Raw genomic sequence first — 57,671 nt, 5'->3', positions numbered from 1 at the left:
ATCCGCGGCATTGTTTTACCTAACCTTGATTGCTGTTGCGATTGCTTTTCCTACGTTCTGGTACGTTCCGCTTACAGCTTACCTGCTCAGACTATTCGCCCAATGGGCCGTTTTTTCATCTATTTACAGGAAACTCGAAGTGAAAGAACTGATTTGGTGGCTTCCGCTGGTAGACTTCATCTACTATTTCTATATTTGTATCAATGGTTTGTTCAGCCGAAAAAAGAAAAAAATAAGCTGGAAATAATTCACCCCTTTAAAAAATCACATGTTGAATCCTACAGTCGATATCATATACTCCTATTTTCCGAAATTAACGGATATACAAAAAGAACAGTTTGCCAAACTTGCAGACCTCTATACTTTTTGGAATAGTCAGATCAATGTAATTTCACGTAAGGACATTGATAGCCTATATCTTCATCACGTATTACATTCATTGGGCATCGCCAAATTTGTTCAGGAGTTGACTCCGGGAACACAGATTTTGGATGTCGGTACCGGTGGTGGATTTCCGGGCATCCCCATGGCGATCCTTTTTCCGGACGTCAAGTTCCACTTAGTCGATTCGATCGGAAAAAAAATCAAGGTAGTCCGTGAAGTCGCCGCGGGATTAGGCCTTAAAAATGTTGAAGCCGACCATATTCGCGCAGAACAACTGGACGACAAATATGATTTTGTCATTTCGCGGGCAGTAACCAGACTTGGAGAATTCACCCCCTGGATCCGAAACAAATTCGCAAAGAAAGATAAAAACGGAATTCCGAACGGAATTCTTTATCTAAAAGGTGGTGACCTGAGCGAAGAAATCAAAGAATCCAAACTAAAAGCTGAATTGTACCCGCTCTCAGGCTACTTTAAGGAAGAGTTTTTTGACACAAAATATTTGGTATACGTACCGATGTAATCAAAGTTTAGCATTATCCATAGGCAGTTGGAGCCGCCTGTGGATAATGGTTACAGAATCCAGGTAATATTTTAAGCACTTATTCATATAAGCTATCTTTTCATAGCGATCATTTTCATAAAACCAGGTTAAAGAAGGCTCATAGTATATCCTAAATTTATTCAACGAATCTCCCGACAACTTACTGTAATCCTTCGTCAACGCATACCACTCCTCACGAATTAAATCCTGTTGGTAAGTTTTTTCAAACTCACGTTGAAGTTTCCTCGCATTCCGCCCTTTTCGGCTGAATTTATTGTAAAGTTTGTTAAGATTGACAGCGATCCCTCCTTGATGCGGCAATGTGACCATATTCTTGGTATCGCCCCAAAAATAGATAGATTTATATTCTTCTTTTTTTTTGTCCAGTTTCTCCTTGGCCGAAAGGTTTTCACGAATGATCTTAGCCGTATCCAGTTTAAGCGTATCTTTTCCATTCTTCTTCACGGTATCCTGCAAAATAACCTCTTTAGGTAGCGCAAAGACCTGCCGATCAAAGGCCAAATAGATGCAAAGAGCGATTAAAAATAAGAAACCAATACGTGCCATATCTATCATTGATTATCCTAAAATAATCAACGTCAGATAAGAGCAAAATAATTTTAACGATCTTTAACTTATAAGAATTATTGGCTAAGCTCTTTTTTGATTTCCTCCCCGATCAGGTTAATCTCTTCATCCATTCCAAACATCGGCAATTCGGTTTCAGGATTTAGTTTTAGCCAAGTGGTATCGGTATCCTTTATAATTTTCACATATTCCATTCCATCTTTAAAGATCACATAGGCATCTTCCTCTTCCGGAAAGACAGAATAAATTATATCGCCCAATTCTATATCAAAAGGTTCTTTCATTTCCATACTAAAAATATTGTTAATTCAACAAAGCTACCAAATCAAAACATTCTTCCCAAAAACAGCCTCAAATTGTTCCCCCAAAAGGAACGATTCTGAAATCAAAACGCTCATCTATACGATAGCGCAAATGCGGTTCCAGATCTCAATTTATCAACAATCAATGATCGTGCGATACACGACCAGCAATACGATCTCCGAGCCACGGCTTATCAGTGGAAACAGCACCGCTAATGTTTGCGGAAAATGGCCACAAAATCAAATGATTAATTCTAATGAAAAGCGCTACAAGATTTATAATTTTTCACTATATTTAAAGTACCCAATTATGAAATTAATCTATCCCATAGCTTTGACTAAGATCAAGGGCATTGGCCCTAGAACAGTGCGTAATATCATGGATCATTGCGACAACTTAGCGGATTTCTTCTCTTACTCAAAAAAAGAACTGATGCAGATCCCGGGGGTGAAGGCATCTATCGCCGATGCTGTCCATAACAAAACTTACCTGTCAGCCTGCGAAAAGGAACTTGCTTTTATCGACAAACATCAGATTAAAGCGCTATGGATCGAAGATAAGGAATACCCCGATAGACTAAAACAATGTGATGATGCCCCCCTCATGTTATACTACAAGGGAAATGATGTGCTCAACGCAACAAAAGTCATCAGCATCGTCGGGACAAGAAATGCGACACATTATGGGCAGAAAATATGCGAGGACCTAATCCGTGACTTAAACGAAGACCGGGACACGCTGATCGTCAGCGGCCTAGCCTATGGCATTGATGCCGTGGCACACCGCAATGCCTTAAAAAATAATATCCCGACCGTCGCTGTACTGGCCCATGGACTGGATCGAATATACCCTGCATCTCATCGCGAACTCGCATCAAAAATGCTCGAAAATGGTGGACTATTAACCGAATTCACATCGGAGACTATACCCGAACGAGTCAATTTTCCAATGCGTAACCGCATCATCGCCGGGATGGCAGATGTTACTATCGTGGTAGAAGCAGCAATTAAGGGGGGCGCATTAATTACAGCCGAAATAGCGAATAGTTATAACAGAGACGTATGTGCCTTTCCGGGATCCATATACGAGAAGAGCAGTGAAGGAACCAATTATCTGATCAAAACAAATCGCGCCCACATGATCAGACATGCAGAAGATCTCGCCTATGTCATGAATTGGGAAATCAGTAAAAAAAACGACGTAAACCAGCAGTTAGCCCTCCCATTGAGTTTGACTAAAGACCAGGAAAGCCTTTTCAATCTCATTCACCAAAACGGACAACTGGAACTTGATCAAATGATCAAGCTGCTCAACTGGCCGCAGAGTAAGCTGGCCCTGGTCTTATTGGAACTGGAAATGCAATCGCTGATCCGCTCGCTCCCCGGAAAAGTATATAAATCAGAGGGCAGTCTACAATGGTAACCAAATGAGTTATCCAATAAATACAAGAAAATAAATTCATTCAGATCAAATTCTATATTAAGCAAACATAACACTAAACCGATTATTAATGAACGACAACAGCACAAAGAGCATCTGGAAAGTCATCGGCGCCTCATCCATGGGCACACTCATTGAGTGGTATGACTTTTTTATTTTTGGAAGTCTCTCCATCGTAATTTCAACGAAATTTTTTCCTGCCGACAATCCCACAGCGGCCTTTCTATCGACATTGGCTACCTTTGCCGCCGGATTTGTCGTACGCCCTTTTGGGGCATTGTTTTTTGGTCGCTTGGGCGATATCATCGGCCGCAAATACACCTTTATGGTAACACTGATGCTGATGGGTGGCGCGACCTTTCTGATTGGTTGTATTCCAAGTTACGAAACGATCGGTTTTTGGGCACCATTGATTGTTTTGATCCTACGGCTTTTGCAAGGACTCGCGCTGGGCGGCGAATATGGGGGTGCAGCGACTTATGTCGCCGAACATGCTCCTTTGGGGCAACGTGGCTATTGGACATCCTGGATACAGACTACTGCTACCTTCGGCTTATTTATCTCCCTTGTGGTGATTCTTTTAACCAAAAGTTTTCTGAGTGAGACGCAATTTGATAGCTGGGGATGGCGCGTTCCTTTCCTGCTCTCCTTAGTAATGGTATATGTTTCATACCTCATCCGTAAAAAAATGAAGGAGTCACCTGAGTTTAGCAAAGCGAAAGCAGAAGGTAAGACAAGTACCAACCCGCTAAAAGAAAGTTTCGGAAATCGGTATAACCTCAAATTTGTTTTACTAGCCTTATTCGGTGCGGCGATGGGGCAGGGAGTCGTTTGGTATACCGGTCAATTCTACTCCATGAGTTTCATGAAAACGGTCATGCACCTGCAATCCGATCAGGCAGATACCATTTTAGGTATTGCGTTATTGTTAGGCACGCCATTTTTTGTCGTTTTCGGATGGCTTAGTGACAAAGTTGGCCGCAAGTGGATTATGCTGGGTGGTATGCTCCTGGCGGTGCTAACCTATCGCCCTATTTACGAAGCGATGTATCAGCTATCAAATGTTCAGCAAAAAACCAAGCTAAACGAAACTACAGCACCTAGCTCCCAACAAAATTCTACCATCATTACGATCACAAAAAGCCAGTATGCCGATGGGACAGAAATGAGCAGTTCAAAAATACTACATCAGGAAGGAGAACTTAAAGGAAAAGAAACGGTCAAAACAACCGTACATTTAACAGGCAAAAATTACATACTGCTCGTTGCCCTTATATTTATCCAGGTTATCTATATTACGATGGTTTACGGACCTATTGCAGCATTTTTAGTAGAACTATTTCCTGTAAAAATTCGATATACCTCCATGTCTTTGCCCTATCATGTGGGCAACGGTATATTTGGAGGGCTCCTTCCGGCAGTTTCCACTTACCTCACCACAAATGCAGAAGCCTCGAATACGCCACAGTTTTATCTGGCGGGATTAGGGTATCCTATCCTTATTGCTGCAGTCTGCTTTATTATCGGTAGTCTATACATCAACAACAAATCAACACCCCCGAACCATGAATAATCTGAAAAAACTTCTCGGTATAGTATGGATCATGCTAGCCATATACACGGCATATTTTTCCATTTTTGAATTGGCATTACCTAAGATTGCTACAGGACACCAAGAGGATCTGGTCTTTGGTATCATTATACTCTGTATCTTAACGCCGATCATTTCCCTCGGTTTGGGGCTGTTTGGCTACTATTCTTTGCTGGGCGAGTACGACAGAAAGAAGATGTAATGCATTAAAAAAGCAATCATGGCCATCTTAACGGATTATTTATACCAGTAAGATGGCCTTTTGAATAATTTATTCTGATGAGAATCAGTACAGTAGGAGAAAAAGGCATTTTTTCTTTCCTAAAACTATTTTTTTTTCTACTTTTGTGCTGGGTAAGTCTTCTACGACCAGCTCCCATTGACTCCCCCAGGTTGGGAACAAAGCAAGGGTATTTGGTTGAGCGGTGCGATAGGAGTAGCTTACCCTTTTTTTGTGCCCAAATTTTTGATCAGGGATCGTCCTCAACCTCAGCCGCCCCAATTTAGCCCGACAATATGCTCTCAAATCGCGTGTCTTATCCGCCGACCAGCATCCCTACCAAACGAAACAATTGATTTACTGCCCTTTACATTCAACACAATTATAATTGTATATAAAAGCATTTTTATCTAAGTTTGTAATCGAATAAGAACTATCGTATGAGTTGGTTTAAAAGAGAAAAAGCTGGTATTAGCACAGCTACCGCTAATAAAAAAGAAGCACCGGATGGCATGTGGAACAAGTGTCCCACGTGTAAAAAACCACTGTTGCATCTTGAACAAGTAGAAAACGACTATGTTTGTCAATATTGTGGCCATCATTTAAGAATTGGCTCCAAAGAATATTTTTCAATTTTATTTGACAATAACGAATTTACTGAACTATTCCCCAACCTAAATTCTGGTGACCCGCTGGAATTTTTCGATTCAAAACCATACCCTGAACGCTTAAAAGAAAGTCAAGCAAAAACAGGCCTTAAAGATGCGATACGCTCTGGTCACGGTAAAATGAATGGCCAGGATATTGTGATCGCTTGTATGGACTTTAGCTTTATCGGCGGATCGATGGGATCTGTCGTTGGAGAAAAAATCGCACGCTCCATTGATTACTGTATCGAGCATAAAATTCCTTTTATGCTGATCTCAAAATCAGGTGGTGCACGTATGATGGAAGCCGCATTCTCTTTGATGCAAATGGCAAAAACTTCAGCCAAATTAGCATTACTGGCACAAGCAGGACTTCCTTACGTATGTCTATTGACCGACCCGACCACCGGCGGAGTAACAGCCTCTTATGCCATGCTAGGCGATGTTAATATTGCTGAACCCGGCGCGTTGATCGGATTTGCCGGCCCTCGTGTTATTAAAGAAACAATCAAAAAAGACCTTCCTAAAGGATTCCAGACATCTGAGTTTGTACTTGAACATGGATTCCTGGATTTTATCGTTGACCGTAGACAATTAAAAGACAAAGTGGCTACCTATCTCAAATTAGTCGGATAAAACGTAAAATTAAATATACAAAAAGGCTCTTAACATGTTTTAAGAGCTTTTTTATGCAATCTAAATTGCTTGATCGAGTCAATTATATGTATTGCCAAAATGCCCAGATCTTTCTCTTGGATAAGTAGGCAGGATCACCTTCGTGACGATAAGCTTCCCGTTCAAAGGAAATCTGGCGGTAAGCTTTGTCAAAATCCTGAAAACGGGCAAAGCGAACCACAAATTCGCATAAATACCAGAGATAAAAAAACACAATCCCCAGTTCCAGGGCTTGCCGCAAGTGGATACGCTCGTGGCGGATCAGCTCCTTGTTATCTTTAAAAAATGCATGTTTCAGAAATATAATCGGAAAAATAGTAATTGCATCGGCTTTCCCAAAAGAGAATAAATTTGTCCAAAATTTGCTAACGATAATCATCCGATCTGTCCATATAGGTTTCAACGTCAGTCAAACTTAGCTAATTTAGTCCTTATTTACAATGCGCATCCTAGCGCCACAACAACAACTTGCCATGTCCCAACCCCAAAGCGGCTAAGACCATATATAGATCAGAACTTCAATTACCGGCTCTCTTTCACCGCTTTGTTTCCCGGCAACCTAAAATAAGAAACCGCAAAATTTCTTTTTGAATTGGAATTTTTATTAAGTTTGCTATAGATTAATTGCGATGATATGCCGTACAAAGAGCGTGAAATAAATAAATTGTATTATACAATGGGGGAAGTTACAGAGATGTTTGATGTAAATGCATCCCAGATACGTTTTTATGAGCGTGAGTTTGACATTCTTCAACCCAAGAAAAATAAAAAGGGCAACCGACTCTTTACGCAGGAAGATATCGCAAACCTCAAAATCATCTTCAATCTGGTAAAAGAAAAAGGATATACGCTACAAGGTGCAAGAGATTATCTCCGTGACAACAAATCCGAGGCAAAAGAAAATCAACGTGTTGTGGATTCTTTAGAACGCCTGAAGAGCTTCTTGCTGGAAGTACGTGACTCGTTATAAGAATATCTGTGTATCCATCTTAAGGCCATAGCCGTCGCACGCCCCTTTAGAGATTGATGACGCCAAGCAAAAAACGCACGATAAAACGAGCAGTTTTTTTCGGGCTGATAAAATCCCATCTGCAAACGTCAATAAATAATAGATCTATTGATGGGCTATCTCCCCTTGAGCTCAATCACTTCAAGGTTTTCAATCTTATCCTTATTGATCTCAAAGCGCATAAGTGTTCTTACTTTATGCCAACCATGTTTGCCTGCAGCACCTGGATTGAGATGAAGACAACGGATTTTCGGGTCAAAAACAACCTTGAGGATATGGGAGTGCCCAGTGATAAACAATTTTGGCGGATCAGCCAATAGGCCGGCCTTGATTCGAGGAGCATACTTCCCCGGATAGCCCCCTATATGGGTCATAAAAACCTCCACCTCCTCACAGGTAAATCTTAAATCTTCAGGAAAACGCAAACGAAGATCTTTTCCGTCAATATTTCCGTACACCCCACGCAAAGGTTTAAAAGCTTCTAGTTGGTCCGCAATAGCAGCGTCGCCGAAATCCCCGGCATGCCAAATCTCATCGCAATCAGCAAAGTACTTGAATACAGATTCATCTAAATAGGAATGTGTATCCGAAAGAAGTCCAATTTTTGTCATAGTCTAGAAAGCTAAAAAATAAGGCGCCAAAGCATTCTTGTACGATTCCGAGTAAACACCCCTGGATTTATAAATCACAAATTCACGTTGGTCAACCATGGTCGTTGGCATACGTTCAAAAGTGACGATCTTTCGAATCACGGGATCCCCAATGAATGAGCTTATTTCAATTTCAGCGGTACAATACAAGCGATGTTCCACTGCCAATGCCATTACCGTTTCCGCGAGTTGTGTAGGAAGAATCAGAACAATTTTACCTTTAGAAGTTAAATACGACGATGCGAACTGTAGTAATTCCCGAAAAAAGTCCAGGTCCGTATGTCGGGCTAATTTCTTCCGGACATCTGGATTATGCAGTGAATCTGTATAAAAAGGAGGATTTGACACAATCAGATCGTAGGGATCGCTTATTTGTAAGTGTTGAAAAGCAGTCGCATGCAATACGAGCCGATCCTTAAAAATCGAATTATTAAAATTTTTGCTCGCCATCGCTGCTGCAAGTTCATCTATCTCCACGGCCTCCACCTGGCTATCAATCATCCGTTGAGCCAACATAAGTGCGATCACACCTGTGCCCGTACCGACATCCAATATCCGCCTCGCACCATCCGTATCGACCAATGATGCCAACAATACGCCATCTGTATTGATCTTCATCGCACAATTGGATTGATCAACTTCAAATTGTTTAAATCGAAATATAGACGCCATGAGCCAAAGATAAAACTTTTGAGATGTTTGCCACAAATAACGAAGACATCATTCAATTTATTTATTAATTTAGTCCCTGATAAATCTATAAGCCATGATGATCCGTCAGTTCATTTTTGCAGTATTTGCTTTCATTTACTTTCTTGCCCCACAAAAAACTCAGGCACAAGAAACATGCGAAAAACATACAGCAGAGATCCTTCCTTTAATAACAGGAGCGTTGAACAACAATGAGTTCGACAAAATTGCCCCTTTATTGAATACCTTACAGGCCAGCTGTGGTGTGACGGAATTCGGCCAACGCTTACGCATTCTTCTGCTCATTATCGACAAAAAGGATAGTGGTACAGAAATAGAACGTTATATCGGTAATCAATTGGACAAGACATTTGTTCAACGTTTAGATGCTGCTGACCGGGGCGACTTCGCCCAGCAATACGAACAAAATAAATCGATATACAATTTCTTTCCCCTGCGGCATCCTTTGGACAATTTAATCAAGATAAGAGCCCGGGCGCTGCTCTCTTCAACTAACTACAGTCTCAATGATCGTGAAAGAGATATTCTTCATTTGTTTGCCGATACCGATAGCCCCGAAGATGAACCGGCACCTCAAAATACCGAACAACCGAAGAGTCGTCCTCAAGTCTACGGAAACAGAAGTAGATCCAAACTGGGCTATGTTCCACTCATCGGTGTGATGAGTCCTCTTGGAGGCGCAAACAAGATTTTTGGAACAAATTTCATGTTTGGATTTATGCTTATGAGTTCATTGGAACGCAAATTTATATTCGAGGGTGGTTTCAACGTGCGGATCAATGCAAATGATAAAAATATCGCCTACAATTATGAAGGATCCGATGTTACGATCAATTCTTCCGCAACGGGATTTATCGGCGGTTCCGTGGGCTATAAAATTTTTGACAACGAAAAATGCATCCTGATTCCCAAAGGCATACTAGGGATAGATATTACGGATACGGGCATCACGGAAAGCGTCTATTCAGACGGATATTATGACCCGGACGGTTACTATTATGACGGCGGTTACAACGATCGCATGGTAACCATTAACAATGTTCACTTAGGCTTGGGTTTTTCCTCTCTTATTCAGATGAAAAACAAGAAATATGTTGGAATTGAGGTGGCTTACCACTATGCACCCTATGATGCGAGTAGCAAGGTCCTGACACCGATACAGTCGAATTACGGAACTGCAGCGTTCTTCTTCAGGTTCTAATTCACTTTATCATCCGTTCCACCATTTGAATCTCTTTTCCTTCTGTTGAAGCAGATCCTTGGGATCCACGTGCAGCATAAGCCAATCTGTTTTTATCTAATTTTTTAGCAAACGCTGAATTTCGTCTAATTTCATCAAGGCTTCCACAGGAGTAAGTGAGTTAACATCCAAGTTGTTCAACATGTCGCGGATTTTATTCAGAACCGGATCATCTATAGAAAACATCTGCAACTGATAGGCCTGTTTCTGAATCTTACGCATGCTATCTTTAATCTGCTCTCCCCCTGTACGCTCCTGTTCCAATCGTTTCAAAATTTGATTGGCACGGTTCAACAGCTTCGGCGGCATTCCCGCGAGCTTGGCAACATGAATACCAAAACTATGTTCGGACCCTCCGGGTACGAGCTTACGCAAAAAGATCACCTTGTTATTGACCTCCTTTACCGTAACATTGTAATTTTTTATGCGCTCAAGCGAGGTTGACAGTTCATTCAATTCATGATAATGTGTCGCAAAGAGAGTCTTCGCTTTGGCAGCAGGATGATTATGTAAATATTCTGCTATTGCCCAAGCGATCGAAATTCCATCGTAGGTACTTGTCCCACGTCCAATTTCATCCAAAAGGATCAGACTTCGATCCGAAAGGTTATTCATGATACTGGCGGTTTCATTCATCTCCACCATAAATGTAGACTCTCCGGAAGACAAATTATCCGAAGCCCCTACTCTGGTAAATATTTTATCGACAAGACCTATTTTGGCTTCTTTGGCAGGTACAAAACAACCAATCTGCGCCATCAGGACAATTAGCCCTGTCTGACGGAGCAAAGCTGACTTACCCGCCATATTCGGACCGGTGATAATAATAATCTGCTGCGCTTTGGGGTCGAGATAGGTGTCGTTGGTAATATAATCTTCACCAATCGGCAGATTTTTTTCGATAACAGGATGCCGTCCACCTTTTATATCCAAAATCTTGCTGTCACTCACCTCCGGTTTGACGTAATAGTTCTTTTCTGCGACAATGGCAAAATTAAGTAGCACGTCCAGCTTGGCAATAAGCTGTGCATTCAGTTGAATCGGCTTGATATATTCTGCAATAGCAACCAATAGTTCAGCATAGAGTCTATTTTCCAATGCCTGGATCTTTTCTTCGGCTCCAAGAATCTGCTCCTCATATTCTTTCAGTTCCTCTGTGATATATCGTTCCGCATTGACCAAGGTTTGCTTGCGGATCCACTCCGTTGGAACTTTGTCCTTATGTGTATTCGTTACTTCAAGATAGTAACCAAATACATTGTTGAATGCGATCTTTAGCGACGGGATACCCGTCAGTTCAGCTTCTCTTTTTTGAATTTCCAACAAATAATCTTTACCGCCAAAAGAAATCTTACGCAGGCGATCCAATTCAGCATCAACTCCCGCAGCAATGACGTTGCCCTTATTGATGGCCACAGGCGGTTCAGCCTGTATTTGTTGTTCTATTCGTTCTCGAATAGCGGCACAGGCATCCAATTGATCGGATATCAGGGCCAGTGATTGCGCGTCCTTACGATCGGTCAGTTCCTTGAGTTTTTCAATGGCATGTAAAGCACGTTTCAATTGAACAATCTCTCTCGGATTGGCCTTTTGAAGCCCGATCTTTGATATCAATCGTTCCAGGTCACCAACTTGTTTAATCTGCCCGATCAGCTCGTCCCGCAGTTCACGGTTATTAAAAAAGAAATCCACTACGTCCAAACGTTCCTGAATACCCTTTTTATCTTTCAATGGCATGACGATCCAACGCTTCAAAAGCCGTGCGCCCATTGGACTTGCTGTATGATCGAGGACATCTGACAGTGTAACTGCATTTTCGTTCATGGATCCGATCAGTTCCAGATTGCGGATCGTAAATCGGTCCAGCCACATAAACCGGTCCTCTTCAATGCGGGAAAGTGTCGATATATGTTGTAGGTTGCGGTGTTCCGTTTCATTGAGGTAATGCAGGGCAACCCCCGCCGCAACGATGCCTGCTGACATCCGCTCCACGCCAAAGCCTTTCAACGATGCAACTTCAAAGTGCTTTAACAAAGCCTCGGTCGCATAGTCACCAGTATAGGGCCACTCATCCAAAAAATAAGTATAATAGTGTGCTCCGAACTGCTCGATAAAATCCTTGCTTTGTTTTTTGGGTAAAATGATTTCAGTCGGCTTGAAACCCTGAAGCAATTTATCTATATAGGATGTGCTTCCTTGAGCAACAAGAAATTCACCAGTAGAAATATCCAGAAAAGCAATACCGATCTTGTCTTTATCTGTAAAAATAGAGGCTAGATAATTATTCGATTTCTGTTGAACAATGTTATCATTGTAAGAGACTCCAGGAGTAACCAATTCCGTGACGCCACGTTTAACGATCGTTTTGGTTGTTTTGGGATCCTCCAGCTGATCACAGATTGCTACCCGTTGACCTGCACGCACCAATTTAGGGAGATAAGTTTCCAGCGAGTGATGTGGAAAACCCGCCAACGCCGTTTCGGATTCCGAACCATTTCCTCGTTTCGTCAAAACGATACCCAAAATTTGAGCCGCCTTGATTGCATCCTCACCAAATGTCTCGTAAAAATCGCCAACACGGAACAACAATAACGCACCAGGATACTTAATCTTGATCGCATTATATTGCTGCATCAACGGAGTTACTTTCTTTTCTTTTGCCAACTTCTAAAATCAAATTTGTGAAGCGTAAAAATAGGATAATATCGTCGCTTTGGCAAATTACAATATCGAACAAATTTTAACATTAATTAAGAAGATATGATTTTTTTAAATTAATATATTTGACTTACATATAAACCACATATTATGAAAATCTATATTATTGCCTTATTGCTGCCATTATGGCTATCATGTATGCTTTATGCACAAAAGAATCTCGAACCAATTTCCCTAGCAGATAAGTCCTATGATCAATTGAGCAAAAAGCAACTGGCGAAAGTGACGGGTAAAATATTAAATGCTAATCAGGAAGACTTATCTAAAATCCAAATACAATACAGTATCGTCAATTTGATGGGGCCACATCAAAGTAAAGCAACTATACCGATGAATGCTGATGGCACATTCGAATTTACACAAACGCATAACGTGCCCTATCAGCAAGTTTGGTTCAGCTTGGGTGACTATGCTTATACCTGCCTTTATCTTCAAGAGGATTTAGAACTCACCTTTGATTTAGAGAAGCTGAAGAAGAACAACGTTTACATGATCGGCGATGGCATTTCCTTTTCCGGAAAAGATGCAGAAGTAAATCGACAGATGAATGCGTACATTTTATTCGATAAGGAACATAATCCCGATTTTTATAAACCTCTGCGAAAGCTCGAACCCAAAGATCCCCAATTTCAGAAAAAATTAGACTCATTATTTACGATTCAAAGAAATACAAATACAGCATTTTATAAAGCTTACAGTACGACTTGCAAACCGTTAATTGATGCGGTGACCAATGCACAGTACACCTACAAACTGTTGAATTACTATTTGACGAATAGAATCAAAAAAGAAATCGGCGATGATCTATTAATCCCAATTTACTCCATTTCCAATGAAGTTAGCGAGTATTGCCGAATTCTAAATTACTATACCAAATATGTCCTCTATCCGGACAACGAAAGTCGTGACGACGTTGTTAAAGTATCCGATTATATTACCAACATTTTTTCAGAAAATTATGCTGATATCGTCAACCTAAAATTCGAGGATAATGATATCCAAATACAAAATACCATGTATAGTACTTTACTGCCCAAATTAAGAAGTGCATGGGCCAAGGAAAACCTCGGTATTGAAATAAAGAATTTAACAGCAAAGCAGGAAAAACTAAAAAGTATGCTCGACACTGCACCTACAAAATCAGTACAAAGCTCTTTCGGCACATTAATAAAAGAGTTCCCTTTCGATGCAGCATTATCAGTGAACAATACGAAAACTGGTACCGAGCTTCTTCAAACCGTCAAGGCAAAATATCCAAACAAACTTATCTTATTGGATATATGGGCGACCTGGTGTATGCCCTGTCTTGATCAGATGCCCTATAGCAAAAAACTACATCACCAAGCAAAGGAGGAAAAAGTTCCGGTAGAATTTATTTACCTCTGTACGGACGCTTTCTCTGACCAACAAAAGTGGATCAACAAAGTAGCAGAGCTGGAACAGCCAGGCACCCATCTCTTTGTTGAAAATAATCTGATTAGCGAACTATTTTCCCTATTTAACCGTTCCGGATTTCCAACATATGTCGTTATAAAACCGAATGGCGAAATAGATACAAAAGCCATATCGTGGATGAGTGGTGTAACTTTGGAAAAATTAAAAGAAATGATGAAGTAATACATGGAAGTATAACTTTTTGATGTTATGTTTGCACAAATTTTGTAATGATATGGCCATCAAAAGATCTGGTAAGCAAAATACAGCCAGCAAACAAAAAAATACCTTTAAGAAAGTTTCCTTCAATCCGTTGAAGTCTATCAAATCACCCGTTCTGCGCATCATAAGCAGAGTCGTCCTCTATTTTATTGGCATCAGCCTTTTTTGGGTAATAAGCTTACGTTTTATTAACCCACCTATTACCTGGCTGATGATTCAACGTGGCTTTGAACTCAAGGAACAGGGTAAAGGGTTTAAACTGGAAAAGAACTGGTTGAGTTACGACGAACTTTCGGACAATTTAAAGCTAGCGGCCATTGCTGGTGAAGATGCCCATTTTATGACGCACTGGGGTTTTGACCTAAAAGGTATCCAAAATGCCATCAAGAAAAATGCACAGGGTAAAAAGCTCCGTGGCGGAAGTACAATCAGTCAGCAGGTTGCCAAAAACGTCTTTCTCTGGCCAGGTCGCTCTTGGTTAAGAAAAGGATTTGAAACCTACTTCACGGTACTCATTGAAACCTTCTGGAGTAAAAAACGTATTCTTGAAGTCTATCTCAATGTCATTGAAATGGGACAGGGAGTTTATGGAGCAGATGCAGCTGCTGAATACTATTTTAGCAAAACCGGAAGCAATCTGTCCAAAAAACAAGCGGCATTGATTATCGCAATCCTGCCAAATCCCCGCGAATGGGATGCGCGTAATCCTTCTTCTTATGTCAACAGAAGAGCAAATGCAATTGCAAAGTATATGCATCATTATACCATTCCGGAATAGGAATACCCGGATTGGATCTTAGCGTTAAATTTGGAGATTTCAGTGATCTGGCGCAACAGCGGATGGAATGCAGATCAATTCCTTTATTATACAGTTCACTACGATCTCGTAACACCATAAAAAAACGCCATTTCTATGAATGGCGTTTTTTTATATCCTCTTTTCGTTATGCAAATAATCTTTTGTGCCAGCTCTCTTTAAAAGGAACCACCCAAGCGTTATCCAATTGGTGCTCGTAAGTAATTGTATTATCAAACACGAGTGTGTTATCATTTATTTCACCTGCGGCCAATAATCTTTCAAAACCTGAACGGTTGACTACCGCGACGCCGCTAGCCGATTTATACGCAAATTGCATACGATCGAAGAGTTGTACTCCGTACTTTTCTTCTATACCTTTCAGAAAACGAACCGAACTATCTACAGAGCAACCTGAAGCCGCAGCAATATCCTCATCAACCTTTAGAATAATAAAAAGGTTGTCGCGCAGTTCAGCAGAGGCAGACAAGGGCTTACCATGCACTTTCCACTGCTCAGCAAAAGCCGATAGTTCAACTTCTATTTGTTGTCCCTCCTCAACCGTGAGGATGCGATCAGCTTGATATATCCAAATACGTTTCATAAGCACTCTCCTTTATTAAATTAACCTATATAATAGGGTGAAATCATCAAATAAACAATGACGCCTGTCACTGCAACATAGAGCCACATGGGGTAAGTGATCCGTGCCAACTTTTTGTGTCGCGCATAAGATCCCGAAATACCTCTTACAAAAGTAAAAAGAACAAACGGTATGATTATAATAGACAAGAGAATATGTGTGATCAATATAAAGAAATAGATTGGTCTTAAAATTCCCTCTCCTCCATATTTTGTTTCAATAGATGTCATGTGATAGGCCACATACATTGCCAAAAAGGCTAAGGAACAGGCAATACAACATTTAATCAAACGTTCGTGCAAAGTTTTATTCCCCTTCTTTATTGCAGCTACCGCCCAAAATAACAACACCGCGGTTACTCCGTTGATCGTCGCATAAATCGGCGGCAGAAAAGTCAATGGCTTCACGTCATAACCTAGCTTTTGTAAATTCACAGTAAACAAAACAGCGACAACTATTGGAATCACAATAGACAGCAACCAAATCCACTTACTATACTTTTTTTCTTTAATAAGGCTCTCTTCCATAATGTTAAAATCTCTTTTGTTCTATTGTGGCTGGATGGTTTCGGATTTCTTCCACCAACAGTAACTTAATTTCGTCTTCAAGACGATCGACATCTGTCTTTACATTAATATCATACATGCCGCGAATCCGTCCTTTTGTGTCAAGCAAGAGATAATTCGAACCGATAATAAATGGCTTGTTCTTATCACTGTTTACCAACGCATCCTGTAATAAACTCTCTTTGGCAAATTTAAAAATATCGACATTAGGATCTGTCACAAAAAACCAGGATTTAGTCCAAGGTTTGTAAACTTTTACGTATTTCGTCAGAACCTCCGGCGTATCGTACGCAGTATCCACGGTGATCGAATACAGTTTTACCTTTTTATTATGAATAAAGCGATTGGCAATCTGATCCAGCTTCTTCACCATCATTCGCGACAATGAAGCATCTCTTGAATACATCAAATGTACCACGGACAAGGTCGTATCACTATCCAATAGGCGCACAGGCATGCCGTCATAATTCACAAAATCAACGGGCGGAACGGTATGATAAATGGTATCGGGAATATCACGTCCCCATTTACGGTGTGTTGTTCCGGGAACCTCCTTTTTACCGAAAATAGGTAAGGAAACGTAGCTATTGGAACCACTTTTATTTAGTATAAAATATAAAAATCCTGGCAATAAAAGAATTACTGCCAGGATCAATATAGTTTTAATACCTTTCTTTTGTCCAGTATTATTATTATCCATTATTCACTTTATCTATTTATTTGGAAACAATTGATGCTCCTGAAAAGCACCAGCCAAGAAACCTCCCTCAACTAGCATTAGGACGATAAAATAAATAATAAAAATAAAGACTATTGATACTGTAACGATGAAACTCGATTTTTCAAATTTTAAGTGCATAAAGAATGCAACGATATAATATGCTTTAACCAAAGTTAAAACGATATAAATAGTATTTACCAATGCACCTTTGGCTAAAATTTGCCAGTGGTGAACAAAACCTAATGCAATTAAGAACTCTAGACAAGTAAGCGCCAAAAGTACGCCAAATACTCTCCAGATGGCTTTCTTATCCATCCCACCTTCGTGAGCATGCTCTCCGTGAGCGATATTATCTTGATATTGTGACATAGCGATCTAAAATTAATAATACAGTGATTAGATTAAGTAGAAGAATGTAAATACGAATACCCACACCAAATCCACAAAGTGCCAATATAAACCTACTTTTTCAATCATTAAATAAGAACCACGATTTTCAAAAGTATTATTCAACGTCATGCAAAGAATGATGATGTTTAATATAATACCTACAGTAACGTGGAAACCGTGGAAACCTGTAATCGTGAAGAACAAGTTTGCAAATTGCAAGGCCGACGTATAGGAAATATCGTGTGTAAAGTATGGCAACAACGCGGTTTTAATCGCATCACCTTCTAAACCTGTAGCTGGATTTTTACCAAACCAGAAACCCATGTGGTGTAAGTGAGTCCACTCGATAGCCTGACAACCTACGAAACAGATACCTCCCAAAATTGTCCATAGCATCCATTTAACAACTTCATTTTTTTGATTACGGTGACCAGCTTCAACGGCCAAAACCATCGTTACCGAAGACATAATCAAGATAAAGGTCATCAAACCCACGAATACCAAAGGTTGACCATGCTCCGCAATACCCGGGATAGATTGGAAAATCTTATCAGGATCTGGCCAAGTTGGGTGAGAAAAGCGTTGTGCGCCGTAATAAACCAAAAATGCAGAAAATGTGAAGGCATCCCCTACCAAGAAAAACCACATCATGATTTTTCCATACTCTAAGTTCCAAGGTGATTTTCCACCATTCCATGGACCAGTTTTTACCTTATCCAATTGCGATACTGTTGTACTCATTGTTTACTATTATTGATTCAAAAGTAAGAAAACATATATATAAATCCATAAAAGATCGAGAAAATGCCAAAAAATACTGGCAAGATCCATGCGGAAAAGATTGCCGTCCTTAGGAAGTTTGTTAACTCCTATAATCGCGCCAATCAAAACGATCAAACCCGCAATAATATGTGCCAAGTGCATCCAAATAAAAACGTAAATAAACGATTGGGATGCGTTGTTATTCACAAAATAAACACCTCTTTCGATTAATACGTTCCAAGCATGTACCTGTAACGCAAAAAATACGATACCCAAAACAAAAGTGACCATCAACAATGCCTTTTGTTTGGAAGAATCACCATTTTTAGCAGCTTTATGCGCTAAAAACATCGTAAGACTACTTACCGCAATCACAATTGTACTATACAACAGTGCATTTGGTAATAGGGTCTTGATCCCTTTGTCCACGCCACTCGCTGTATATACAATGAAACCACTGGATAACGCAGCAAACATCATGAACATACCCAGCATACCCAACCAAAGGTTGAATTTCTGAGCTTTTCTCTGTACTAACTTCTCGTCAGTCTGTGCCTGTATATCTAACATTATTTCAAAGGAATAAAGTTAAGCAATAATACGAGTTGTGTAACAGGTAAATAGATGAAAGATGTAAACATAACTTTCTTTGCCGAAGGAATATCACAATTCCTAAAAAGCAAATAGCCATAATACCCAAACATCAATCCACCAATGACGGACACTATCGTAAACCAAATTCCACCAAAGCCAAAATAATAAGGTATAAATCCAGCAGGAATCATTAACAATCCTGTAATGAATACCATAAAGGCCGATATCTTATCACGTTTTGTAGTTGGTAACAACCTAAAACCAGCCAATTTATAGTCATCATCCACAACCCAGGCGATTGCCCAGAAATGTGGAAACTGCCATAAAAACTGAATCGCGAACAAAACAAAGGGAATAATAATAATCGCGGCTTCGTTGTGTCCACTGTAATAGGCAAGATCATCCTGTGAAAAGGCTGCATAATAACCAATTAATGGTGGAAATGCGCCCGGAAAAGCCCCTACAAAAACGGCTATTGGTGATTTTCTTTTTAAAGGTGTGTAGATGAATGCATAAAGTAGGATACAAAATACCGACAATAAGCCCGCCACAAAATTTAAGCGAACCAATACCAAGGTACCCAGTATGCCCATAAAGACGCTCAATACCAAAGCTTGACCAGTTGTCATCCGACCGGAAGGTAACGGTCTATCCTCCGTACGTTTCATCAATTTGTCCAAATCTTTTTCGATGATCTCGTTAAAACCATTGGCAGAACCTGTTACCAGAAAACCGCCTACAGTCAACAACAACCAATTGATCCAGAAAATTTCACCCTGTTGTTTTGATCCTATCAGAAAAGCTATTGAGGCGGAGAATACCACCGTCAACGTAAGTCTTAACTTAACGAGCTTTTTAAAATCTGAAATAAATTCTTTCATAATTAAAAGAGACCTCCTACTACCAGTGTATTCAAACACATAGTTTTTAACATAAACATCTCGAATTTCAAAATTAATGCCTCTGCTTATTTAACAGCAACAACAGATAAAATTGAGCACCAAACAAAAGTGTCCCAATAACCAAGTGTGTTGTCTGCGCAAATGCCGGTATTGCAAATCGAGCTAAGATAATTCCTGATAGCATTTGGATACCCACGAGGATCAATGCGATTAAAGCAAATTTAAACTGCTTAGATCCTGTATTGAAACTTGTGCGGACCAAAAAGAATAATACAATAACTAAAATCAAAGAACAATATGCCAACCATCGATGCACTTCAAATTGTTGGCCAATAGCTGTTATAAAATCGGCACGGGCAATGTTGGAACCAGTCAATAGATCAACTTCCTCCCGAACACCCGTTCCGACGATCACTTGCGTTAACATCAATAATATCGATGCCAATGCCAGAACTTTCAATACGCTTAAAGAACGATTAACCAATATGGTCTTATCACGTAAAGTAACTGCTTTAAAGTAAGTGTATATACTAATACAAACAATTACAAGCGCCAAGAGCATATGTACAGTGATAATCCATGGCATCAAATTAGTCGATACGACGATCGAACCCAACCAAGCTTGAATAACCACAACAAAAAGATTAATCACTGACCAAACAACGATCGAACTTTTTGATTTTATATATGTGAAGGAATAAATGGCGGTAAACAATAAACAAAATCCGGAAATAACACCTACCAAACGATTGATATACTCCGTCCAGGTCTTCGCAACATTAAATTCCTCATGCTGCAAAATACTTTTGTCGGTACGAAGCTTGTAAGCCATTTCCTTATCACCAAAAAATTCTACAATCTTGGCGAAACGTTCATTCTTCTTTGCTCTCCCTTCGATATAATGTTGTTCATATCCTTGCGGTAATTGGGAAATATCTGTGGGTGGAATAATACGGTTGAAACATTTTGGCCAATCTGGACATCCCATGCCTGAACCTGTACTCCGTACAACACCCCCAGCAATAATGACCATAAACAGTACGATAATCGTAACAAAATTGGTCTTTATAAATCGCTTTTCAGCAGCTGGAAACATAATACTACCCCTACCTCTTAAAATACAAACTTGTATAAAATAGAGTAGGTACAAGCCCTACTCTATTTCATTAAATCTTATTAGTCTTTTCTACCATTCTGCGCATTCCATTCTGCCTGGATACGCTCAGCTTCCTCGTCTCCTTCAAAATCATGAGGCAAATTCGAGCTCATTGTTTCAGAGAAAGGAACATCTTGAGGAATGAAATCCTCACCATGACCTGGCTTACTGTAATCGTAAGGCCAACGGTGTACTGTTGGAATTTCTCCCGGCCAGTTACCGTGAATATGTTCTACCGGAGTAGTCCATTCCAAGGTGTTTGATTGCCAAGGATTTTGTGTTGCTTTCTTACCGAAGAAGATCGAGTAAAAGAAGTTCCATAAAAATGCAACCTGTCCCAAAGCAGCAATGATAGCCGCCCAAGTAACCAATTGATTCACAGAAACCCATTTTGCCATGAAAGCAAACTCGGTAAATGCATAATAACGACGAGGCACACCATCAATACCCATAAAGTGCATTGGGAAGAATACCAGGTAAGCACCGATGAAAGTCAACCAAAAGTGTAAATAACCCAATTTCGTGTTCATCATACGGCCAAACATTTTAGGATACCAATGGTAGACCCCACAAAGCATACCGAAGATGGAAGCAGATCCCATTACCAAGTGGAAGTGGGCTACAACGAAATACGTATCATGCAAGTTGATATCCAATGCTGCGTTACCCAAGAACAATCCTGTTAAACCACCGGAGATAAAGAAAGATACCAAACCGATAGCAAACATCATTGCAGGTGTAAAACGGATATTACCTTTCCACAAAGTTGCTAGGTAGTTAAATGCCTTAACAGCCGAAGGAACGGCAATAATCAACGTTGTAATCATAAATACACCACCTAAGAACGGATTCATACCTGTCACAAACATATGGTGACCCCATACGATAAATGACAACACGGTGATACCGATCAACGAGTAAACCATGGCGTGGTAACCGAAAATTGGTTTACGTGAGTTTGTAGCAATAACCTCAGAAGTCAAACCTAATGCAGGCATAACGACGATATATACCTCAGGGTGACCCAAGAACCAGAATAAGTGCTGGAACAAAATTGGAGAACCACCTTCGTTAGGTAAAATCTGTCCTTGTACAACTAGATCAGACAAATAGAATGACGTACCAGCGGCACGGTCAAAAATCAAAAGAACCACTGCAGATACCAAGACTGGGAATGACAACATACCCACGATTGCAGTTAAGAAAAACGCCCAGATTGTCAAAGGCATTTTCCATAGATCCATACCTTTTGTACGCATGTTCAAAATCGTACTTACGTAGTTGATACCACCGATCAACTGTGAAGCGACGAATAGAACCATACTCACCAACCATAAAGTCATACCAGTCGCAGATCCAGCGATTGCTGTTGGTACAGCCGATAATGGTGGATAGATTGTCCAACCAGCAGAAGCAGGTCCGCTCTCTACAAAGAAAGAAGCGATCATGATTACTGATGCAATGAAGAACAACCAGTAGGATAACATATTCATAAAAGGCGACGCCATATCGCGCGCACCGATTTGATATGGAATCAATAAGTTACTGAATGTACCCGATAGACCCGCTGTCAACACGAAGAATACCATGACAGTACCGTGGATCGTCACCAAGGAAAGGAAAAACTCCGGCTTAATACGGCCACCTTCAGCCCATTTGCCCAAGAATACTTCTAATATAGGGAATTCTTTATCCGGCCATGCTAACTGGATACGGAATAATACTGATAAAAGCATCGCAAAAACTGCCATGATGATACCAGTGATCAAGAATTGCTTGGCAATCATCTTGTGGTCACCAGAAAAGATATACTTTCTGATGAATGATTCCTCGTGATGATGTCCGTGCGAATCGTGATGTTCAGCGCTATGCGATATTACTGTACTTGACATATTCGATTTTATATTCAAAAATTCTTAATTAGTTCAAAGATGCTGTAACTTGTACGCTATCCTTTTTTACGTCAGCCGTTTTACCACTGAATTCCTTTTGTAGGTCTTCAGTAAAATATTTGTTTTGTTTAGCTAACCACTCTTTATATTGTGCCTCAGTTACAACAACCACTTTCTTTTGCATGTTCCAGTGAGCAGATCCACAGATCTTGTTACATAACATCACAAAATCATAGTTGTAGTCTCCCAAACGATCACGCATTTCTTCTGTTGTTACAGTAGGTGTGAATTGGAAATAGTTGGTCATTCCGGGTACCGCATTGATTTGAACACGGAAATCTGGAATAAAGAAAGAGTGAATAATATCTTTTGAAACGATATGGAAACGAACTGGTTTGTTTACAGGTAACCAAATCTCAGAACCTTGAATATCATCCCATGAATTTTTATCATTAAAATCGATCCCGTAAGGATTTGTTGGTGTCGTCATTTTGTAATTACGTTTACCAATAACGCCATCTGTACCAGGGTAACGTACATTCCATTGGAACTGCTCGCCCAATACTTCAATTTGCAATGCAGATTTTTGAAGATCCTCTGGAACATTTGTAATCGATCTCCAAGTAAAGAAACCGAACAATACCAATACGGTCAAAACCACAGCCGGAACAATTGTCCAAAGCTTTTCAATTGCATTGTTATGCGGATAATAATAGGCTTGACGTTTTGCACGCATGCGGTACAAGAATGTAAAAGTCAACAACAAAATATGTGTGATAACCAATACAAATGTTGTAATTGCCGTTGTGATGATAAACATGGTATCAATACGTTCACCATGTTCTGTCACCGCAGATCGCCAATATGCGGCTCCCCAATGTACGTATGACCAGTAGACACCGTAAAGAAATACAACCAAGAAGACAAACAACAATGCCGATTGGAATGTGTTATTCGCAAAAGGATTGTATCTACCGTTCATTTTTCGTGTCAATTCGTAGATCGAAAGTACCTTGCCAATAACGGCAACGATTGTACAAATGACTAAGAACAATAACACATAGTATGTGAAGTTTTTATAAACCTGAGGGTCTATTTGCTTCACTTCTTCAACAGCAGGAGCAGCTGCGCTAGCCTCTGTAGTAGAGCTAGCAGATGCAACAGCAGCAGCACCTGCTGCCGCTGTTGTATCTTTTGCAACCGAATCCGTTGCTGCAGGGGCAGCTACCGCTGTAGTCGCCACTTTAGCAGAATCAGATGCTACTGTATCTTGTTGACTTGCAAGAATAGGATTTGCAAAAAGCAGCCCTAGTGCAAGCACAAAACCCGAGATGGATTTGAATCTATTATTTAATTTAAAGCTCATTTCTTTTATAACGTTTTTACGTAACCTTCCTTTAAAAGTGAAACTATATCTGGTGATGTAAACTCTCATCCAAGAAAGGATGATTTTTAGGCACCAAGGCTTGTTTGCTTAATTTACTCATCACTAAAAAGATGAACAAACCTAAGAAACCAAGTGCAGTTCCGATTTCAATGATACCAAATCCTCTATGTTCAGCAACAGTACCAGGCATAACCATGATATAATAATCAAGCCAGTGACCTGCCAACAATAGGATCGCTACGAACAACATAACATTTTGTTTACGTTTAGCATCGCGATCTACCAATATAAGCAATGGAGACACAAAGTTAATGATAATACTCAACCAAAACCAAGGTTTGTATTCAGGTTCCCAACGTTTGTAGAAATAAACTGTTTCCTCAGGAATGTTCGAATACCAAATCAACATGAATTGTGCAAACCAAACATAAGTCCAGAAGATGGAGAAACCAAACATCAATTTACCCAAATCGTGTAAATGATTTTCGTTCACCCAGTTCATATAACCAGCTTTCTTCAGTACAACAACGATAATCGTGATACATGAAATACCACTCACCCACATTGCTGCGAAGTTGTACCATCCGAACATCGTAGAAAACCAGTGTGCCTCTAGGGACATGATTGTATCGAATGCCCAAATTGGTGTTGTAAATCCAAAGATAACCAAGAAGATTGCCGACAGTTTGAATGACTTTTTGTAAGATGTCAAACCGCCTTCTAAATCCTCTTTATAAGAAAGTTTCGCAAGGACAACGGCAAAAATACTATAGATACCCATGAATACAATTTGACGAGTCAAAAAGAAAGGTACATTTAAGTAAGCTGATTTTCCTTCGATAATAGGGTCATAATTTGCATGATTGGGGTCTAATAGACCATCTGCATGCCAGTGATGATACAAGTTATGTGTAGTCAGACCTAAGCCCACTATAACTAGTAAGATCAAGGATGCAATTGGTAAAACACCTGCCATAGCCTGAGGTATACGTACCAGACCTGCAGACCATGCAGACTGTGTTACATATTGCAAGGCAACGAAGAATGCTCCAGCTGCGCATACACATGTAAAGTAATAACCCATCAATAACAAGTTGGCGTAAGTACGCTCTACAGTATGCGAATCGCCCGAAAGCAACCCGAAAGCTACAGCAGCTACGCCTAGTACAACAGCGATAATACTGAACATTTTAGCTTTGCCAGCAAACTCGTATCGCTCGTTGAAATTATAATCGTGATGATGACTGTGAGTTCCCATTTATATATCTGATGTTAGATTATTTCTTTTGTAATTCGTGAACATACATAACAACTTTCCATCTCTCTTCTGGAGACAATTGCGATGCATGCGATCCCATGGAGTTGTGTCCGTAATAAATCGTATGGTAGATTTTACCATCTGTCAAGTCAGCCATCAAACCACCTCTCGAAGAGTTTGCCGCATCCGTTCTATGATAAGACGGTGGCGGCGGAAAGTTCTCTAATTGACGGGTACCTCTAGAATCAGTTACACTACGATCTTTCGTCAGCGGTCCGTCACCTTTACCTTCCGGTCCGTGACATACCGAACAGTACGTGGTGAACAACGCCTTTCCTTTTTCAAGGTTTTCTGCATTGACAACCAAAGGATTTTTAACTTCCCGTCCCGCACGTTCGTACTCCTCTAATGTATTGGCATACTCGAAACGAGTGAATCCAACTGGATCGGTACCCTTTGGCGGAGTTTGCGCTGTTTTTCCATCAGCAAAATTCGCGTTGGGTTGATCCGGATTGAACGCAAGCGGATCGTACATGTTACGGGAAAATTCCAAACCTGTACTACGAGTTGTTTTATCACCACAAGAAGAAACAAGTGCTGTTAATGCTACAGCTGCGCATACAGTTCCAAGTAAATTCTTCTTATTCATAGCTAACATATTTTCTATCATTGTACTTAACTTCAACAGCACCCGCTTCTTTCAATAAACTATCGATCAAAGCGTGATCTGCATTTTCTTTGGCATCTACTGCAAGGATGAAACGATCATCAGTTGCGCGCAAGTCCATCACGCGAGGTGTACGTCCCGGGAACAGGTGGTTACGGAAGAAAAATGTAGCAACCATACCCAAAGCACACAATAAGATGGTAACCTCAAATGTTACAGGAACAAAGTTTGGCATTGCAAAAGATGGTTTACCACCAATATTCATTGGCCAATCGTATACCATGGTATAATACAATAAACTAAAACCTAATGTCGTTCCCAATGCTCCAAAGCAAAATGCTGCGATAGGCAAGCGAGAAGGTTTCACACCTAACTTCGCTTCGATACCGTGGATAGGCATCGGAGTAAAGCAGTCATAAATACTTATATTGTTTGCTTGCAACTTGTCGATCCCATGCATCATGTCATCCGGATCCGCAAAACTACCTAATATATATTTTGTATTGCTCATTGCTGATTATTTTCTAACTGATAATTCTTTAATCTCTTCTTCTGTCACTGAATCATATTTCTCCAATGATTCCTGGAAGTACTCCACTTGCTCTGCAGGGAATGCACCTTCCTGAGCCAATTTCGTTTTGTGTTGTAATGATGATGATTTCAACAACAACTTAACTTCGGCAATTGCTATACCCGGTAAGAAACGTAAGAACAACAAGAATAACGTAAAGAATAATCCAATTGAACCTACAAAGATACCTACGTCTGTCCAAGTCGGGTAGAACATTGCCCAAGATGAAGGCAAGTAATCACGGTGCAATGAAGTCACGATAATTACGAAACGCTCAAACCACATACCGATATTTACCACGATAGATAAGATCCATGAGATCGGAATACTTGTACGGATTTTTTTGAACCAGAATAACTGTGGAGAAATTACGTTACAAGTCATCATCGACCAGTATGCCCATGCGTATGGACCCAACATACGGTTCTCGAACGCATACATTTCGTATTCTGAACGAGAGTACATCGCGATAAACAACTCTGTTAAGTAAGCCACACCTACGATAGAACCAGTCGTCATGATGATGATATTCATCGACTCAATGTGGAACATCGTGATGTAGTTTTCAAAGTTCATTACTTTACGTAAGATCAACAATAAAGTCTGTACCATCGCGAAACCCGAGAAGATCGCACCTGCCACGAAATATGGCGGGAAGATCGTCGTATGCCATCCAGGGATAACCGAAGTTGCAAAGTCCATGGATACGATGGTGTGTACAGAAAGTACCAGTGGTGTTGAAATACCTGCCAAGATCAATGACACGATTTCAAAACGTTGCCAAGTCTTCACAGAACCATTCCAACCGAATGATAATACAGAATAAATCTTTTGTTTTAATCCAGTAGCACGGTCACGGATAGTCGCGATATCCGGCAACAAACCACAGTACCAAAATACCAAGGATACCGTGAAGTATGTTGAGATCGCAAACGCATCCCATACCAATGGAGAGTTGAAGTTTACCCAAAGTGATCCAAACTGATTTGGAAGTGGGAAAATCCAATAAGCCAACCAAGGACGACCCATGTGAGCGACAACGTAAGTAGCCGCACAAATTACCGCAAAGATCGTCATCGCCTCTGCGGAACGGTTGATTGAGTTACGCCAGTTCTGACGGAAAATTAATAATACAGCTGAAATCAACGTACCAGCGTGACCGATACCAACCCACCATACGAAGTCGGTGATATCCCAGGCCCAGCCTACAGTTTTATTCAGACCCCAAGCGCCGATACCTGTCCAAAAGGTATAACTAACGCTAACTACCCATAATAAAGCTCCTAATACAGCAACGGTAAAACCAATCCACCATGCTTTATTTGGTTTATTTTCAACCGGTAGTAAGATATCATCCGTAATTTTTGCATACGTGATGTCTTTACCGGTCATTAATGGTTCTCTTAATATTGATTCGTTATGCGATGACATAGTAATTTTATTTCAAATATTGTACAAGATTACGCCTCAAAAGTGTTTCTAACTTTTGTCATATAACCGATACCCGGTTGAACATTGATTTCCTCAAGTACGTAATAAACACGCTCATTGCGCAATGCTTTGGATACTTCTGATTCTGGATCGTTAGCGTCACCAAAGATGATTGCATTTGCCGAACATGCTTGTTGACAAGCCATCTTGATATCGCCATCTTTCACTTTGCGATTTTCGATCTTAGCTTGCAATTTACCACCTTGAATACGTTGGATACACATTGAACATTTTTCCATTACCCCACGTGAACGTGTTACCACATCTGGATTCAATACCAATTGTGTGAACTCATTGTTCAAGTAGTTGTCAAAACGAGAATCATTCCAGTATGCGAACCAGTTGAAACGACGTACTTTGAACGGACAGTTGTTTGCACAGTAACGCGTTCCGAAACAACGGTTGTAAGCCATATGGTTCAGACCTTCTGAAGAGTGTACTGTTGCCAATACCGGACAAACTGTTTCACAAGGTGCGTGACCACAGTGCTGACACAACATCGGTTGGTGAACAACAGTGATATCTTCGAAATCCAATTCAGCCGAAGCTTTCGCAATTTCTTTCTCTTTTGTAAGATCTTTTTCTTTGCCTTCGATTGTATAGTAACGGTCAATACGTAACCAGTGCATCTCACGACGACGACGAACCTCATCACGACCTACAACAGGGATGTTATTCTCCACATTACAAGCTACGATACAAGCACCACAACCTGTACATGCGTTCAAGTCGATTGCCATCACCCATTTGTGACCCGGTTGCTCGTATTTGTTCCACAAATCGTACGTTTTGTGATTATCTGTAAAGCGTCCCGCCTCAGAGTTAGGATCTTTCAAGTATTTCGCAAACGTAGTCTCACGAATCACGTTACGACCTTCGATCGTGTGGTGTGTTTGTGTTTGTGCCAATTGGTAAGTTCCAGAAGCTTTCGCTACAGTTGCTTTTGCAACACCTTGAACAGTACCGTTGATAATAGAAGCAAACGGGAATGCGTTTTTACCAACTTCATTACCTGCTTTACCAACTTTCGTACGGCCATAACCTACAGCAACTGAAACGGTTCCTTGTGCTTGACCTGGTTGTTGTACAACAGGCAATTCCAATTCAACACCATTTGCTTTTACAGTTACTTTACCATCTTCACCCAAGCCTAGTTTTTCAGCATCTTTAGGATTTAGGGCAGCGTAGTTGTCCCAAGTTACCTTAGATACTGGATCAGGCAATTCCTGTAAGTAAGCATTGTTTGCGTAACGACCATCGCGAAGAGCAGAAGGCTCGTAAAGTTTCAATTCAAACTCGCCAGTGATTGCTTTGCTCGAAGCTTCGATAGCAGAAGCCGCAGCAGCAGCATTTCCTGTAAAAGCAGGAGCAGTCGCAGCTTTAGCACCTTTATATTCAAAACCAGTTTGCAATACAGCATCCCAGTTTTTCGTAGAACCAGCTAAGATTTGTGTAGACCACAAGTTCTTAACGAAGTTGTACATATCTGTTGTGTTTCCTGCCCAAGTCAACAAGCTTTGCTCAACTTGACGTGTTTGGAAGACAGGATTGATTGTTGGTTGAACGATTGAGTACAAACCTTCCTTCGGATTTGCGTCACCCCAAGACTCTAAGAAAGTACTTGCAGGCGCGATCGCTGTCAACTCCGATGCTGTTTCATCAGCACGTTGCGAGAAAGAGAGCGTGAAAGGAATTTGTTTCAATGCAGCTTTTACGTCATCCGCTTTGAAGTAGTCATATACAGGGTTACTGTTCAAGAAGAACGCTACCCCCACTTGACCGCCTTTTGCAGCAGCTAAGAAAGCTTGGAAAGACGAATCCGAACCTTGGTATTGTTTAGAATAATTATCTAAATCAATGATTGTACCGTAAGCGCCCAATGCGACGTTGATTGCATTGACCAATACCTGAACATTCACATCGTTTGAACCGGCAACAACTACGGCAGCGCCTTTGCTGTTCAGCAATTCTTTTGCTGCCAGCGCCACACCTTTTTGTGCTTTTTTGTTTGCAGTCGCGCCAGCCAGTGATTGACCAGTGATTGCATTATACAAAGCGATCAATGTAGCACCTTCTTCTGAAGGTTTGATAGCGATACGCGCATCCGCATTTGTACCCGTCATCGAAAGACCGGATTCAAATTGTACGTGACGTGACATTTTGCCATTTTTCAATGATTTATAGTCACGGTTTTTAGCGTATTGTTGTGTATGTTCTTCACCTGCCAACCAAGTTCCTAAGAAATCAGCGGCAACTGAAACAATGATATTTGCTTTATCAAAATTGTATGAAGGAACTACAGCTTTACCAAAAGAAGCTTTATTTGCTTCAATAATACCACTGTAAGACACAGCATCGTATTGTACGTGGTTAACTGTAGGAAATTTCGTTGCGAAAGCAGCGATAGCTGCCAAGGTCGAAGGACTGTTTACTGTATTCGAAACGATCGTAATTTGTTTGCCAGAAGATGCGGCTGCAGTTAATGCTTTAACAACTTCCCCATCCAATTTAGACCACTCGACATCTTGACCTTTCAATTGCGCCTGTTTCAATTTAGACTCATCGTATAAATCCAATACAGAAGCAGCAGTAGTTGAATCCAAACCTTGGTTCAAACCAATTGCATTCGGGTTAGGTTCAACGTTAATCGGACGACCTTCACGCGTTTTAACCAAGATACTCTGACCATTGAATGTCGAAGCATAGTAGTTAGGTATACCTGGAGTTACTTCTTCAGGTTTAATCAAATAAGGAACTGCCTTATGCACAGGAGTACGGTTACAAGCCGCTAAAGAAACAGCACCCAAACCAAAACCTAATGCTTTCAAGAAGTCACGGCGAGGAGTTTTAGTACTCAAGCCAGCTTCGTTTAATACATCTTCTACAGGAATAGATTCGGCAAACTCACCCTTGCTTCCCTCAACGAAAGCAGGAGTTTGATTTAACTCTTCCAAACCTTTCCAATATTTTTTATTGCTATCCATTTAAGCTGTATATAAGATTGCGTATTTCAAATAATTATTAATAGTGACATTTACCACACTCAAGACCACCGATCATGGCTGCAGTCATTTTCTCACCTTTCTTAATTCTTTCGTGTGCCTTAATCAGATCTTCATAATATTTATTATCCGATTTGATATCTGTCTTTTTGTGACAGTCCACACACCATTTCATTGTCAATGGAGAGTATTGATATACTTCTTCCATATTTTGGATCGGTCCGTGACAAGTCTGACACTCTACTCCAGCTACCACAACGTGTTGTGAGTGATTGAAGTAAGCGAAATCAGGCAAGTTATGGATACGAACCCATTGAATTGGTTTTGGATTATTTCCATAAGTACGTGTCTCAGGATTCCAATCTAACGCACGGTAAATCTTCGCGATTTCTGGTGAGATCTCACCATCATAATGCTCAGAAGCAGTGATTGTATTGTGACAGTTCATACATACGTTAGCCGATGGTATAGATGCATTTTTAGATTTAAATGCACCACCGTGACAGTATTGACACTCAATTTTATTTACACCAGCGTGGATTTGGTGTGAGAACTTAATAGGTTGAACAGGTTTGTAACCTTCGTGAACACCGACGTTCCACATCGTCTTCCAACCACCTACTGCCAACAGAGCAACAAGCATCAACACGGTAAATCCAACCAATTTTTTGTTTTTAACGAATGCTTTCGCAAACTTCACAAAACGTTGATTATCCTCAGGTTCCTCTTGCGCAGCAATAGCTTCCTGATTCTTAGCAATTACATTTTCTAAGGTACGGATCACACGGTTCAACACCACGATCACAACAACCGCCAAAACAACAACAGCGATCAGACCCAAGATCATGAACATAGATGCATTGTCATCTTTTGCAGCAGCGCCACCAGCAGCAGCATCCTTCGGCTTCTCTACTGAGGCATCTTTGATAAACGCGATTACCGATTTAATCTGATCATCAGATAAATCCGTAAAAGAAGTCATCACAGACTTGTTGTACTCTTCAAAGATTTTAACCGCTTCGGCATCACCAGAAGCAATTAGAGCTTGAGAGTTGCGAATCCATTTGATCAACCATTCTTCAGATTTTGTATCTGGAACTCCTTTCAACGCAGGACCAACTACTTTTCTGTCAATGGCGTGACAGGATGTACACTTAGATTTGAAGATTTTTTCACCTTCCTTGACATCTTGCGCATGCAACGTCGTAACGGCAAATAATAGCATCAAACTCGTTGACACCACCCTCGCAAGGCTTCCCAAAACGGATGAGATAGTTCTCATATTTAGCACTTTATACTATTTATTTGTGAATGTAAAAAATTAACTCCCATGGTTAAAGGAGCCACTACCCCCCTAACAATGCCACAAAAGTATGATTTATTAATAAATCGCTGACAATTTTGTGACCTTTAATATCAATTTATAATCATTCTAAACAATTGCCTTTAAACCACCGTGAAATCACTATTATAGTAAAAAGTAGCTCTTTCGCTACAACTTTTCATTACGTCGTTCAATCAAATATAAGACATTACTATGACAATTTAAAATAGCTGAATATCAAGCCCATTCAAGCTCATAAAAAACATTATTTCATATTAATTCCGTAACTTTATAAGCATAAAAATGCGCGGATATCGCGAAAGTATCATCTTGCTCCTAATAGCTTATTGCTCTCTAAGAGCGTGATACACATTAAACACACTACGAAGATGGAAACGAATAAAAAACACAACCCGTTAAGCAAAGAAGAGGAATATGTGATTCTGCATAAAGGGACGGAGCGTCCTTTTACGGGAGCACTTTTGGACAATAAAGTGAAGGGAACCTATATTTGTCGACGTTGCGACAGTCCACTGTACCGTTCGGAGTCAAAATTCGAGTCTGGCTGTGGATGGCCGAGCTTTGACGACGAAATACCCGGTGCAGTCACCCGGATTACGGATGCAGATGGCCGTAGGACAGAAATCCTCTGCAGTGCATGTGGAGGACATTTGGGCCATGTTTTTCTTGGGGAGGGCTTCACGGCAAAAAATACGCGCCATTGTGTCAACTCCATTTCAATGAAATTCGTCGCGGATACTACACGTTAACCTTTGCTTTAGTCGACTCACGAATTTTCAATTCACAAGGCAACACCATCTTACGTGTTGCTTTTATTTTTCCCTGCAGCCGAAGTAAAAGTATATTGATCAGATTTTCCGCGATCTCCTTGATCGGCTGAGAGACAACGGTGATCGAAGGTTCCAGTAATTTAAAAACAGTATGATCATCGAAGGCAATCATTGCAGGCATAGCAAAACTATATTTCTTTGAAGCTTTCAACCCTGAAATTGCCAGATAATTGGTTGAAAATAGCACAGCATCCAAACGGTTCTCACAGATAAAGTCTTTCAGGGAGTCCATTGCCTCCTCATCCGATGCATCCATTTGAACTTTCTGTATAAAACTTTGCTGTTTGTTATTATCCATGGCCTTCAGGTAGCCATCTGAGCGTTCTTTCATCTGCGTCTGGTCGGAATATAAGGACACAAAGCCAATACGTTTATACCCTTGCTGACACAGATGGTTGGTGGCATCAAAGGCCCCCTGAAAGTTGTCCGCCCCTACATAATCTGTTTCCAGGTTCGGAAAATAGCGGTCAAAGAGTACAACGGGTATATTACTTTGCTGCAATTGCTTAACAGTATCTTCCAAGCCATCTGACGGGGTAATTATAAAACCATCGACCTGACGGTCGTAAAACATCTGAATTAACTCCCTCGCCTTGTCTACATCGTTATTTGTGCTACAATAGATAATGCGGTATCCCTGCTCGTAAACCTTGCTTTCGATCAGACGGGCGATATTTCCAAAAAATGGGTTCGAGATATCTTCGATAATCAGCCCCAAAATCTTGGTCTTTCCAGTGCGCAAGCTTTTCGCCAACTCATTCGGCTTATATCCTACTTTCTTAACATAATCCAATACGCGCTTGGTCAGCGCTTCACTGATACGCTTCTCTTTCGCCTTGTCATTCAAAATAAAGGAGACTGTAGTTACAGAAATTCCCAACGCCTTTGCGATATCACTGATTAGAATACGTTTCTTCATGTAGAGTAGGTTTGTTAAGTTTTATTTCGAAGATTACTAAAGTAAAAAATTTAACGACAATTTACTAAAATAATAATAAAATTGCGCTAAAAGGTTTTATTTACTAATTTTAGGCAGTTTCAAATACCCGAATACAACACCTATGACAGGAAATAAGCTTATCACAACAGTGTTGGGCACGCTAATCTTACCATTTTGCGTTCAAGCTCAACAAAATTTAACACAATATGTCAATCCCTTTATTGGCTCAGCGGACCATGGACACGTCTTTGTCGGAGCCAATGTACCTTTAGGTGCAGTACAACTTGGCCCAACCCAAATACCACAGGTTTGGGATAAATTCAATGGTTGGGATTGGTGCAGCGGATACAATTACAAAAGTCAGGAAATATTAGGTTTTACACATACGCATTTGAGTGGAACAGGTATTGGCGATCTAAATGATCTGATGATTGTTCCGGCGAATGGCAAACTGCAATTAACGCCAGCAGAATTCAATAAGATGAATACTGGCTATGGTTCATCCTTCAAAAAAGAAAATGAAGTCGCTAAACCTGGATTCTACAGTGCCTATCTGGATGACTATAAAGTTCAGGCCAATCTCACAGCAACAGAACGCGTCGGTTATCACCAATATCATTACGAAAAAACAGATAATGCCCATATTTTGGTAGATCTGGGTTATCATATCAACTGGGATAAACCTACAGATACTTATATCAAACAAGTCAATGATTCGACATTCGTTGGTTACCGCTTTTCTACCGGCTGGGCAACTGATCAAAAACTATACTTTGCCATAAAAACTTCGCAACCGATTCAAAAGGTTAGATTCTTTGATGGCAAAGACGAAAAATTTGGTCAGACCACGTTCAAGGGACAAGCAATTAAAGCGGCACTTTTTTTCGATGCCGCAAAAAATAAAAACATTGAACTTAAAGTTGGTATTTCACCCGTCAGCTCCAGCAATGCGCTAAATAATATTAATGCCGAGATTTCGGGCTGGAATTTTGAAAAAGTAAAACAGGAGGCAGATCTACGCTGGAACAAAACCTTAAACAAAATTCAGTTTGAAGCAGATAAGGATACAAAAACGATCTTTTACACAGCGCTATACCATACTTACTTCGCGCCTACGATTTTCAACGATGCAAACGGCGATTATATGGGTACTGATAAACAAGTCTACGAAAAGCAGGATTTTGTCAATCACACCGTATTCTCCTTATGGGATACTTATCGCGGACTTCATCCTTTAATGACTATCCTTGAGGACCGTAAGATCAATCAGGATTTTATCAAGACAATGCTTGCCATCTATCAACAGCAAGGGAAGTTACCGATGTGGCATCTGCAGGGCAATGAGACCAATACTATGGTCGGTCTGCCAGCTATTCCGGTGATCGCCGATGCATTCTTAAAAGGAATCATTGACGAGAAAGATTATCCTTTGGTATGGGAAGCTGTTAAGACCACAGCAATGGGCAATGATCACGGCCTAAAATACGCACGTGACCTGACCTATATCCCTATTGACAGCATGCCGAATGAATCGGTAGCCTGGGCACTGGAATATGCTATCGCTGATTTTGGTGCTTATAAAATAGCAGAGAAACTTGGTAAAACAGAAGATGCCGCCTATTTCAAAAAACGCTATAAGCTTTACGAACAATATTTTGACAAAGAAGTTGGCCACTTTGTCGGCAAAAAAGTTAATGGCGACTTCCGCCGTCCCTTTGATCCACTAATGGCCAAGCACCGTGAAAACGATTACTGTGAAGGCAATGCATGGCAATATACCTGGTTGGTACCACAAGATGTCACAGGATTGATCAATCTTTTTGGTGGTGAACAACAATTTTTGAAGAAACTGGATTACTTCACAACCATGTCCTCGGATTTGGGTGGCGAAGCCTCACCAGATATCTCGGGACTAATCGGACAATACGCGCAAGGCAATGAGCCCAATCACCATATCCCTTATTTGTATGCGTATGCAGGACAGCCATGGAAAGGTGCAGCGTTAGCGCGTAAAGCGATGACCGATTTCTATACAAATACACCGGCAGGACTCTGTGGTAACGATGACGTCGGTCAGATGAGCGCCTGGTATGTCTTCTCCGCAATGGGATTCTATCCGCTGAATGCGATGAGCGGTGTTTATGTGTTTGGCTCGCCGATGATGGAACGCGCCAACATCAATTTGCCAAATGGTAAAACCCTAGCAATAACGGTGAAAAACCAAGGCAAAGCAAACCCGTACATCAAATCCATCAAATTGGATGGAAAACCTTACAGCAAGACTTTTATCACACACGCGCAATTGCTACAGGGGGGTCAGATGGAGATCGAGATGAGCGCCACGCCAAATAAGAACTTTGGAAAAAATAAAGCAGACAGGCCATCAAGTATTGACAATAATTAACTGAAAAATTGTCAGCATAACATTAGTGGATTAATATTTGTTAATACCTATATAAATTAAGGAGAACAAAAAATGGCAGATTACAAAAACATCAACATACAAGACATCCCTGATGGAGGCGAGAATCCTAAAGACTTCTATGAAACTTTTAAAGAAAGATTAGAAGACTTGGAAACCTTTCCAAAAGACTATACGTACAAATTTATCTTACCAAAAGATCAGGATCATTTCAATCAGATTCAAAGTGTATTTGATGATACGGATGCACGTTTTGACTTCAAGGATTCCAAAACAGGCAAATACACCTCGATCACGGTCAGCCTGAATGTAAAAGATGCAGATCAGGTCATTTACTTCTACAAAGAAGTCGCCAAGATAAAAGGCGTTATTATGCTATAATAAACAAAACAGGCTGTCGAAATGACAGCCTGTTTTGTTTATTGTTCAAGAAGTTCCTGCTTGACCAAATCGCCTTGAACAAGCAGCTCTTCCATCTTGACCTGATCAAACAATTCTTTCGGAACTTTGAGTTTCAAAAGATAGCATATCGGGCGCCCCGATTGAATCCCCGGACTCCATTTTTTTTGCATTTTTAGAAAATCAAGTAGAACCAGATCTTTAGCACCATTTCCCCTGTCCATTAGTGATCCGTTTTTTGTGACGAGTACCTCAAATATATGGTCAGCATGTATCGCTTTGTCCAATCGGCCGTCCCGCTTAGCTTCTTTTAGATAATTTAGCCAATGGATCTTAAAATTATTCATTCCCTCTTTCGGTACAAGAAAAATATCCACAGCCGTATAGATATGGCTTGTATCAGTATTTTTTGATACTTGGGCCACAACCGGCCGATATAATACCGATAAAAATAGAAAACAATATATTCGGACCATAATTAATAGATAGTACCAAGTTAATCAAATTTAGCGCACAAAAAAAGCCCGCTACATAGCGGGCTTTTATATATTAAGTTAAAGAACAAGCTTATTCCTGTCCGGCACCGGCTACTGGAGCTTCGCCATTTGGCTTATCTTGTTTTGGTTTATCTTCTTTTGGAGGACGAGGCAATAAAGCTTTACGAGAAAGTTTCATTTTACCTTGTTTGTCAATATCCAATAATTTAACCGTTACTTTATCACCTTCTTTGAAGATGCCATCCATTGTTTCAAGACGTTTCCAGTCAATTTCAGAGATGTGCAACAAACCATCTTTACCCGGCATAATTTCAACGAATGCACCAAATGGCATAATTGATTTTACTTTACCTTCGTAAGTTTCACCAATTTCAGGTTTAGAAGCAATCGCTTTGATACGACCTACAGCATCGTCAATTGCAGCTTTATTATCCGCAAATACTTGTACGACACCTTTATTATCAACCTCTTCGATAGAAATCGTTGCACCGGTCTCACGTTGCATTTCTTGAATAATCTTACCACCAGGGCCGATTACAGCACCGATAAATTCTTTATCGATCAACAATTGAACGATACGAGGTGCATGTGGTTTATAGTCTTCACGTGGAGCAGAAATGGTTTTCTTCATTTCACCTAAGATATGTAAACGCGCTTCTTTCGCTTGGTCCAAAGCTTGTGTCAACACTTCCCATTTCAAACCATTGATTTTTAAATCCATCTGACAAGCAACGATACCTTTCTCCGTACCGGTTACCTTAAAGTCCATATCACCTAAGTGATCTTCGTCCCCTAAGATATCCGATAAAATTGCATATTTACCAGTTTTCTCATCGGAGATTAATCCCATTGCGATACCCGATACAGGCGCTTTCAATTTCACACCAGCATCCAAAAGCGCCAATGTGCCGGCACATACAGTCGCCATTGAGGATGAACCATTGGATTCCAAAATATCGGAAACCACACGGATTGTATATGGATTTTCGTTATCTGCAGGAAGGACCTGTTTCAATGAACGCATCGCCAGGTTACCGTGACCAACTTCACGACGACCAGGACCTCTGTTTGGTCTTACTTCACCTGTAGAGAACGCAGGGAAGTTATAGTGAAGGATAAATTTGTTATAACCGTTGATAAAAGCACCATCGATCATTTGCTCATCGTCTTTAGCACCTAAAGTAACCGATGTCAATGACTGTGTTTCACCACGTGTAAATACGGCAGAACCGTGTGCCGCAGGCAGATAATCCACTTCAGACCAGATCGGGCGTACTGTACGTACGTCACGGCCATCTAAACGCATGCCTTCATCCAAAACTAGATTACGGACAGCATCATACTGAACATCGTGAAAATATTTTTTGAATAAGAATGCGGTATCATCATCCAATTCTTCAGGCATTGTCGCTCTGTATTCTTCCGCAATTTTTGCAAAGTTCTCAGAACGGTCATGTTTCGCTGAAGCTGATTTCGCAATTGCATATACTTTATCATAAGTAGCAGCGAAAATGGAAGCTCTCAATTCAAGGTTTTCAGGTTCGTGATTATACTCACGTTTCACTGTTTTACCGACCAAATTAGCCAATTCTACTTGTGCTGCAACTTGTTTTTTGATAGCCTCATGTGCAAAAGCGATCGCTTCAACCATTTCAGCTTCTGAAATTTCTTTTGCTTCACCTTCCACCATACCGATATCCTGAGCCGAACCAGCAACGATAAATTCTAAAGTCGCATTTTCAAGTTCAGATAATTTTGGATTGATGACCAATTGACCGTCGATTTTCGCTACGCGAACTTCTGAGATAGGACCATTAAAAGGAATATCAGAAACCGCAATTGCAGCGGATGCTGCCAGACCTGCTAACGCATCAGGCATAATATCTTTATCCGCCGAAATCAAGCTGATGGCAACTTGTGTGTCTGCGTGATAGTTTTCAGGGAATAATGGACGTAGTGCACGGTCTACCAAACGGGAAATTAATACTTCATAGTCTGATAATCTAGCCTCACGACGTAGGAAGCCACCCGGAATACGGCCAGTAGCCGCATATTTCTCTTGATAATCTACCGAAAGTGGTAAAAAATCAACACCAGATTTAGCTTCTTTGGCAGAAACGACAGTTGCAAGCAACATCGTATCACCTTGTTTTAATACCACAGCACCATCAGCCTGTTTTGCCAATTTTCCTGTAGACAATTCGATCTGGGTGCCATTACCCATATCGATGGTTGTTTTAATTTCGTTGTAATTCATTTAATCTTATTTTTGACACGCTTTTCATCTTGTTGGCAGCGGGCCTATATTTTAAATACGTTAGATTTCAGCACAAAGGTAAATTAAAATATTAAGATTAATGCAATTAACATCAGGCTAAATAATCAAATACTAACACTTCGCTACATTTGTTTTCGAACCCATCCAATTTGCATATCGCTTACCTCCCACCTGCGATTGCTGGTTTACTCGAATAGGTATTGAAACGTTGATCTTATAGGGGAATTTGCTTATCGGCTTTATTTATACCATTAATAGATTATGAACCTTGCAATTTTCAAGGGACGTTGTTGTAAATAGCTTATGACCAAGTTCGCCCCAAGGCCGCCCTGTTCTCGACTTGTAAAAAACATGCAGGCACAGTGAAAGCACCTTAAAAGGTGGACTCAACGTGGACTCACTGTGCACTTAATCTGCTTACAGGTCGAACTTGGCAATAACCAGGTATTAACTTGTCCCCTATTAAAGCACTCCGCCAGCCGAAGGCCGACACTAGACATCCTCAAGAAACCAGTTTCCCGCTTTCCTACTTTAATTTTCTTTCATTACCATCTAATAGCTTCATTGTAGCTCTATCGCGTTTATCCTCAAGATAGAAGCTTATCATCCCTTTCTCTTCATGCAGCAGCATACCTGCCTGATAGCACTGTATACTTCTTCCCTGCCGATTTGATAACAGATAGTAAAAAAAAAGCCATCCAAAATTGGATGGCTTTCTTAAAAAACCTTTGTACAAAAGCTTATTTGATGATATCACGTAGACCTAGACCTTTGATGATCGCACGGTAACGGTTAATATCTTTTTTGTAAAGATAAGCCAATAATGAACGACGTTTACCTACCAACATTTGTAGGGCACGTTGTGTACCGAAATCTTTTCTGTTCTTTTTCAAATGCTCAGTTAAGTGAGCGATTCTCTTCGTGAATAAAGCAACTTGACCTTCTGTAGATCCAGTGTTAGTAGCTGATCCAGCAAATTCTGCGAAGATCTCAGCTTTGTACTCTTTACTTAAATACATCTCTTGAATAATATTAAAGCGTTAAAAAATTTATTAATTGCGTGCAAAGGTAGCGTTTTTTTTGAGACGAACAAATTATGCTCATAACTTCTTCACTTCCATTACACTTTGACATATATTTTCTTCTTGTCCAGCCAGTAGCAAATCACCCACATGAGTGTCAAAAAGCACAGCGAATACACAAACGATCCGACTTCTGGAATTCCAGGAACTTTGGCGCAAACATATTTATAAAACCAGGCAAAAGCGTCGGTATATTTCTGTGTTCCGTCATCCTTCAATCCATCGGGGATCCGGAATAAACCGAGAAAACGGGGCAGGATTCCGCTCAACACAAAAATAAATAACGGATTCTTGCCGAATACATCAAAAAATTGAGTGAGTTTGTTTTTGACACCCTGCACCTCGATAAACCAAATCATACCGCCAATTGTCATTGTCGCCAGTCCTGTTGTATAGAGCACATAGGAACTCGTCCAGATTTTTTTATTGATCGGGAAGCCGAGCGCCCAGATCCAGGCCAGAACTACAAGGATAAAACCAGTAACAAACATCCCGGCCAACAATTTAATATGAGGTTCTTTTGAGGCAGGTACTTTAGACCATAACCAGTCCACCTGACCCTGTTTTTTTATGAATACACCGACCAGATAACCAAACACAACCTGTACGATCGCCGGTAGGGTACTCATCAATCCCTCTGGGTCGAATGGAACACCTTCGCCTTTATAAATATGCGGCAGACCCAATATCGCGATATCGTGCTTGGTACCAAACCACCCTTCTAAACTATAAGGATCAGCTCCCCCTGCCAGTGCACAGACAACCCAATACAGCAATAAAATACCAGCAGAAATCCAAATAATTGCTTTTTCTTTAAAGTAATACGCTAATATAGAGGCAAAACAATAAGCGATTGCAATACGTTGCAGCACACCAAGGATACGAATCCCCCGGCTCGGATCATTGGGGTCTACCCATTGTTTAAAAACCAGTTCTGCCCCCTCCCATTTAATAAAAGGCCACCAGTTAATAAAAAGCCCAATAGCAAAAATTAAAACCGTGCGTTTAAGTACCTTCTTCCAAAAAACCGCGGGGCCAGCTTCCTGCAATCGAGGAATCACAAAGGACATGGCATTTCCTACTGCGAATAGAAAAAAAGGAAAAACCAAGTCCGTAGGAGAACAGCCATGCCAGGCTGCATGTTTCAGCGGCGCGAACATATGCGCCCAAGTCCCCGGATTATTAACCATAATCATCAGTGCCACAGTAGCCCCACGAAACACATCCAAGGAATAATAACGTTGTTTCATCATAAATTAAGTGATTAGCTAGTAAATATAGGTATTAACGAATTCATTTTTATGCATAATTCAATTAATTATCGCACAAACAGGAGTTCTTTTTATTTTTTTTAAAAAGTATTTGGAACTTAATAATAAATTATTCTATGAAGTAGCTATATATTTCGAAACTTACCCTGTGTTAAGTTTGCTACTACCGACAGTCTAGAATCACGTCTAGGCTTTCTACTTTTTAAAAAAAATTAAAAAGTATTTTGAACTTATGCACAAAATGCTTTATCTTTATCATACAATTATAACCGATTCTTTCACAAGCCAATTATACCGATGAAAGCTGACATATTAAGATTATTATATTACAACGAGACGCAATCCATTGCGGATATCTCAAAAAATCTTTCAAAAAGCACACCGATCGTTACAAAGAACATTAACGAACTGGTCAAACAAGAACTTATTCTTGATAACGGCTTAGGCGAATCAACAGGGGGGCGCCGTGCTTCCAAATACGGTCTAAATAGCACTCTTCCCTACCTTATCATTAGTATCGCAATTGACCAATATTATAGTTCTTTCACTATATCTGATCTAGCGCATAATATCATCGCCCAACAAAAAGATGTACCCATTAATCTCAAAGAACAGAATGCTGGCGAAACCATTCTTCAGAAGCTAGAAGATATTATCAAAGAGAGCCAGATAGACGGAAAAAACATTATTGGAGTGGGTATTAGTATGCCGGGCTTTGTTAATCCGGAGGAAAAAATTAACGACTCTTATCCTAAAAGCTCGTCCCTTCACCACCTCTACAGACAAATTGAAGAAAAGCTAAAAGTGGCGACTGTCATCGACAATGACTCCCGTTGTATCGCCTGGGCAGAAAAAGAATTCGGTCACGGTGTGGACATTGCACATACACTCGTCATCAACCTAAACTGGGGCGTTGGTTTAGGGATCATCATAAATGGCGAGATTTTTAAAGGTGCAACAGGTTTTGCGGGTGAATTTAGCCACATCCCGTTATCTGACAAAAACACCTTATGTTCCTGTGGAAAAAGAGGCTGTCTGGAGGTTGAAGCGTCATTGAACGCTGCAATACAAAACACGGAATCCGATATTGAGAATGGCGAATATTCGATTTACTCAACATTTGTTAAAGCAAGTTCCAATAAAGCAGATGCATTGATCGAAGCGGCAAAATTGGGCGACCAAATTGCGATTAATAACCTAGGAAAGATCGGCTACATGCTCGGAAAAGGTATTTCTACCTTACTCCATATTCTCAATCCCAACAAGATAATTATTAGTGGCCGTGGGGCAGAAGTGGGTGACATCATAGCACCCCAAATTCAAGTTGCTATCAATGAATTTAGCATTCCTAAAATAGCAAAAATGACAAAAATAGAGATTTCGTCTCTTCACAAAGATGCACAGCAGATGGGAACTGCTGCTTTGGTTGCAGATCACTTGATTGATAATATTATTAACTAAACTATTTTTATACAAACACCTACATTATGAGTCTACTTCAAAAACAAGCTGCAGGGTTAGCTTTGTGCACACTTTTTAGTGTCACATCGCTCTATGCACAGCAGTCTATTACTGGTACAGTAAGGGATGCAAACGGAGCAGTTGCTGGCGCATCAATCTCCGTAAAAGGAACAAATCGAGCTACCCAAACCAATGAAAACGGAAGTTTTACGATCCAAGCCAGCCAAGGAGAAACCTTACGTATATCCATAGTCGGATATAAACCTCAGGAAATTCAAGTCAATGCAACAAAAACTATCGATGTAACCCTCTCTAACGATGATTCAAGCCTGGATGAGGTTGTCGTTACAGCATTAGGAATCAAACGCGAAGCCAAATCACTGGGCTATTCGGTACAAAAAGTTGGTGGTCGTGAACTTACACAAACAAATGCACCAACTGTTGCCACCGGACTAATGGGAAAAGTTTCAGGAATGAATATCAGCATGTCGAATGGTGTTGAAGGCGGATCGCAACGCGTGGTTATACGTGGTGCAGCCTCATTAACCGGAGCAAATCAACCGCTCTATGTCATCGATGGCATGCCCATAGATAACAATCAAATTACAAGTAAGGGAAATGACATTACCAAAGCAAGCGGATCCTATCAGGACTGGGGTTCGATATTAAATTTTATCAATGCGGATGATATTGAAGATGTAAGTGTATTAAAAGGACCTACTGCGGCCGCATTGTATGGCGCACGAGGTGGCAATGGTGTTGTTTTAATTACAACAAAAAAAGGTAAGCTAAAGGAGGGACTTGGAATTGACTATAACTACTCATTTCGCTCCAACGAGCCCTTCCGTTATCAAGAAATGCAAAATAAATACGGATACGGAGGAGCGATCGCGCTATATTCCGCCATTCCAACATTACCTGTAGACGCTAAAGGTCAGTTAAGATACCCAGGTGCAGACCCTTGGTCCGGAACAAATATCACTGATCAGAAATGGCTTAGTCACGGGACTGTCCCTGGAGGAAAAAATACCTGGGATTATTTTAGCTGGTATGGAACAGGTGCTTCATGGGGCGCCGAAATGAAAGGTCAGGAAATTCTATGGTGGGATGGAACAAAAAGGAATTACTCTCCACAACCCGATAATATCAAATCATTTTACCGTACGGGTAATACACAAACCCATAATGTTGCTTTTAGTGGAGCTAATGATCTTGGAAGTGTACGCTTATCTTATACTCGCCAAAACAATACATCAATCATTCCCAATAGTAATTTTAATAACAACACTTTCAATTTAGGGACAAACGTAAAAATATCAAAGAAAGTTACCGCAGATGTATCTGCAAGCTATATTAATTTCTATCGTCTTAATTCTCCTGATGTGGGAAATAGCAATAATTCTTGGGGTAAATTTTCAACTTATGGTATGTCACGGGATTATAAAAATCTAGAAAAGGACATTTATCGAAATCCAGATGGCAGTAAAAACTTATTAGATGGTTCGGTTTACAATATGGGATATCCTTACGGTGGATACGGAAAGGATATTTATTGGAATATTTTCATGAACAATACTGAACTAAATCGTGATCAACTATTAGGAACAGTTAAATTAAACGCTGAATTAACAGATTGGTTAACTTTAATGGGTAGAGCTTCTGGAAACTTTTCTTCAGATGAATTTGACAAAAAGTCCTATCCGACCGATAAAGAAGGGCTACAAGGAAAATATGGACACGAGCTATATAAAACGACTGATCGAAATCTCGACTTTTTGGCAACAGCACATAAAGAGAATCTCAATGGATCCAAATTTAGCGGTAGTATTTCGGCAGGAGCTAGTTCCTGGAAATCCAATTATCGAGGTATCCAAGGATTTAATGACGGTCCGTTCAATGATCCATTTTTATTTTATTTAGCCAATATCAATAAAAACGGTACCGTATCTGGTTTTATACCTACCGAGGAACGGATGGAACAACAGATAAATTCTTTATTTGGAATTGCCAATATCTCGTATGACAATTTCCTCTTCTTCGAAGGAACCTTTAGAAATGATTGGGCTTCAACTTTGCCTAGCAAAACAAGAAGCTATAATTATCCAGCAGCATCTTTAAGCTATGTCTTTACCGAAAAATGGGCAAACAAACCCAGTTGGTTAGATTATGGAAAATTAAGGGCTGCATTTGCGAAAAGTGCCATCGGAACTAAACCGTATCAGACATCCTATATTTACAGTACCGGAACATTCAATGGCCAAGCTCTCCGTAAGATTTCAAATAATTTATTACCTGTAGATTTACTAAAACCCCAGCGCTCCACTTCTTATGAACTCGGAACAGATCTGAGCTTTTTGAAAAATCGGCTTGGATTAACCTTTACCTATTACAAAGTCAATTCCACGGATCAAATCATCGACTTGAATGTCGCCCCTTCTTCTGGTGTTACAGGTGTACGAACAAACTCCGGTGAACTCCAAAATAAAGGGATAGAATTTACGTTAAGAGCAACACCAATAAAAACACAGGATTTTTCGTGGGATCTGACGCTCAACGGAGCGCAAAATAGAAACAAACTTATTAAGCTGGCTCCAGGAATTGACGAATATTACTTGGATGAAATGTTTGGCAACGAAGGGGTAACGATGAAGGTTAAAGTTGGCGACAACTTCGGGACAATTTATGGAACAGACTTTCAATATGATGAAAAAACAGGCAAACGGATTGTAGAACGGGTATTGGATGGACAAGGTAATCCCACAGGCACACATTACAAAGTTACAACGAATCAGGTACCAATCGGAAACGCAAACCCTAAATTAACAGGGGGACTAGGAACAAATCTGCGCTACAAAGATTTTTCATTTTATGCCTTAGTGGACTTCAAATGGGGTGGGGATATTTGGAGTGGAAGTTATTCCACAGCTATGGGAAATGGTCTTGCTCCTGAAACGCTGTTGGAAAGAGACGGTGGTGGCTTGGGGTATACCTACCCCGATGGATCAAAAGCAAACCATGGTGTAATTTTAGATGGCGTCTTTGCCGATGGAACAGACAATAAAGATGTCGTTCACTATATGTGGAAATACGCGGGCTCCTATGCAGCCTGGTCAAATATCCCCATGCCTCGAAGTTTGGCTGTTTTGGAAAATTCCTGGGCAAAACTTCGTGAAGTTCGGTTAACCTATCAGATTCCAAAATCTGTAGTTCAAAAGACGAAATTTTTCCAAGGAATGTCCGCCTCATTAATAGGTCGTGATTTATTTTATTTGTACACCAGTTTACCGGATAATTTAAATCCAGAAGCAGTTAACGGAATCGGTAACGCACAGGGTATTGAGTTCGGGGCCCTTCCGGGTGTTCGCTCTCTGGGCTTTAGCATTAGTGCATCGTTTTAATAAATGGAAATCATGAAAAGAAAACATCTAAAAACACTCTTATATAGTTCACTATTTTTGGGAACAGCAATAGTAACATCATGTACCAAAGATTTTGATGAAATGAACGCGCCTTGGAAAGACGCACAAACTGCGGATATAAAAAGTCTTTTTAATGGCGTTGTGGCGAGTATCGAACTTGGTGCCCAGGAACAAGCAACCGCGAATACATGGATCTACCCCATCGCACAGCTAGGAACAACCGTAGGAAACTCGGGATATTCCATGCAAAATGCATCAAACGAATTATGGGAAAACTACTATAGGGCTCTTATTTCCATTCGATTGACCGAAAAAATGATCAATGAATCGCCAGACAAAGCTAAGTATCAAAACATACAGGCGATGCTCACGATTCTAAAGGCCTACAAGACCTTTAAAATGACTGATGTCTTTGGCGATATCCCTTATTTTGAGGCCGGCATGGCAGACCAAGGTCCTACCAATTACCGACCTGCATTTGATAATCAAAAAAGTATTTACGAAAGCTTATTAAATGATTTAAAAACAGCAGTAGCAAACTTAAGCAGCTCTGCCGATCAGATTAATATAGGAACATCAGAATCCATGTTAAATAGCGATATTGCCTTATGGAAAAAATTTGGCAACTCCTTACGTTTACGCTATGCACTACGTATGAGTGACGCCAATGGAACTGTTGCAGCCACTCATGTGCAAGAGGCATTAACTTTACCACTTCTAGAAAACATTGAAAATATCGGATTGACGCCTGCTGTACAAAATTTCACCGGTGAATGGCGGGAATGGTCATTTCATGCCGGAATTTATTTACGCATGGGGAGTACCGCCTGGGAAATGCTTAGCAACAATAATAATAAAGATGGTTCTGGAATTTTCGATCCAAGAGCCAAAATCTTTTTTGAAACAAATGCTAAAAATGAATGGGCACCGAAACCGCAAAACGTCGCGATGTCCGATGGTGGTGAACCCTATAACCGGCGAAGAGATGATGATTGGTCTAATAAGGGAGCAGGAAACCTAATCTCGAATTTCAATTATTATTTTGGCCGCGATAAAAATATTCCGGAATTGATCATTACTGCGGCAGAAGTCTATTTTCTAAAAGCGGAAGCAGCGGCGAAAGGAATTGGGGCTGCAGCAAGTTTAACTACAGCCAAAACAGAGTATGAAAATGGTGTCAGGTCATCCATTAATTTTTGGACGACCATGGCGATGAAAAGCGTCGTCTGGAAAGAGAACAAACCCACCTCTTTACCCACCAGCACGCAATTAAATATCATCTTGGCTAATCCGAAAGTAGCATTTTCCACCACATTAAGCACTACAAATGCGCTAAAATTAATCTATACACAGCGTTGGTTAGATAATTTTAGACAACCATATGAAGCTTGGGCTTTAACACGGCAAACGGATGCTACACCAAAGTCTTCGGTAAACAACGATTTGTATGAAAAAGAATTTGGTGTAATAAAAAGATTAAATTATGCGGATAAGGAATACCAATATAATCGAGATAATACATTAGAGGCCACAAAGAAAGAAGTTAATAGTACGGAATGGCAAAAAGTAAAAGTTTGGTGGGATGTAAAATAAAAGCATAGTACATATTCATTCTAAAACGCCCCAAAATTTGGGGCGTTTTTTCTTTAATACAAAATAAAATTTAACACAGAAAACAGAATACTTTTTAAAAATATTCAAAAAGTTATTTTCTCTTAATATAAAAATAACATATCTTTAGCGCTCACTAATGGGAAAACACTAACGCAAACCCACATAACGTAATGGAATTGAAGGAGAAAATCCTTATACATCTGTATTATCTGAAGGAGCTGTCTATTGCTGGACTTTCTAAAAGTCTGTCAAAAAGCACCCCTATTGTTACAAAAGTAATCAATGAGCTATTAGAACAGCGTATCATTGTCGACAAGGGGTTAGCAGCGTCAACAGGCGGTAGGAGAGCTGCATTATATGCATTGAATGACGATGTCGACCACCTGATTGTAAGCATATCCATTGATCAATTCTATACATCCATCTATATAAGCAATCTGAGACAGGAAATTCTGCATCAGCAATTCGACATTGCGTTGGATATCAGTGAGCCAGTTGCTGGACCTAAAGTTCTCGAGGCGCTTAACGTGTTTCTCAATCGGCACCATGTAGACAACACTAAAATTATAGGAATAGGGATCAGCATGCCGGGTTTTGTCAATACGGCCCTCGGTGTTAATGATTCATTCCCTGACAACGAACCGATCCATCATCTCCAGAATCTGATTGAAAAAGCGTTGAATATTCCAACGATCATCGACAACGATTCACGTTGTGTTGCCTGGGCCGAGAAGGAATTTGGCGGCGGTGTCGACAGCACACATACCCTAGTCATCAATTTGAATTGGGGAGTGGGTTTAGGAATTATTATTAACGGTGAAATTTTTACAGGTGCCACGGGTTTTGCCGGCGAGTTCAGTCATATTCCATTGTCTAACACCAATAGCTTATGTTCCTGCGGAAAAAGGGGTTGTCTTGAGGTAGAGGCATCGCTAAAATCTGCCATAGCGCAGACAGAAATGGCAATCCAACAGGGAGAATATTCCATCTACAGCACACTCATTAAGACCGAAAGCAACAAAAACAACGCACTTATAGAAGCTGCGAAAATTGGAGATCAATTAGTTATCAACAATATCGGAAGGATCGGTTTTATGATCGGAAAGGGAATATCCACCTTGCTTCATATCCTCAATCCAAATAAGGTTATTATCAGCGGTCGTGGAGCCGAAATCGGACATATTTTGGCGCCACAGATCCAGAATGCCGTCAATGAATTCAGCATTCCAAGAATAGCGAAAATGACTGCAATAGAAATATCCGAGTTACATAAAACTGCACAACAAAAAGGGACAACAGCTTTGGTTGTCGAACATTATATCAATCGCATTTTAACGAATTAAACTCTTACTTAATTACCTAAAAAATGAGTCTATTTTACAAAAAAGCAGCGGGGTTAGCACTGGGCACTATATTTAGTGCTACTGCCCTTTATGCACAACAAACAATTACAGGTAAAGTATCTGATGACAAAGGGCCGATTTCGGGGGTCACTGTGGCAGTCAAAGGTACTTCAAAAGCTACACAAACAAATGCAAGCGGATCGTTTAGCATTGATGCAGCTCCTGGCGAAACCATACGCCTATCAATCGTCGGATACAAAGCTCAAGAAATCGTGGTTGGCTCAACTAAAACGATTAATGTAACATTAACCGCAGATGCATCGGCACTGGAAGAAGTTGTCGTAACAGCAATGGGCATAAAAAGAGAAAAGAAAACACTAGGCTATTCTTTTCAAGAAGTTAAATCCGAACAACTTACCGATGCCAAAGAGACAAATGTTGCCAATGCTTTAGTGGGTAAAGTTTCTGGTCTTCAAGTCATCAAAGGCTCAGCGGGTCCCGCATCTTCAACCAAGATTACACTACGTGGTAACAACTCCCTTACCGGAGATAACCAACCCTTAATAATCGTAGACGGTGTGCCGATGAACAATTTCCTTGGTGGTATGAAAGGAAATGGCGATAAAAATAACGATATGTGGAATCCTGCGACGGATATGGGTGGTGGTTTAGGTGACATCAACCCCGACGACATCGAGAGTATGTCTGTCCTGAAAGGCGGTGCCGCTTCGGCCTTATATGGATCGAGAGCAGGTAACGGTGCTATCGTGATCACAACAAAATCGGGTAAATCTCAAAAAGGGGCCGGTATCACGTATTCATCAACCATCGGCCTTGAAACGATATTCATGACACCAAAGCTCCAAAATAGCTATGGACAAGGAAAAGACGGTGTTTACAACCCAATAAGCACAACGAGCTGGGGTGATAAGGCGACCAATGTATACGACAATATTGGCGCATACTTTAATACAGGCGTTAATCACACCCAAAACCTTGCTTTTCAACAACAGTTGGGCGAGACCAACATCTATTCGTCTGCAACCTATTTAAACGACCAAAGCAAAATTCCTGGCTCTTCATTGGAACGAATCAATTTGATGACTAAGGTCACTTCATCATTTGGCCCTGACAAACGCTGGACCACTGATGTCAAAGTGCAGTACATGAATATGAATGCCAAAAACAGACCTATTTCCGGCCAGAATAATTCAAACGTTTATAGCACCTTGTTTACCATGCCTCGTTCCATGAATATTCTGGACTTTAAAAACCCATTGAACGCAGTGGGCGATATGGCTTGGTATGGAACAAGTGAGAACAAAACCATGAATCCCTATTGGCTGGAAAAATACCGTCTGAATAATGACATTCGTGACCGTTTTATCATGAATGGGAACATCAAATACAAATTCAATGACTGGTTAGATGCAGAAGCAAGATTCGGTCGTGATCAGTATACCACCAATTATGAAAACAAAACTTATGGTGGTAGCCCGTTGATTACAGGCGGTAGTTACGGAGTCGGGAAAAACACCTTTTTTGAAAACAACTTCACTGTTGCATTAAATGCCCGTAAAGATAATTTAATAGGGAAATGGGGCGGATCTGCTTCCGTATTCGGTCAGATCATGAAAACGAGATCTACAGGAATAGATGCAAGTACAGGAGAGTTGCAAGTACCAAATCTGTTCTACATCAACAACAGTAAATCTTTTCCTACGATCGAACAGAGTTTATTGCAAAAGCAGATCAACTCACTATATGCTACTGCGGAAATCAATTACGACAATTACCTATTCTTTAACGTAACTGGAAGAAATGATTGGTCATCAGCGCTAGGGTTGGACAATAGATCTTTCTTCTACCCATCCATAAGTGGATCGTGGGTAATTTCAGATATGATTACGAAGACAGGCGGTTCATTGCCAAGCTGGTTATCATTCGCGAAGTTAAGAGGCTCTTATGCCGAAGTCGGTAACGATCTTCCATCTTTCCAATTGTATAACGTTTACAACATTGGAAAAGATCCAAATGGCAATACCACTGCTGGCATGGGAAATACCAAATATAGCCCTAGCATCCTTAGCGAGCTCATTAAAACCATCGAATTTGGTTTTGACACCAGATTATTTAACAGCAGATTAGGACTGGATTTTGCCTGGTATAAAACAAATGCAACCAACCAGCTGATAGATCTTCCAATGAACCCTTACAGCGGCTATGAATACGAGAAAATCAATGCTGGAAACATCCAAAACTCAGGTTTTGAAATCGTATTGGACGGAAGAATATTGACCAACAAGGAAGGCCTGATCTGGAATTCTAGCCTGAACTTTTCAAGAAACAGGAATAAAATCATCAGCCTCGCTGACGGCGTAGACATGTATCCCTTGGGATCTTATGACAACGTCTCTATCCGTGCCCTTGAAGGTGGATTATATGGAGATATTTACGGCACTAAATTCCTAAGAGTTGAAGATCCGAACAGTGAATTTAATGGTCAATTGATTTTAAATGGCAGTGGATTACCACAGGCGGCGAGCGGTCTACACAAACTCGGAAATCAAGCTCCTAAGGCATTGGTAGGCTGGAACAATAATTTTGCCTACAAAAACTTTGGCTTGAGCTTTCAGGTGGACGGAAGATTTGGCGGTGAATTCTTCTCCGGAACAAATCTAAATCTGCAGGCAAATGGTAGCGCCGCTGTCACAGCGCCAAATGGTGAACGTAATCCATTTGTCGTAGACGGCGTGATAGCCTCCAATGGAACTTACACGAAAAATACGGTACAAACAACGCAACAATTGTATTGGACACAAGTAACTTCCACATCAGGAAACTATGGTATTACAGAGCAAAATGTGTATGATGCAACGAATATCCGTTTGAGAAATGTGACATTGAGTTATAATTTCCCAAAAAGCATACTTGGTAATAGCATTGTACAACGTGCCAAAGTCAGCCTGACAGCAAATAATGTCTGGATGATTAAAAGTTACGCCAATGGGATAGATCCCGAATCCGTATTTGCCATCAATTCAAATGCGACAGGTTTTGAGAACTTCTCTACACCAACTTCTAGATCATTCTTCCTTAATGTTACTTTAGGCTTCTAATCAATAAAAACGATAAATCATGAAAAATATCATATCAAAAATAGGTTTTGCAGTTCTTTTGGGAGGAGTAATCAGCTCATGCTCTAAATTTGAAGAGATGAACGTCAACCCTTATAAGGCTAACGACGATCAAGTCAAAATCGAATTCTTTTTTAACAACTCACTTACTGGTGCACAACAAGATCCCAATATCGCTGAACGCATCTTTGTCCTCGACTGGAAAACTACTGGAAGACAACATATGACAAACGGTCTTGCGACCGGAACGGTAAATGACGATTGGTCTAAAGAATACTATAGATATTCCGCTGAATGGATCAAAAATGCAACTAAAGGAATTGAGATTGCCACTAACGAAATCAATACTGGATCCGCAAAAGATTACACCAATAATTTACTGCAGATTTCCCGTATCTGGAGAGCATACCTGATCAGTGAGGTAACGGATAATTTTGGCCCCACCCCTATTGCATTTGCCGAAGGTGTGAATCCAAAATACAGTTCTGTTAAAGATGTATATTATTATCTTTTCGAAGAACTTAAAGACGCAACTTCCAAAATAAAGCCGGGCATTAAAGTTCCTGACGATGTCGTGAAGTTTGACCGTGCCTATGGGTTTAACGATGAGAAATGGGTCAAATATGCGAATTCAATGCGTATGCGATTGGCGATGCGCCTATCTGAGATTGACGCGAACAAAGCAAAATCAGAATTCGAGGCTGCTGTGGCTACCAATAAATACATCAGCAATACAGCGGACAATTTTACAGTTGCCGAGAAAGATGGCTGGGATGCTTTGACAGGCGTCATGAGCCGCAGCTGGAATTATCAGGCACTTTCGGCGACCTTGAATAACCTATACCTGGGATTGGGTGGTATTCAAACAGAAAAGCAAGTTGCCCAAGATCTGAAATCTTCAATTAAAGCCGAAAACTACATCGGCAAACGCTACAGTAATCATTTCACTAGCATGACCAATGACCCTTCTGCAGGTTACTGGTTGGATGGTCTGCCGAATAAAATCGATCCACGTGCATTGAAGGCATTTTTTATTCCTGGTGATTTTAACAATCAGAATTTCTTCGACAATGGCGATGACTCTAAAACAACGGTAGATACCTTAGTGAATGGCAATACCAAAATTGCTGTAAACACAAAATATACCTGGAATGCCTTTTCATTGGGCGACTGGGCTGCCAAAGGTACAAATAACCGACTTAGAAGTACATTGGTCGGTAAAGTTCCTGCAATTGCAGTTCAATTCAGAAGAAGTGCGAATAGTCGCATTTTCTTTGCCAACTGGGAGACTTATTTCCTTTTAGCTGAAGCTTCTCTAAAAGGATGGATAACCGGAACATCTGCACAGGCAGCCTATGAAAATGGTGTCAAAGCAAATTTCGATTACTGGGGTGTAGGTCAATTTGCGTCCGAATACCTTAACTCTACCGATTATAATAGAGTAGGTACATCTGTTAGCTTTACGCATACAGCAGAACCTGGTGACGCACATACTATGGATTATATTGACGGTTACACAAACACTCCGGGTACTGCAAGCATCAAATACCCTGTCAATTCACTTTACAAAAACGGTACAGTACGCAATGACTTATTGACAAAGATTATTACACAAAAATTCATTGCCAATTTACCTTGGTTACCATTAGAGTCCTGGAATGATCAAAGAAGACTGGGTTTACCTTTCTATGAGAATCCTGCGATTGAAAATGCTTTACCAAACTTACCTGATCTTACATCAGCGAACTTTATGACAAGCAACATCAAGTTCTTTCCACAACGATTAGCGTTCCCTTCATCTTTTAGGGATACTGATCCAGCGGAGTACCAGAACGCAGTATCGCTATTGGGTGGCGCGGATAAAGTATTGACACCACTTTGGTGGGCAAAACAGAAATAGACTTTTCATACAACAAGTCAAATTTTGAGGAGATGTATCTGTGATACATCTCCTCTTTTTATATCATTTTTATACGAGATTTTTTAATACAAACCTTTTGACGACCTGAATTGTCCCGATATTAATAGGGCATTTTTACGTCCAATTGGCCGCCAATAGCTATTCCTGAAAAACTCATTCGATACTACATTTTAGTAATTGTCGTATAAGCCCAATTCGTCCAAACCCCATCTTTATTTTTTACCCGGGCCGAAACTGTATATGTACCGCTATTAGAAAATTGTATCCGTACACCAGTATGGTTTTCCAAGAGACAATCTAATCCCGAATCGTATGTAATTGTTGCCGAAGGGGAAACCTGCCATTCCGCATCTATGGCATCCGTACATCTATTGGGGTATAAAGCAACGAAATTCATAGGCGGCATCGAACCCGAACCTATTGTGGCAGATTCGCTCCATATCCCATTCAGTACCGTTGGCAAAGCCGCCATAACAACCGTTTTTGCTTTTGAAGAAAGAGTTGGTAAATCGCGTTTGGCATTGGAATTTAAATCTGCCCTTGTGAAGCCAAAGCATATAATAGTGCCTAAGCAAAGCATGCTTTTAAAAATTTGATGTTTTCTCATAACTGTTATAATTGTGAAGAATAGCTGGTTTGAAACCGATCAAACCTTACATAAATATAGACAAATTGTTACACATAATATTCTCCATTTAACGGCAGAAGGGAGCATCTTATATATTACGCCTGCATTTTTGACACTTCTTTTTAAAAAATTTAAAAAGAATTTTGAACTTAATAGAAATACTACATATCTTTATTGCATCATCATTAGTATGATCCACCGATTAGGCTGGATCAGAAGAGGCTAATATTGTGCATACTAACTTGGATATTGGATAAATCAATGTCTTTTTAAAATTACAAACCGAATCACTACTCACTGAAGTTGAACTAATATGGTTGTCGATATATTAAAAAATTTGTACTACCGCCCCATGCAACCGATTTCGGAAATTGCTAATACCCTATCAAGGAGCATTCCATCCGTTACAAAACAACTCAATGCCCTATTGGCAAAAGACATTATCGTTGAAAAGGGATACGCAGCCTCCACAGGGGGAAGAAAGGCAATCCAATATAGGCTAAATGAAGACTTGTCCCATACCGTCATAAGTATATCCATTGACCAGTTCTACACTTCAATAGCTTCAACCAATTTAAAAGCAGAAATACTTTTCGCTGAGAATAATGTTCCTATCGATCTAAGAGATACAAATGCTCCAGACTTAATTATAAACTGCCTAGATAATTTTCTGTCGGAAAATCAACTAGATAAACAGCTAATAATAGGCGTCGGAATTAGCATGCCCGGATTTGTCAATTCTGAAACCGGACTCAACGAATCGTATAACGAACATTCGCGCTTATACAACATCCGTGAGCAAATTGAACTTAAATTCGGCATCCCTACTGTTATAGACAATGATTCCCGTTGTGTTGCGTGGGCAGAGAAAAAATTCGGTGAAGCTCAAGACTCCAGCCATTCACTTGTCATCAATCTTAATTGGGGGGTTGGACTTGGTATACTGATCAATGACGATATATTCAAAGGAACCTCCGGATTTGCTGGAGAATTCAGTCATATCCCACTTTCTGATACCCTGACGTTATGTTCGTGTGGGAAAAGAGGATGTCTGGAAGTCGAAGCATCAATTAGCGCTGCTATCCGAAATATCCAAAAAGATATCAAAAAGGGAGCATATTCAATCTATGAGAAATTAGAGCTAGAACATAACAATAAAGTTGAAGCATTGATAAAATCAGTACAAATCGGGGATCAAATAGCCATTAATAATATTGGGAAGATTGGATATTTATTAGGAAAAGGAATATCTACGCTTATCCATATTCTAAATCCCCATCGAATCATTATCAGTGGTAGGGGTGCAGAAATAGGTCAGATTTTAGCACCACAAATCCAGGTTGCTGTCAATGAATATAGTATTCCAAAGATTGCAAAAAAAACGACCCTCAGTATCTCAACGTTACACAGGAACGCTCAGCAACTGGGCACAACGGCTTTAGTTATCGAAAAATTTATCGCACGCATTATAAACTAATATTTTACACAAATACCTAAAACATGAGTCTATTTTACAAAAGAGCTGCCGGATTGGCCTTATGTACACTATTCAGTGCCACATCACTCTATGCGCAGCAAAGCATCACTGGGATTGTTTCGGATGCTAATGGTCCTGTCTCTGGAGCGACCGTTACCGTAAAGGGAACTACAAAGGGCACACAGACAACCGCCAATGGTTCTTTTACCATTCAAGCGGCCCAAGGCGAAACATTAAGAATTTCAATCGTTGGATACAAAGCCCAAGAAATTGTGGTTGGATCGAATAAAACGATTAATGTTACACTAAGTCCCGATGCGTCGGCCCTTGATGAAGTCGTTGTAACAGCGATGGGTATAAAACGCGAGTCTAAAGCTTTGGGATATGCGGTAAGCAACATCAAGGCTGATGAAATTACTAAAGCTGGAAACAC

Annotated in this window: 49 protein-coding genes and 1 other RNA gene (2 of these 50 running past the window's edge); 22 read left to right on the top strand and 28 right to left on the bottom strand. The window is 40.4% G+C overall.

All coding sequences use genetic code 11. The annotated features are described in order from the left end of the window. Both G6053_RS04090 and rsmG read left to right on the top strand, forming a co-directional pair. Positions 1-247, top strand: the 3' end of a protein-coding gene (locus G6053_RS04090) for a glycosyltransferase (protein WP_241254918.1). Its footprint begins 917 nt before the window's first position; 247 of the gene's 1,164 nt are visible here — the last part of the coding sequence; its start codon lies beyond the left edge, outside the window; its stop codon occupies positions 245-247. 21 nt (positions 248-268) lie between these two features. Continuing rightward, entirely contained in the window at positions 269-907 is a 639-nt protein-coding gene (rsmG, locus tag G6053_RS04085) for a 16S rRNA (guanine(527)-N(7))-methyltransferase RsmG (protein WP_181390646.1), read from the top strand. Here the strand turns inward: rsmG and G6053_RS04080 are convergent, their stop codons facing one another. Together G6053_RS04080 and G6053_RS04075 are read right to left on the bottom strand one after the other, a co-directional pair. Further along, positions 908-1,504 carry a hypothetical protein gene (locus tag G6053_RS04080; RefSeq protein WP_165305630.1) on the bottom strand — a complete coding sequence of 199 codons (597 nt, stop codon included), beginning with the start codon at positions 1,502-1,504 and terminating at the stop codon, positions 908-910. Between the two features lie 68 nt (positions 1,505-1,572). Then, positions 1,573-1,806: a hypothetical protein gene (locus G6053_RS04075; RefSeq protein WP_108635977.1), complete on the bottom strand. Its 234-nt coding sequence runs from the start codon at positions 1,804-1,806 to the stop codon at positions 1,573-1,575. 322 nt (positions 1,807-2,128) lie between these two features. On the opposite strand from G6053_RS04075, the gene dprA reads away from it, so the two are divergent. The 5 genes from dprA to accD all read left to right on the top strand — a co-directional run bounded on the left by dprA (position 2,129) and on the right by accD (position 6,353). After that, positions 2,129-3,241, top strand: coding sequence for a DNA-processing protein DprA (dprA, locus tag G6053_RS04070; RefSeq protein WP_165305629.1), 1,113 nt, complete (start codon positions 2,129-2,131; stop codon positions 3,239-3,241). Positions 3,242-3,329: 88 nt separating this feature from the next. Then, entirely contained in the window at positions 3,330-4,832 is a 1,503-nt protein-coding gene (locus G6053_RS04065) for an MFS transporter (RefSeq protein WP_165305628.1), read from the top strand. Beyond that, on the top strand, positions 4,825-5,052 hold the full coding sequence (locus tag G6053_RS04060; protein WP_165305627.1) for a DUF6814 family protein: 228 nt from the start codon (positions 4,825-4,827) through the stop codon (positions 5,050-5,052). The genes G6053_RS04065 and G6053_RS04060 overlap by 8 nt, the downstream gene beginning before the upstream one ends. A 150-nt stretch (positions 5,053-5,202) precedes the next feature. Further along, an RNA gene (ffs, locus tag G6053_RS04055) (signal recognition particle sRNA small type) lies at positions 5,203-5,300 on the top strand. A 210-nt stretch (positions 5,301-5,510) separates the two neighbouring features. Beyond that, entirely contained in the window at positions 5,511-6,353 is an 843-nt protein-coding gene (accD, locus tag G6053_RS04050) for an acetyl-CoA carboxylase, carboxyltransferase subunit beta (RefSeq protein ID WP_108635980.1), read from the top strand. An 82-nt stretch (positions 6,354-6,435) separates the two neighbouring features. Here accD and G6053_RS04045 read toward each other — a convergent pair whose 3' ends face one another. Continuing rightward, positions 6,436-6,771, bottom strand: coding sequence for a hypothetical protein (locus G6053_RS04045; RefSeq protein ID WP_165305626.1), 336 nt, complete (start codon positions 6,769-6,771; stop codon positions 6,436-6,438). Positions 6,772-7,026: 255 nt separating this feature from the next. Between G6053_RS04045 and G6053_RS04040 the strand changes: the two genes are divergently transcribed. After that, positions 7,027-7,362, top strand: a complete 336-nt coding sequence (locus tag G6053_RS04040) for a MerR family transcriptional regulator (protein WP_077437903.1) — start codon at positions 7,027-7,029, stop codon at positions 7,360-7,362. A 155-nt stretch (positions 7,363-7,517) separates the two neighbouring features. Here G6053_RS04040 and G6053_RS04035 read toward each other — a convergent pair whose 3' ends face one another. Next, a complete protein-coding gene (locus tag G6053_RS04035; RefSeq protein WP_165305625.1) occupies positions 7,518-8,012 on the bottom strand; it encodes a metallophosphoesterase family protein in 495 nt (164 codons plus the stop codon). A gap of 3 nt (positions 8,013-8,015) precedes the next feature. Continuing rightward, on the bottom strand, positions 8,016-8,723 hold the full coding sequence (locus tag G6053_RS04030) for a methyltransferase (RefSeq protein WP_165305624.1): 708 nt from the start codon (positions 8,721-8,723) through the stop codon (positions 8,016-8,018). Between the two features lie 94 nt (positions 8,724-8,817). Between G6053_RS04030 and G6053_RS04025 the strand changes: the two genes are divergently transcribed. Continuing rightward, positions 8,818-9,963, top strand: coding sequence for a hypothetical protein (locus G6053_RS04025; protein WP_165305623.1), 1,146 nt, complete (start codon positions 8,818-8,820; stop codon positions 9,961-9,963). A 96-nt stretch (positions 9,964-10,059) separates the two neighbouring features. Here the strand turns inward: G6053_RS04025 and mutS are convergent, their stop codons facing one another. Then, the gene (gene mutS, locus G6053_RS04020) at positions 10,060-12,666 is read right to left on the bottom strand and encodes a DNA mismatch repair protein MutS (protein ID WP_108635985.1); all 2,607 of its coding nucleotides are present in this window, start codon (positions 12,664-12,666) and stop codon (positions 10,060-10,062) included. Positions 12,667-12,810: 144 nt separating this feature from the next. Here mutS and G6053_RS04015 point away from each other — a divergent pair, with 144 nt between their 5' ends. Both G6053_RS04015 and mtgA read left to right on the top strand, forming a co-directional pair. Further along, complete coding sequence (locus tag G6053_RS04015; RefSeq protein ID WP_165305622.1) at positions 12,811-14,337, top strand: TlpA disulfide reductase family protein; 1,527 nt, start codon at positions 12,811-12,813, stop codon at positions 14,335-14,337. A 52-nt stretch (positions 14,338-14,389) separates the two neighbouring features. Continuing rightward, on the top strand, positions 14,390-15,154 hold the full coding sequence (mtgA, locus tag G6053_RS04010) for a monofunctional biosynthetic peptidoglycan transglycosylase (protein ID WP_108635986.1): 765 nt from the start codon (positions 14,390-14,392) through the stop codon (positions 15,152-15,154). A gap of 166 nt (positions 15,155-15,320) precedes the next feature. Here the strand turns inward: mtgA and G6053_RS04005 are convergent, their stop codons facing one another. From G6053_RS04005 to G6053_RS03930, 16 genes are all read right to left on the bottom strand, one after another. After that, a complete protein-coding gene (locus G6053_RS04005) occupies positions 15,321-15,776 on the bottom strand; it encodes an ABC transporter ATPase (RefSeq protein WP_104384994.1) in 456 nt (151 codons plus the stop codon). Positions 15,777-15,796: 20 nt separating this feature from the next. Then, the gene (locus tag G6053_RS04000; RefSeq protein WP_165305621.1) at positions 15,797-16,342 is read right to left on the bottom strand and encodes a DUF420 domain-containing protein; all 546 of its coding nucleotides are present in this window, start codon (positions 16,340-16,342) and stop codon (positions 15,797-15,799) included. A 4-nt stretch (positions 16,343-16,346) separates the two neighbouring features. Further along, on the bottom strand, positions 16,347-17,081 hold the full coding sequence (locus G6053_RS03995) for an SCO family protein (RefSeq protein ID WP_165305620.1): 735 nt from the start codon (positions 17,079-17,081) through the stop codon (positions 16,347-16,349). A 12-nt stretch (positions 17,082-17,093) separates the two neighbouring features. Continuing rightward, positions 17,094-17,471, bottom strand: coding sequence for a cytochrome C oxidase subunit IV family protein (locus G6053_RS03990; RefSeq protein WP_077437911.1), 378 nt, complete (start codon positions 17,469-17,471; stop codon positions 17,094-17,096). A 27-nt stretch (positions 17,472-17,498) separates the two neighbouring features. Next, positions 17,499-18,233, bottom strand: coding sequence for a cytochrome c oxidase subunit 3 (locus G6053_RS03985; RefSeq protein WP_108635989.1), 735 nt, complete (start codon positions 18,231-18,233; stop codon positions 17,499-17,501). Between the two features lie 9 nt (positions 18,234-18,242). Beyond that, complete coding sequence (locus G6053_RS03980; protein WP_108635990.1) at positions 18,243-18,824, bottom strand: cytochrome c oxidase subunit 3; 582 nt, start codon at positions 18,822-18,824, stop codon at positions 18,243-18,245. Next, positions 18,824-19,729 carry a heme o synthase gene (gene cyoE / locus G6053_RS03975; protein WP_108635991.1) on the bottom strand — a complete coding sequence of 302 codons (906 nt, stop codon included), beginning with the start codon at positions 19,727-19,729 and terminating at the stop codon, positions 18,824-18,826. The genes G6053_RS03980 and cyoE overlap by 1 nt, the downstream gene beginning before the upstream one ends. Before the next feature lie 73 nt (positions 19,730-19,802). Beyond that, positions 19,803-20,846 (bottom strand): COX15/CtaA family protein, encoded by a 1,044-nt coding sequence (locus G6053_RS03970; protein ID WP_165305619.1) that lies wholly within the window; start codon positions 20,844-20,846, stop codon positions 19,803-19,805. Positions 20,847-20,926: 80 nt separating this feature from the next. After that, positions 20,927-22,798, bottom strand: coding sequence for a cbb3-type cytochrome c oxidase subunit I (locus G6053_RS03965; protein ID WP_181390647.1), 1,872 nt, complete (start codon positions 22,796-22,798; stop codon positions 20,927-20,929). A 28-nt stretch (positions 22,799-22,826) separates the two neighbouring features. Continuing rightward, positions 22,827-24,164 carry a cytochrome c oxidase subunit II gene (locus G6053_RS03960; RefSeq protein WP_165305618.1) on the bottom strand — a complete coding sequence of 446 codons (1,338 nt, stop codon included), beginning with the start codon at positions 24,162-24,164 and terminating at the stop codon, positions 22,827-22,829. 43 nt (positions 24,165-24,207) lie between these two features. Next, positions 24,208-25,443, bottom strand: coding sequence for a quinol:cytochrome C oxidoreductase (locus G6053_RS03955; RefSeq protein WP_108635995.1), 1,236 nt, complete (start codon positions 25,441-25,443; stop codon positions 24,208-24,210). 19 nt (positions 25,444-25,462) lie between these two features. Further along, positions 25,463-25,978, bottom strand: a complete 516-nt coding sequence (locus G6053_RS03950; RefSeq protein WP_313533445.1) for a cytochrome c — start codon at positions 25,976-25,978, stop codon at positions 25,463-25,465. 106 nt (positions 25,979-26,084) lie between these two features. Next, positions 26,085-26,621: a DUF3341 domain-containing protein gene (locus tag G6053_RS03945; RefSeq protein WP_108635997.1), complete on the bottom strand. Its 537-nt coding sequence runs from the start codon at positions 26,619-26,621 to the stop codon at positions 26,085-26,087. Positions 26,622-26,627: 6 nt separating this feature from the next. Continuing rightward, on the bottom strand, positions 26,628-28,112 hold the full coding sequence (nrfD, locus tag G6053_RS03940; protein WP_077437920.1) for an NrfD/PsrC family molybdoenzyme membrane anchor subunit: 1,485 nt from the start codon (positions 28,110-28,112) through the stop codon (positions 26,628-26,630). A 29-nt stretch (positions 28,113-28,141) separates the two neighbouring features. Further along, a complete protein-coding gene (locus tag G6053_RS03935) occupies positions 28,142-31,156 on the bottom strand; it encodes a TAT-variant-translocated molybdopterin oxidoreductase (protein ID WP_165305617.1) in 3,015 nt (1,004 codons plus the stop codon). A 37-nt stretch (positions 31,157-31,193) separates the two neighbouring features. Next, positions 31,194-32,456, bottom strand: a complete 1,263-nt coding sequence (locus tag G6053_RS03930) for a cytochrome c3 family protein (protein ID WP_165305616.1) — start codon at positions 32,454-32,456, stop codon at positions 31,194-31,196. 404 nt (positions 32,457-32,860) lie between these two features. On the opposite strand from G6053_RS03930, the gene G6053_RS03925 reads away from it, so the two are divergent. Next, on the top strand, positions 32,861-33,268 hold the full coding sequence (locus G6053_RS03925; protein WP_241254916.1) for a methionine-R-sulfoxide reductase: 408 nt from the start codon (positions 32,861-32,863) through the stop codon (positions 33,266-33,268). Here G6053_RS03925 and G6053_RS03920 read toward each other — a convergent pair. Next, positions 33,258-34,268 (bottom strand): LacI family DNA-binding transcriptional regulator, encoded by a 1,011-nt coding sequence (locus G6053_RS03920; RefSeq protein ID WP_108636001.1) that lies wholly within the window; start codon positions 34,266-34,268, stop codon positions 33,258-33,260. The genes G6053_RS03925 and G6053_RS03920 overlap by 11 nt on opposite strands. 142 nt (positions 34,269-34,410) lie before the next feature. Here G6053_RS03920 and G6053_RS03915 point away from each other — a divergent pair, with 142 nt between their 5' ends. Together G6053_RS03915 and G6053_RS03910 are read left to right on the top strand one after the other, a co-directional pair. Further along, a complete protein-coding gene (locus tag G6053_RS03915; protein WP_165305615.1) occupies positions 34,411-36,693 on the top strand; it encodes a GH92 family glycosyl hydrolase in 2,283 nt (760 codons plus the stop codon). 72 nt (positions 36,694-36,765) lie between these two features. Continuing rightward, a complete protein-coding gene (locus G6053_RS03910; RefSeq protein ID WP_108636003.1) occupies positions 36,766-37,092 on the top strand; it encodes a DUF493 domain-containing protein in 327 nt (108 codons plus the stop codon). A 38-nt stretch (positions 37,093-37,130) separates the two neighbouring features. Here the strand turns inward: G6053_RS03910 and G6053_RS03905 are convergent, their stop codons facing one another. The 4 genes from G6053_RS03905 to G6053_RS03890 all read right to left on the bottom strand — a co-directional run bounded on the left by G6053_RS03905 (position 37,131) and on the right by G6053_RS03890 (position 42,220). Then, the gene (locus G6053_RS03905) at positions 37,131-37,535 is read right to left on the bottom strand and encodes a hypothetical protein (protein WP_165305614.1); all 405 of its coding nucleotides are present in this window, start codon (positions 37,533-37,535) and stop codon (positions 37,131-37,133) included. 142 nt (positions 37,536-37,677) lie between these two features. After that, entirely contained in the window at positions 37,678-39,864 is a 2,187-nt protein-coding gene (gene pnp, locus G6053_RS03900; protein ID WP_108636005.1) for a polyribonucleotide nucleotidyltransferase, read from the bottom strand. 761 nt (positions 39,865-40,625) lie between these two features. After that, positions 40,626-40,904, bottom strand: coding sequence for a 30S ribosomal protein S15 (gene rpsO / locus G6053_RS03895; RefSeq protein ID WP_108636007.1), 279 nt, complete (start codon positions 40,902-40,904; stop codon positions 40,626-40,628). Between the two features lie 101 nt (positions 40,905-41,005). Then, positions 41,006-42,220, bottom strand: a complete 1,215-nt coding sequence (locus tag G6053_RS03890; protein ID WP_241254915.1) for a heparan-alpha-glucosaminide N-acetyltransferase domain-containing protein — start codon at positions 42,218-42,220, stop codon at positions 41,006-41,008. Between the two features lie 315 nt (positions 42,221-42,535). On the opposite strand from G6053_RS03890, the gene G6053_RS03885 reads away from it, so the two are divergent. From G6053_RS03885 to G6053_RS03860, 6 genes are all read left to right on the top strand, one after another. Continuing rightward, entirely contained in the window at positions 42,536-43,699 is a 1,164-nt protein-coding gene (locus G6053_RS03885) for an ROK family transcriptional regulator (protein ID WP_165305613.1), read from the top strand. Positions 43,700-43,725: 26 nt separating this feature from the next. Beyond that, positions 43,726-47,097, top strand: a complete 3,372-nt coding sequence (locus tag G6053_RS03880; RefSeq protein WP_165305612.1) for a SusC/RagA family TonB-linked outer membrane protein — start codon at positions 43,726-43,728, stop codon at positions 47,095-47,097. Positions 47,098-47,109: 12 nt separating this feature from the next. Then, complete coding sequence (locus G6053_RS03875; protein WP_165305611.1) at positions 47,110-48,711, top strand: SusD/RagB family nutrient-binding outer membrane lipoprotein; 1,602 nt, start codon at positions 47,110-47,112, stop codon at positions 48,709-48,711. Positions 48,712-48,908: 197 nt separating this feature from the next. Beyond that, entirely contained in the window at positions 48,909-50,075 is a 1,167-nt protein-coding gene (locus G6053_RS03870; protein WP_165305610.1) for an ROK family protein, read from the top strand. Between the two features lie 23 nt (positions 50,076-50,098). Then, a complete protein-coding gene (locus G6053_RS03865) occupies positions 50,099-53,194 on the top strand; it encodes a SusC/RagA family TonB-linked outer membrane protein (protein WP_165305609.1) in 3,096 nt (1,031 codons plus the stop codon). A gap of 19 nt (positions 53,195-53,213) precedes the next feature. Next, positions 53,214-55,112 (top strand): SusD/RagB family nutrient-binding outer membrane lipoprotein, encoded by a 1,899-nt coding sequence (locus tag G6053_RS03860; protein ID WP_165305608.1) that lies wholly within the window; start codon positions 53,214-53,216, stop codon positions 55,110-55,112. 184 nt (positions 55,113-55,296) lie between these two features. Here the strand turns inward: G6053_RS03860 and G6053_RS03855 are convergent, their stop codons facing one another. Continuing rightward, positions 55,297-55,740, bottom strand: a complete 444-nt coding sequence (locus G6053_RS03855) for a hypothetical protein (RefSeq protein ID WP_165305607.1) — start codon at positions 55,738-55,740, stop codon at positions 55,297-55,299. 373 nt (positions 55,741-56,113) lie between these two features. On the opposite strand from G6053_RS03855, the gene G6053_RS03850 reads away from it, so the two are divergent. Then, on the top strand, positions 56,114-57,238 hold the full coding sequence (locus tag G6053_RS03850; protein ID WP_206531864.1) for an ROK family protein: 1,125 nt from the start codon (positions 56,114-56,116) through the stop codon (positions 57,236-57,238). Between the two features lie 23 nt (positions 57,239-57,261). After that, positions 57,262-57,671, top strand: partial view of a SusC/RagA family TonB-linked outer membrane protein gene (locus G6053_RS03845; protein ID WP_165305605.1) — the start only. The gene runs 2,815 nt beyond the window's last position; only the first 410 of its 3,225 coding nucleotides appear in the window; it begins with the start codon at positions 57,262-57,264; the stop codon falls past the right edge of the window.

The sequence above is a fragment of the Sphingobacterium sp. DR205 genome (assembly GCF_011064245.1).
In the GTDB taxonomy this organism is placed as follows: Bacteria; Bacteroidota; Bacteroidia; order Sphingobacteriales; family Sphingobacteriaceae; genus Sphingobacterium; species Sphingobacterium athyrii.
Note: the sequence above shows the minus strand (reverse complement) of the source record. Positions and strands in the feature narration are given on the sequence as shown.

What these genes read in the sequence shown, in the direction of transcription:
- G6053_RS03995 (WP_165305620.1), bottom strand. Translation starts at nt 17,081, where the DNA reads ATGGATAATAATAATACTGGACAAAAGAAAGGTATTAAAACTATATTG.
- G6053_RS04030 (WP_165305624.1), bottom strand. Translation starts at nt 8,723, where the DNA reads ATGGCGTCTATATTTCGATTTAAACAATTTGAAGTTGATCAATCCAAT.
- G6053_RS04075 (WP_108635977.1), bottom strand. Translation starts at nt 1,806, where the DNA reads ATGGAAATGAAAGAACCTTTTGATATAGAATTGGGCGATATAATTTAT.
- G6053_RS03920 (WP_108636001.1), bottom strand. Translation starts at nt 34,268, where the DNA reads ATGAAGAAACGTATTCTAATCAGTGATATCGCAAAGGCGTTGGGAATT.
- pnp (WP_108636005.1), bottom strand. Translation starts at nt 39,864, where the DNA reads ATGAATTACAACGAAATTAAAACAACCATCGATATGGGTAATGGCACC.
- G6053_RS03850 (WP_206531864.1), top strand. Translation starts at nt 56,114, where the DNA reads ATGCAACCGATTTCGGAAATTGCTAATACCCTATCAAGGAGCATTCCA.
- G6053_RS03945 (WP_108635997.1), bottom strand. Translation starts at nt 26,621, where the DNA reads ATGAGCAATACAAAATATATATTAGGTAGTTTTGCGGATCCGGATGAC.
- G6053_RS03855 (WP_165305607.1), bottom strand. Translation starts at nt 55,740, where the DNA reads ATGAGAAAACATCAAATTTTTAAAAGCATGCTTTGCTTAGGCACTATT.
- G6053_RS03965 (WP_181390647.1), bottom strand. Translation starts at nt 22,798, where the DNA reads ATGTCAAGTACAGTAATATCGCATAGCGCTGAACATCACGATTCGCAC.
- rpsO (WP_108636007.1), bottom strand. Translation starts at nt 40,904, where the DNA reads ATGTATTTAAGTAAAGAGTACAAAGCTGAGATCTTCGCAGAATTTGCT.
- G6053_RS04065 (WP_165305628.1), top strand. Translation starts at nt 3,330, where the DNA reads ATGAACGACAACAGCACAAAGAGCATCTGGAAAGTCATCGGCGCCTCA.
- G6053_RS04045 (WP_165305626.1), bottom strand. Translation starts at nt 6,771, where the DNA reads ATGATTATCGTTAGCAAATTTTGGACAAATTTATTCTCTTTTGGGAAA.
- G6053_RS03955 (WP_108635995.1), bottom strand. Translation starts at nt 25,443, where the DNA reads ATGGGAACTCACAGTCATCATCACGATTATAATTTCAACGAGCGATAC.
- G6053_RS03910 (WP_108636003.1), top strand. Translation starts at nt 36,766, where the DNA reads ATGGCAGATTACAAAAACATCAACATACAAGACATCCCTGATGGAGGC.
- G6053_RS03980 (WP_108635990.1), bottom strand. Translation starts at nt 18,824, where the DNA reads ATGTTAGATATACAGGCACAGACTGACGAGAAGTTAGTACAGAGAAAA.
- accD (WP_108635980.1), top strand. Translation starts at nt 5,511, where the DNA reads ATGAGTTGGTTTAAAAGAGAAAAAGCTGGTATTAGCACAGCTACCGCT.
- G6053_RS04080 (WP_165305630.1), bottom strand. Translation starts at nt 1,504, where the DNA reads ATGATAGATATGGCACGTATTGGTTTCTTATTTTTAATCGCTCTTTGC.
- G6053_RS03885 (WP_165305613.1), top strand. Translation starts at nt 42,536, where the DNA reads ATGAAAGCTGACATATTAAGATTATTATATTACAACGAGACGCAATCC.
- G6053_RS03880 (WP_165305612.1), top strand. Translation starts at nt 43,726, where the DNA reads ATGAGTCTACTTCAAAAACAAGCTGCAGGGTTAGCTTTGTGCACACTT.
- G6053_RS03875 (WP_165305611.1), top strand. Translation starts at nt 47,110, where the DNA reads ATGAAAAGAAAACATCTAAAAACACTCTTATATAGTTCACTATTTTTG.
- dprA (WP_165305629.1), top strand. Translation starts at nt 2,129, where the DNA reads ATGAAATTAATCTATCCCATAGCTTTGACTAAGATCAAGGGCATTGGC.
- G6053_RS03865 (WP_165305609.1), top strand. Translation starts at nt 50,099, where the DNA reads ATGAGTCTATTTTACAAAAAAGCAGCGGGGTTAGCACTGGGCACTATA.
- G6053_RS03930 (WP_165305616.1), bottom strand. Translation starts at nt 32,456, where the DNA reads ATGAGAACTATCTCATCCGTTTTGGGAAGCCTTGCGAGGGTGGTGTCA.
- G6053_RS03985 (WP_108635989.1), bottom strand. Translation starts at nt 18,233, where the DNA reads ATGAGTACAACAGTATCGCAATTGGATAAGGTAAAAACTGGTCCATGG.
- G6053_RS03890 (WP_241254915.1), bottom strand. Translation starts at nt 42,220, where the DNA reads ATGATGAAACAACGTTATTATTCCTTGGATGTGTTTCGTGGGGCTACT.
- G6053_RS04015 (WP_165305622.1), top strand. Translation starts at nt 12,811, where the DNA reads ATGAAAATCTATATTATTGCCTTATTGCTGCCATTATGGCTATCATGT.
- G6053_RS03970 (WP_165305619.1), bottom strand. Translation starts at nt 20,846, where the DNA reads ATGTTTCCAGCTGCTGAAAAGCGATTTATAAAGACCAATTTTGTTACG.
- G6053_RS04000 (WP_165305621.1), bottom strand. Translation starts at nt 16,342, where the DNA reads ATGGAAGAGAGCCTTATTAAAGAAAAAAAGTATAGTAAGTGGATTTGG.
- G6053_RS03860 (WP_165305608.1), top strand. Translation starts at nt 53,214, where the DNA reads ATGAAAAATATCATATCAAAAATAGGTTTTGCAGTTCTTTTGGGAGGA.
- mtgA (WP_108635986.1), top strand. Translation starts at nt 14,390, where the DNA reads ATGGCCATCAAAAGATCTGGTAAGCAAAATACAGCCAGCAAACAAAAA.
- G6053_RS03960 (WP_165305618.1), bottom strand. Translation starts at nt 24,164, where the DNA reads ATGAGCTTTAAATTAAATAATAGATTCAAATCCATCTCGGGTTTTGTG.
- G6053_RS03915 (WP_165305615.1), top strand. Translation starts at nt 34,411, where the DNA reads ATGACAGGAAATAAGCTTATCACAACAGTGTTGGGCACGCTAATCTTA.
- G6053_RS04035 (WP_165305625.1), bottom strand. Translation starts at nt 8,012, where the DNA reads ATGACAAAAATTGGACTTCTTTCGGATACACATTCCTATTTAGATGAA.
- rsmG (WP_181390646.1), top strand. Translation starts at nt 269, where the DNA reads ATGTTGAATCCTACAGTCGATATCATATACTCCTATTTTCCGAAATTA.
- G6053_RS03950 (WP_313533445.1), bottom strand. Translation starts at nt 25,978, where the DNA reads ATGTACGATCCGCTTGCGTTCAATCCGGATCAACCCAACGCGAATTTT.
- nrfD (WP_077437920.1), bottom strand. Translation starts at nt 28,112, where the DNA reads ATGTCATCGCATAACGAATCAATATTAAGAGAACCATTAATGACCGGT.
- G6053_RS04040 (WP_077437903.1), top strand. Translation starts at nt 7,027, where the DNA reads ATGCCGTACAAAGAGCGTGAAATAAATAAATTGTATTATACAATGGGG.
- G6053_RS03935 (WP_165305617.1), bottom strand. Translation starts at nt 31,156, where the DNA reads ATGGATAGCAATAAAAAATATTGGAAAGGTTTGGAAGAGTTAAATCAA.
- cyoE (WP_108635991.1), bottom strand. Translation starts at nt 19,729, where the DNA reads ATGAAAGAATTTATTTCAGATTTTAAAAAGCTCGTTAAGTTAAGACTT.
- G6053_RS04060 (WP_165305627.1), top strand. Translation starts at nt 4,825, where the DNA reads ATGAATAATCTGAAAAAACTTCTCGGTATAGTATGGATCATGCTAGCC.
- G6053_RS04005 (WP_104384994.1), bottom strand. Translation starts at nt 15,776, where the DNA reads ATGAAACGTATTTGGATATATCAAGCTGATCGCATCCTCACGGTTGAG.
- G6053_RS03990 (WP_077437911.1), bottom strand. Translation starts at nt 17,471, where the DNA reads ATGTCACAATATCAAGATAATATCGCTCACGGAGAGCATGCTCACGAA.
- G6053_RS04025 (WP_165305623.1), top strand. Translation starts at nt 8,818, where the DNA reads ATGATGATCCGTCAGTTCATTTTTGCAGTATTTGCTTTCATTTACTTT.